Here is a 55795-nt window from a genome sequence, read left to right as displayed (position 1 = left end):
CGCGAACATCTCCGCCGCGAACCGTTCGATCACCGGCCGCACACGGCCCATCTCACCCAGTTCCATACCAACCACCGCCACACACACGAAGACGACAGTCAGTACAACCAATGACAGACCTAATCAAGTCCTACTAGGGCTTGCCGGCCTCCACGAAGCCGGACTCGTAGGCGATGATGACCGCCTGGGTGCGGTCACGTGCGCCGAGCTTGGCCAGCACGCTGCTCACGTGGGTCTTGACGGTCTGGGCACCGAGGTACAGCCGGTTGGCGATCTCGTTGTTGGACAGTCCCTCGCTGATCAGCCGGAGTACGTCGGCCTCCCGGTCGGTGAGCACGGCCCGTCGCATCGTCTCGTGGGCCTCCCGGTTCGGTCGCCTGCCTGCCATGTACCGGATCGCTTCGGGAAACAGCAGGCTCTCGCTGGAGACAATCGTGCGGACGGCCTGGACGATCTCCGCGGGCCGGGCTCGTTTGAGCAGGAACCCGTTGGCCCCGCTGCGGAGCGCTTCGTAGACGTAGTCGTCCAGTTCGAAGGTGGTGAGCACGAGGATCTTCGGGGGCTCGGCAACGTCTGCGAGGATCTCCCGGATGGCCGCCAGCCCGTCGACCCTCGGCATCCGAATGTCCATGATCACGACGTCCGGGCTCTTCTCCCGGATCAGTGGCACGACCTGTGAGCCGTCAGAGGCCTCTCCGACAACGTCGATCTCGCCACCTGACTCCAGGATGACCCGCAGCCCCACACGCACCAGTTCTTCGTCGTCGACGAGAAGGACTGAAACCGGCGCCGGGCCAGCCTGGGCGCGTTTCATGTTCGGGGTGTCGCGGACACAACCGGGATCTTCCCAGCGGCCGTCCGCTGTCACGACCGACCGTCCGCTGGGGCGGTGCCATTGTCGTAACTGGAACCGATCAGGTCGCGACGCACGGCCTGAACACCGGATCCCATGCCGAGGGGAAGCCGGGCTTCGACGATCCATCGGTCGTCCTGGGGCTTCGCGCTGAACTCGCCGCCGAGGAGGACGGCACGTTCCCTCGCTCCTCGCAGGCCTTTGCCGTCCTGCCGCGGTGGGCTGGCGGACCTGGCGGGCAGTGGGTTGGCGACACGCAGCTCCAGGCAGGCGTCGTCCACAGCGACGTCGATCGCCACCGTGCGGCCCGGCGCGTGCCGCAGTGCGTTGGTCACCGCCTCCTGCAGGATCCGGTAGGCCTCCCGCGACACGACCCCGGGGATGTCGTCGGTCCGTGGACTGACGTCGGCGAGGATCGGGGTTCCTGCGGTCCGTGCGCTGTCCAGCAGGGTGTCGAGCTCGGCCAGCGTGGGACGGGCCCGCGGTCCCACGGGGGCGTCGCGGAGGAGCCCCAGGGTCCGTTCGAGATCGTCCATGGCGCGCCGCCCGGTCTCCTCGATGACCGTCAGGGCACGGTGGACGAACGCGGGATCGGTGGTCGCGAGCTCTCTTGCCGCGCCTGCCTGCAGGATGGTCAGGGTGAGTGCATGGCCAATGGAGTCGTGCAGCTCCGCGGCGAGTCGGTTGCGTTCCAGGAGCTGCTCAGCCCGGTGCTCGACCTCCGCCAGCCGCTCGGCCGGAGACGGGCCGAGGAGGGCCCGGGCCGCTCGCACCTGAAGCGCGCCGGCCGCGACGATCGTCCACATCAGGGCAAGGATCAGGGGCGGCGCCAGAAGTGGCCCCAGGAGAAGGCGATCACTGTCCAGTACCCGGATTCCGGCGACCTGCAGTGGCCCCTGCCGGAAAGGGGCAAAACCGATCTGGACGGCGAGGGTGAACCCGTTGGCCGTCAGTGCCAGGACGGCAACTCCGAGCCAGACGCGGAAGGCCAGCCAAAGCCCGGTCCGCCGCCGATCGTACAGTGTACGCGAGGGCGCGAGGCTGATCTCGGCGCCATCCCGCGGTTTCAGGAGCCATCGCGCCTGGACACCCTCCGCGTGGCGGGTCCCGGGCACGATCGCGGCGAGCGCCAGCAACGGCAATGGGGAGATCAGGCAGAAAAGCAGGGTGCGTGGCAGGGATTCGTCGAAACCGGGTACCACCATGACACAGGTGCCAGCGAAGACCCCGCCCATGGCCAGATGCAGCCAACGCGTGTAGACAGCGGGCCGGAGCAGGGCAGCGACAAAGAGCGGCACTGCTCCATGATGCTCACCGCCGCCACCGGGCACCTCCCCCATGAGAGGGAGCGAAGTCAAGACCGCCAGGGGATCCGCTCGTAGCGTGCCATGGCGCTTACTACGACCATGACGACCAAGAAGGAACGACCGCCCCGGGTTCTCATCGACGTCCGGGATCTCACCAAACGCTACGGGCCGACCGTCGCCGTGGACCGGCTCAGATTTCGGGTCGAACCGGGTCGCGTGACCGGTTTCCTCGGTCCCAACGGGGCGGGCAAGTCGACCACCATGCGGATGATGCTCGGGCTCGACCGGCCGACGGGCGGCGAGGTGCTCATCAGCGGCCAGCCATACGCGCAGATCGGGGAGCCGTTGCGGCACGTCGGTGCGCTCCTCGATCCGTCCGCCGTGCATCCAGGGCGGCGGGCTCGTGACCAGCTACTGGTCCTGGCCAGGAGCAACAGGATCCCGGACGCACGGGTGGACGAGATGCTCGACCGGGTGGGCCTGGCCGCCGCGGCCAGACGTCGGATCGGCGGATTCTCCCTGGGGATGCGCCAGCGGCTCGGGCTCGCGGCCGCACTGCTCGGTGATCCTCGAGTGGTCATCCTGGACGAGCCGCTCAACGGCCTCGACCCCGAAGGCATCCAGTGGGTCAGGAGCCTGCTCAAGGAGCTCGCCGAGGATGGGCGGGTGGTCCTGGCCTCCAGCCATCTCATGAACGAGATGGCGGTGACCGCCGACCATCTGATCGTGATCGGCAGGGGCCGTCTGCTGGCCGACGTCAGCATGACCGAGTTCAGCGCCCGGTACGGCCGCGGCCGGGTACGGCTGCGCACGCCAAGACCCGAACAGCTGGGCAAGGCCCTGGCCGCCGAGGGGTTCGTCCTGACACCGACGAACAGCGGAACGTGGGAGATACCTGACGCCCAGCCGGACCAGATCGGCGCGGTCGCCGCACGCGAAGGCGTGCCACTTCAGGAGCTTGCGCTGCACAGCGACTCCCTGGAGGAGGCGTTCCTGCGCATGACCGCGCACTCCACCGAGTTCGCCGCCGCCGGACGGGCGCTCTGACATGACCTTGCAACCGGTGCTGTACTCGGAATGGACCAAAATCAGGTCCCTCCGATCCCTCGTCTGGTCGCTGGCACTGGCCGCCGTCATGCTCGTCGGCTTCGGTGCCCTCGCGTGCGGGGCCTACGGCGACGCAGAGGCCGCCGAAGCGGACTACGATCCGCTGGCGGTGGGTTTCTGGAGCCTGAACTTCGCCCAGATCGCGCTGGCTGTCTTCGCGATGCTGTCCCTCGGGGGCGAATACGAGAAGGGCACGATCACCACCTCGCTCACCGCCGTTCCCCAGCGAACCCGCTTCTACCTGGGCAAGCTCCTGACCACTGCGGGCCTGTCACTGGCCGTTGCTCTCCCCGCTGCGCCGCTGACGTTCTTCCTGACCCAGGGTCTGCTGGGCGAGCACGGGGTGTCCCTCGGCGATCCCGGCGCGGTGCGCGGCGTGATTTCTCTGATCCTCTACTTTCCGCTGCTGACCCTCCTGTGCATGGGCCTCGCCGCGATGACCCGTTCCGTGGCCGCGACATTGGGCCTGTTCCTGCCGTTCCTGTTCCTGCTGTCCCCGTTGAGCATGGAGGTTCCCAGCCTCTGGAACATCACCCAGTTCCTGCCAGACCGGGCCGGACAGTACGCGATCATGAACCTCCAGTCGGACCCCGACGTCTTCTATAACCCATGGCTGGGCCTGATAATCATGACTTTCTGGGCGACAGCTGCGGTCTTCGGCGGCTGGCATGCGCTGCGCAGCCGTGACGCGTGACCACCGGAGCGGACGACGCCCGTGTCCGGGAGCATGGGCCGACGGCGCCTCCTCCCGATCCTCGTCACTTTTCCGTAACTGACGAGCTGTAGAGCCGGGAGAGGATGCCATCCATGCTCCGGGCCGTGGAGCGCCGGACTTCGTCGAGGATGTCCACGTAGACGTCCGCCGTGGTGGCCAGCCGGGTGTGCCGCAGCAGGGCGCGAATCTCGTTCAGGTCAACACCGGCGGAGAACAGCAGCGACGCCGCGGTGTGGCGCAGGTCGTGAACGCGGGTGTGCGGGATTTCCGTCGTATCCGCGTTGCCGCTGATCTCGACACGAGCGCGGTTGCCAGCAACTCTGAGTATGTCTAGCTGCTCCAGTTGGAGCCCGTTTGCGGGCTAGGCACAAGATGATCTTGCGGGGCACCGACCACCCAAACGAGTCATTTTAGGCAGGTCCTGTGGTCGTGTTCAGAGCGGCGGTGACGGCAGCGCGCGTTCGCATGTCGAGCTCATCGGCGGCACGAGAATTGACGGCACCGTAGTTGCGGCGACTCGACAGGGCCTCGGATACCACGGTGAGATCCGGATGGTGAGCGGTGACCCAGCGGGCTCCCTGCCGCTTTGAGCCCCAGATTTCGGTTTCGGCATACCGCCAGCTCCGACACGCATTGAGAACACGGTTGGGAGTCGCCGGCTCACTGGCATCGTGCCACGACAGAGAGTCGAGGATTGCGGATAGCTGCCAGGTTCGAGGGATCCCTGTCAGCAGGTCCGCCGGCGACGGTCCGTACAGGGCCCGACCGAGGTCTCGACCAATCGCCAGGTCGAGCAGGAACCAGTGGCTCGACTCGGTAGACGGGTCGGTCGAAACGTGGCGAGCGATGTCAGAACCCGTATTGAGGTTGAGCTGGAAACGAGGATGGCGATCCGGTGGTGCGACATCCCGGACGTCGTAGCACACGAACTCGAGGCGGCGGGCCGGGCACGGCAGCGCCGTATGGTCGAGCTCCTCGATGAGCCGCGCCCGCTGGGCCGGTTCGAGGGTGCCATCGATGACTGCCTGAACGTCAAGGTCGCTGGGCCCCGGGTCGTAGTCGCCGTAGGACCCCGAGCCGAACAGGTAGACAGCGACCAACCGGTCGACGAGTAGCTTGCGAAGCAAGGCAACGAGGAGGCGCAGGTAGCGGACCTCCCGCTCAGGCAGCACAGCATCCCACCCATCATGATGTTGGCCAACGGAATCCAGCAACCGGCTGTCGGGAAACCGGAAGGCCGTCCAACGACCGTGCCATGGGCGTTACATCGACCACAGCCAGTCATCGAAACGGCTCCACGAGAGCAGTCGGCTGTCCATATCTGCCCTGAAAGACGACGAATCACCCGCTTGGCCGGTAAAGCCGCCCGGCGAAAGGGACAACTCCGCGGACGGCCATCACGGGAGGCTCTGTTAGTGCTGGATCCAGAGTTCCTCGGGCTGAAGTGAACCGAGGCCGTACTGTACGAGTCCGCCGACGTTCTTGCTCGAGAAGGCGCTGGGTGCCGCCTGCGAGAGGAAGACCACCGGAGTCAGCTCGGCCAGCCGTTCCTGCAGAGTGGCGTAGGCGGATTTGCGTTCGGCCTCCGATGTCGCGGTGCGCGCGGTCGCGAGGCTTTCGTTGAGTGCCGGGTCGTCGATGCCGGGCAGGTTCGCAGCCGAGCTCCCGTGGAAGGTCGTCCACAGCCGCGGTTCGGGGTCCTGGAAGAAGGCCGACGAGACGAGCACGTCGAAGTCGTGGGTGGTGCGCAGCGCGGCCAGCTCCGTGACCTCGATGGTCCTGATCTTGACGGTGACGTTCTTGAAGCTGCTGAGCTGGGCCTGGATGTTCTCCGCGATCGCCTTGCCGTCCGTCGTGGGGACGCTGGAGAAGACGAAGGACAGCGGTTTGCCGTCGGCGGCCAGCTCGTCGAGGAGCCGTTGCGCCCGTGCGCGGTCCGTTGTCGCCAGCGGCGTGTCCGAGTAGTAGGGAGAGTCCTTGCTGAACAGGGTGTCGACGGGCTCACCGGTCCCGCTGTAGACAGCCTGGTTGAGTGCGTCCCTGTCGATTGCCGCGGCGAGGGCCTGGCGGGCGCGGACGTCGTCGAAGGGTGCCCTGCGTGTGTTCAGCCCCATGAAGATGCCGCCGCCGGTCGGTACGAGGTTCGTCGGCAGGCCGGCCTGCTCGGCTTTGTCGAGGTTGACCCAGCTCGACTCGACGGCCGCGTCCGCGCCCCCGGTGAGCACCGTGTTGTAGCGCTGGCTGCTGTCGAGGGCCGCGCGGAGGGTGAGGCGGTCGAGGTAGGGCTTGGGGGCGTCCCAGTAGCGGGGGTTCTTGACCAGTTCCATGGCGGCCTGGCGTGTCCAGCTCCGCAGGGTGAACGGCCCGGCGCCGATCGGGTTCGCGTCGAAGGCCTGCGGCCCCTTCTCCAGGGCGGTCGGCGAGGCGATCCAGTTCATGGACGAGGTGAGGACGGCTTGGGCGTACTTCGGCACCGGTGTGGCCATGGTGATCTTCAAGGTGGTGTCGTCGACCACGTCGGATGAGGCGATCATCGACGCCTCCGACCGGGAGATGGCGGCGGTGGCCGGGTTCTTGAGCCTGTCCCAGTTGAACTTCACGGCTTCGGCGTCCAGTGGGGTTCCGTCGGAGAACACCAGACCCGACCGCAGTTTCAGCTCGAATGTCGCCCCGGCGTCGGTGGTCTGGAAGGACTCGGCCATCGAGTACCGTATTTTGCCGCCCGGGTCGGTCATCAGCGTCCCGTACAGCGCGTTGCCCACGACACCGGTGGTTGCGTAGGCGTTGCCGAGAGCCGCCGGGTCGAGACTGCGCGGATCGCTGAGGGTGAGAATTCTTCCCTCGCCACCGGCAACCGGTTCGCCGGAGGCACCCGAGGACGGGCCGGTGTCGCCGCCTCCCCCGCAGGCGCCCAGGGCGAGCGTTGCGCAACAGACGGCAGCGGTGACGAGTAATCGTACTTTGGGGATCACAACGGACCTCTTGTCAACGTTCGAGACAGATGAAAAGGGACGGAACCAAAAGACCTGGGCGAGCGCGGGTCCGGGCGAACGGCAGTGACATGAGGTGTTCGGACGGAAGGCCGGCTGGTAGCCAGAAGGCGGCCACCTGCCGGTCGCAGTCAGTCCGAGGCCGGAAGGATTTTGGGTTTGACCAGTTCCAGGGGCACGCCGTCGAGTTCCAGCACCCCGGCGCCCTGCCGGACGCAGAGGGCCTCGAAGGTTCCCCCCGGGGCCCGGTACCGCTTGCCGAGAAGAGTGCGATCCTCCTCCGGCTGGCCCGGCCGGGCGCCGTTGGCGTGGACGTCCTCTGCGGTCATGGGTTTCCCCCCACAGGTGAGAACGCCGTTTCCTCCCTTGGTCACGATCACCTCGGTCGTGCAGGTGACGCTGTGGAGGCGGGTACCCGCCCTGAATTCCGTCACCGGGCCTGCCACTAGAGGATTTCCTGTTCGCGCAGGTCGGAGATGTCGTCCCAGGTCAGGCCGAGCACGTTGATCAGGATTTCCTCGGTGTGCTCGCCGAACTCGGGCGCCTGACGCTGGATGCGCGCCGGTGTTTCGGAGAGGGCGACCGGGAAACCGGGGACCCGGGTCTTTCCCATCGCGGGGTGGTCGAATGAGACGATGTAGTTGTTGGCGATCGCCTGGGGGTCGTTCACGATGTCGGCGGTGGTGTTCACCGCGGTGATCGGCATGTCGCCGGTGGCGAGCAGCCGGCGCAGCCAGGTCTCGCGGGGTTCCTTCGCGAAGAGCTCGTCGAGGAGGGCGACACAGGCGCGGCCGTTCTGGCAGCGGCTGATGTGGTCGGTGAACCTGGGGTCGCTGGCAAGCGGCTCGGGGTCACCGAGCGCGTGGAGGAGGGTCGCCCAGTGCGGGTCGGACTGGACCATGGCCATGGCGATCAACTTGCCGTCCGCGCACTGGTAGTAGTTCCACAGCGGGTTGCCCGGGTTCTCCCGTGAAGGTGGCTCGTCGCCCAGGTGCTTGCGGAACGTCGAGGTGGCGACACGTCCGTCCTGGGTCATGAGCTCGAGGGCGAGTGCGAGGCCGCGCAGGGCGAGCATGCTGCCGAACAGGGAGGTGTCGACCCGCTGGCCCACCCCGTGCCGTTCCCGCGCGAGGAGGGCTGCGAGCACGCCGTAGGCGAGCATGATGGCGCCCATCTGGTCGGCGAGGCCGCTGTCTGCGACGTTGACCTGGTCGGAGCCGGGTCTGAGCATCAGACCGGAGCGGGCCTGGCCGAGCAGGTCGTAGGCGCGGGCGGTTCGCTCGGGGCCGTTGGGCCCGTAGGCGCTGCCGGCGCCGTAGACGAGCATCGGGTTGTCGGCGCGCAGCGTCTCGTAGTCCAGCCCCAGCTTCTCCGCGACGGTGGGCCGGAAGTTCTGGATGAACACGTCGGAACGGGCGACCAGCTGGCGTACCAGCGCCACCCCCTCGGGTCGTTTCAGGTCGACGGCGAGGCTGCGCTTGTTGCGGTTGTTGACCTCGAAGTACGGAGAGGTGCCGGTGTCGGGGAAGGCGTACTGGGCCCGGCCGGAGTCGCCACCGAGCCGCTCCTCGATCTTGATGACGTCCGCGCCGAGATCGCCGAGCATGGCGCCGGCCACCGGGCCGTGCTGCCAGATCGTCCAGTCGATGACACGTATGCCTGTCAGCGGCCCGTCCGGCTTGCTCATGCCCGGCTCCAGATGCCCTGGCGGCGGTACTCGTCGGCGACCTTGCGCATCGTGGGCAGGTAGGTGGAGGCAAGCCGCATCGCGTGCTTGGGGTTGCCCGGGTCGATCTTCGAGTGAACCTTCGCGGGAGCACCCACCGCGAAGCAGTACTCGGGGATCTCCACCTGCTCCAGCACGACGGACCCGGCGGCGATGGCACAGTGGGCGCCTACCCGCGACAGCGGCATCAGCGCCGCCGTGTTCCCGATCATGCAGTCGTGGCCGACGAAGGCCTCGATCGTGCAGTTGTGCCCGATCATCACGTTGTCCTCGATGTGCGTGCTGGTGTGCAGCACCGAGTTCTCCTCGATGTGGACGTTGTTGCCGATCCTGATCGGGGTGGTGTCCGACCGGATGACCACACCGGGCCAGATCGAGCACTCCTCGCCGATCTCGACGTCGCCGATGAGGGTGACGTTGTCGGCGACGAGCGCGGACGCCGCCACCTTCGGGCTCTTTCCATTGAACGGTATGATGATCACTGGAGCTCCTCTGTCGAGGCCGAAGTTCGAAATCCCCGGATCGGGGCGACGCAAGTGCCCAGGAGCGCCACGGAAAGCGACACCTTCCCGCGCTCTCTTGCCGTCGCCGGATGGCGGAAGGCAGCTGAAATTTGGCAGGGCTGAAGCCGGGATGGGTAAATTCGGGCGGCAGCGAGAGAAGGCAGCCCGAGAGGGGGCAGCCAAAAAAGGGGCCGGGGTCAAGGCGGCCGATGTGGAGCCTGAGCCGATTCAGGTGCGGCCTGGAGCCGGTCCCGGTCTCCGTCCGCGCGACCACGCGACCACGCGACCACGCGAGAATGTCTGGATTCCGTGCCGGTCGGCCTGCACCGGCGGTTTTCGGTGTTCTCCGGCGGATGGTCTCGAGCGCGCCAGGTGGCCCGGGTTCTCCGCCCGACCCGCGCCGGATCACCCGCGGCCTTCCATGAACCTGAGAGCAGTGGTGATCCGGGGGTAAGGCGGGATCACCTTGTCCGTCTGGACGCATACTGGCTCCACATGTCTGCGTGCCGTGCCACGGCCCGTGTCGCCGCAGGGAGGACTCGTGCCTCCACCCGAGCCCCGAGCCCCAACCTGGTTCGATCTTGTAGTTCAGCCCTGCTACCTGCGAACTTTCCAGCTATGACACTAGTGCAACAGCTAGGGGTGGTCAAGGTCGAGGGCGTCGGCAGGCGCCACGCCACCCGAGGGCGGGGCGTCCGCGGTCGCAGGGCGACCGCCATCACCCGCCGGGTCAAGGGGCTAGAATCCTGATGCGTGCCGGAAACACCGACCCGCGAGCGCGATCCGAACGCGAAGCGCGTGCGCATCGCCGACGAGGCCCTCCGCCTGTTCCAAGCACAGGGATATACAGAGACGACGATCGACCAGATCGCGTCGGCAGCACGCGTCGGCCGCCGCACCGTCTTTCATCATTTCCCGACGAAAGAGGCCGTTCTCTTCGACCACCTCATCGTACGGCGCGAAACCGCGACCCAACGCCTGCGCGAAAGACCGGCCGATGAAGCGCCCCTGACAAGCCTGCACCTCCTGCTCCGGGAACTCGCCGAGCAGGGTTACGAACAGCGGCTGATCGAGCAGATCCGCGCCGTGGTCGCGACAGAGCCACAGCTCGCCGCGGAGCAGTTCTCGACGGGCAGTCGGGCATTCGAGACGAGTCTGGCCGCGGTCCTGGAGAGCAGATGTGGCGACACCATCCCGGCACTCGAAATCCGCGCTCTCACAAAAATGGCGCTCGGCTGGTTCAGCACGGCCGCCCACATCTACCTCACCGAGGAACGGCCGTCCCTGCTGGAATGCTTCGACGACGTCGTCGCGGTCTGCGCGCAGGCGAGCGCACGGGATCTTCGCTGACCGCGGGCTCGCCCTACTGAATCCCGCCGCAGCGCGACGGGTTGGTCGCCATCCTTCAGGTGGTCCGCTCACCGCGGCCGGCCTCGTGGCGAGCGCGGAGGAGACGGCGGGCATGGCGTTCGCGCCGTCTCGCTCCGGCCTCAGCCCGAAAGACTCCCTTTCAGGGGCCGGCCAGGCTGGGAGCGAGAGTGAGGAGCTCGACGGCGAGCCGCTCGTCGCCCTCCATCCTCGTGGCCACCGCGTCCACCGTCGCGCGATCGCCGGCCAGCAGACAGAACGGAACGATCCCCGTGGTCACAGCCCCGGTGGTCAGCGGGCCCGACGCCGGGCCGGTCGTGAGCGCCAGACCCGCGGCGGGGCCAGGTTCCACCAGGCCGGCGCCGTTCTCCCACTCGTGCACACCGGAGGGGTCCAGCGACCAGGTACCGCCGCCCGGCCCGGTCAACGTCACGGTGAGCGCGGCCGGCCCGGCCGTCTCCACGGCCGCCGTCCACGGGTCGGCCAGCAGGCGCAGCGCGAGATCAGCCATGGTGTGCAGTTCGTCCCCGCCCGGATCCGGTACGGCCAGACCCGCGGCCGCGGCGATGTCCCGGGTGTGGATCCACGTCTCGAACGCCCGGGCGGTCAGGTGGTCCGCCGGGGTGGTCGTCCAGCCGCCCGCCGTCACGGCTGACGGCCCCGAGGCCCGGGTCGCGTCGGCCACGGCCGCGCACACCGACCCCGCGCGTTCGAACCAGCGCAACCGAACCTGCTCGACCGACCACTCCCGGGTGGCCGCCAGGACGGCCTCGGTGCGCGCCACCGGATCCTCGTCCGGCCGTCCCAGGTCGCCGGGCACGTCGCCGCCGGTGCCGGCGTCGCTGCCGGCGCCATCGAGGGCGGCCAGCAACAGGCCGTCGACGGCGTACAGGTGCAGCACGAGCTCACGCACCGACCAGCCGGCCGCGGCCGGGCGCCCCCAGTGCGCCGGGGTGAGCTCGGCCAGCAGCCTGTCGAGCGCGGCAGCCCGGCTCCCGTGGGTCGGGGTCCGCGGTCCGCGCGGCCGGGCGGGGCCGGCCTGTGCCGCTGCCGTCAGGCCCGCGACGACCGTGCCGGGCGCGGCGGGCCGGGCGGCGAGCGCCGCGGCGAGGACGGCGTCGAGCGACCCGGGTCGGCCGGGCGTGAGGTCCATGTCGACGTCGGCGGCTGGCGCGTCGGGGGGCCCGGCGGCGGACCAGGCCGGCGGCGGGACGGTGAGGGCGAGCTGTGCCGCGTCGACGGAACAGCTCACGCACCGGCCGAGATGGGTCTCGATGGCGGCCGCCGCGGCGGCCGTGCACTCACCCACCACGTACGCGTCCAGCAGCGCCGTCACACAGTGTTCCGGTGTGGGCGCGGCCGTTGGGTCGACCGTCACGGGGCGGCTCCCAGGCGGGTGAGGGCCAGCGCGAGGGCTGACAGGGCCGCTCGCATGCGCGACTTCGCCGTCCCCTCCGGGATGGCGAGCCGAATGGCCACCTCACGGTAGGTCAACTCCCTGTAGTAGGCCAACTCCACCACCTCGCGCAGCTTCACGGGTAACGCGGCGACGGCGGCCCGCACGGCGTCGGCGTCCTCCCTCGCGAGGAAGTCGCGGTCGGCCGCCGGGCCGTCCGACTGCTCGGCGAGGGCCCGCGCGACCAGGTCGGTAGGGCGCCGGGCGATCTCCCGGCGGACCCAGTCGACGGCGCGCCGATGGGCGAGTACCGCGAGCCAGGTGCGCAGCTCCCCGCGGTCCGGGTCGAACCGGAGCGGATGCTGCCAGAACGCGACCAGCACCTCCTGGAGGACGTCCCGGGCCGCGTCGGCGTCACCGGTCACCCGCGTGGCGACGGCAAGCAGGTAGCGGGCGTACCGCTCGTGGACGACGGCGAGCGCCGTGGGATCCCCGGCGACCAGACGGCCGTGCAGCTCGACGACCTCTCGCCGCGAAAGCGGCTGCCGGGCCGCGGCCGGCGTGCGGGCAGGGGTAGGTGCGCCGCCGCCGGTGCCGGCCGCTGACGGCCGGCGCGTCACGGGTGCCGCACCGTCCTGTCCGTGCACGGTAGGCATTCTGCCACGAACACTGCGCCTCTTGGTAGGTGTCCGTGCACGCACCGGCACCGGACGGCCGGCCGGCCGCACCGCCCGCGGCACCACCCGACCGGATCCGCCCGAGGCGCAGGGCGGGCGCGACGAGGTCGCCGCGCCCGCCCGCCCCTCGCCTGTGGTGTCAGGTGAGCGGCATTACCCGAACGACCCGGATGGACGTGCTGGAAGTGCCGGCGGCGGGGAAGGCGACGCTGCCGTCGGGGTAGGCCTTGGCCTCGACGTAGGTGTGGTCCGGCACGGCGATCGTGAACTGGCCGCCCACGGTGCCGCCACTGGTGGTGTCGTACGCCTGGGCGGTGGTCGAGGTTCCGGACTTCCAGGTCAGGAGCATCCTGCCGGCGCCGTAGCCGACCAGGTGCGAGTGTTGGGTCCGGTCGGCGGTGAGGACCGTCCGGTCGGACGCGCCCGTGGAGAAGTGCTCCAGCCGTACCTGGTTGCCGTTGCTCCACGCGGTCCAGTAGCCCGGGGTGCCGGCCAGCACGATGTTGCCGCCGAACAGGGTTCCGTCGCAGACCCCGGGCACGACGGTCTGGCCGGTGCCGGGGCGGGCGATGCGGCAGTTGTTGTCCGTGGCGCAGACCATCGCGAAGTGGCCGGTGCGGGCGTCCCAGATGATGTGGGAGTCCCAGGCGTGGCTGCAGCCCCAGTCGAAGCTGTCGTGCCCGGAGACCAGCGCGCCGGTGGCGGCGTTGACCACCTGCATCCGGTCGCCCTCGTGGATGTCGACGCAGCCGCCGTTGGCCACGGTGATCGCCGCCTCGAAGTAGGCGGCGTAGTTGGTGCCGTCGTAGGCCAGGGTGCCGTGGTGGTTGTACCACCAGACGAACAGAGCCCCGGGGTCGTAGCCGCCGCGGCTGCTGCTCAGGTTGGTGACCTGACGCTCCCACAGCTGTCTGCCGGTGTTGTCGAGGCGGACCATCCACATGGTCCTGGTCGGGCTGGACGTCCCGCCGCACAGCGTCCCGCTGCCCTGCGGGCCGGGACGGGTCAGCAGGACCACGACACCGTCCGCATCGGCCTTGACGTCCTGCAGGTCGACCGCGTCGAGGGATGTGGGAGTACCGACCAGCTGGTCACCGCAGTCCAGCTTGCCGAGGCGCACCTTGGAGTCGGTGCCCAGCCAGGCCAGCCACGACCCGCCGCCCGGCGCGGCGGCGATCGCGGTCGGCAGGGGGTCGGTGTCGCCCTGCGGCGCGAAGCTGACCGCCGGCGACCCCAGGCTGACCTCGGTGATCCTCGTCGCCGGCGAGGCTCCCGACGTCCGCCCGCAGTCACCGGACGTCGGTCCGGACGGGGACGTGGTCTGCGAAGGCGTCGGGGTGCCCACCGGGGTGTTGGTCGGCGACGACGGCACGGTCGGCTGGACCGACGGCGAGACGGTCGGAGTGCCCGCCGGAGTGCCGGACGGCGACGAGGGTGCGGTCGGGGGGACGGACGGCGAGGCGGTCGGGACGGCGCCGCCTCCGCCGCCCGGGCTGACCGGTACGCAGCCGGCGAACGTGGCGGTGGCCACCGCCACCAGCGCCGCGCTCCGGACTGCTCGTTTCAAGGACATGTGACCTCTTCGTCGAATCGGGCCCCTCCCCATGGAAAGTCGTTCCGCGACTGTGAAGGGTTGCCGATTCGCAGGGGCTTTTTCATTTGGTGGATCCGTTGCGCCCGGTTGCGCACTATGTGGGCCGGACCGCCGGCACTTCTCACGAGTCAGCCACCCCGGTCGTACGCGACCATGGCTGTCCCTACCTGGGAGGACGCTAACTCCTTATCATCGCGGCCAGTCGCCACTCCCATCACCCCCGACGACCGGCAGCACGCCGGAGCCCGGCTCCGGTGCCCAACAGGCGCCGGCCAGCCGGATTCATCCGTTCACGCATTTCAGAAGGTGTTCGAAAGGCTTGGCATGCCGGGCGGTGTCAAGGGATTCAACGCATGGATGCCGCCCTTACGGTTCCGCGGTAGAAGCAGTGGTGGACGGAGCCCCAGCCGCTACCACGGCCGGCCTGGACCAGCTCAGCCAACCTCGACGACGACCTTGACCGCGCCCGACTCGCGGTCGCCCGCCACCCGGAAGGCCTCGGCCGCGTCCTCGAGCGGGAAGCGATGGGTGATGAGCGAGTCCGGGATCTCAGGGCGCGCCGCGAGCATCTCGGCGGCCTGAAGCATCTCCCGCCGGCCGGCATGCCCGCAGTACCCCATCGACGCGACCAGCGTGACCTCCTTGGTCAACAACGACGAGTACGGCACGTCGACACCGCCCTGGTGGACGCCCAGGAGCGAGACGGTGCCGCCTGGCTTCACCAGCTCGACGCTGCGCCGCAGGGAGCTGGGTGACCCCGCGGCCTCGATCACCACGTCGTAGCGCTCGCCCGCCCTGGGCTCCCCGACGCCCATCCGCTCGCGGATCGCGTGCTGGTGGGGGTAGCGGGCTTCCATGACGACCTCGGCAGCGCCCTGGGTCTGGGCCGCGACGGCGGCCAGCTGGCCGATCGAACCGCCGCCGACGACGACGACGGTCCGGCCCGGCGCGGTCCCGCCGACGCGGGCGCCGTGCCAGGCGACCGCGGCGGGCTCGGCCAGCGAGGCGTTCGAGACGTCAAGCCCGGCCGGTATCTCGAGGACCTTGTGGGCTGGCACCCGGAACTGCTCCACCATGCCGCCGTTCTGCATGATGCCGAGAGCCTTCCTGGTGGACTGGTCGCAGAGGTTGTTCCGGCCCTCCCGGCAGAAGTCGCACCTCCCGCACCCGAACTGCCCCTCCACCAGGACGGGCGTCCCGTCCGCCTTCCGCCCGGCGAGCTCGTGGCCGAGGATGAACCGGGTGCCGAGCCGCAGGTAGTTGAGGTCCGAGGCGCAGATCCCGGCCACGGCCATGTTCAGCAGCTCGCCCTCGTCCCAGCCGGGCGGCTCGGCGACGTCGATGACCACCGGGCGTCCCTCATGTCCCCGAACCGCCTTCATCGCCACCCTCTCGTCCGTGGTGCGTCGTGATTCTGCTCCACTTCCAGCTCCGCGGTCGCCTCGGTCACTGTCCGAACAGCAGGAACGACCCGCTGTCGAACGAGGCGTGCACCCCGCCGTCGATCAGGACGTCGGTCCCGTTGACGAAGCTGGCCTCGTCCGAGAGCAGGAGCGCCACCACCGCGGCCACCTCCTCCGGCCGGCCCCTGCGGCCGGCCCCTGCGGCCGGCCCCTGCGGCCGGCCCCTGCGGCCGAGTGGCGTGCGTTCGACCAGCGCGTCCGTCTTGGCGTCGGCAGCGTCCTCCGCGGCCACCATGGGGTGTCGATGGTGCCGGGCGACACCGTATCTATGCGCTGTTCCGGTCCGCGCCCGCTCGGGGCGGAGGGTCAGCGGAGCGCGGTGGTGTCGGGCACTCGGACGTCGAGGATCGCCATGATCACGTCGAAGTCGCTAATCTTCGCGGGGGTGAACGTGGAGGTCGGTTCGCCGTCGTTGATTTCCTTGAAGGAATCCCAGCCCATGTCCTTCGCCGCGCGAGTCCCGATGATCTTTCGGCATTCATGGACCTCGGCCTGCAGGCCGAGTACAGTGTAGATCCAGATCGCTCGCAGCAGACGGGCCAGAATTTCCTTCGACGTATGAGGTGATTTCACCGGCCGGCTGGTCTGCCAGTACGCCTCGGCGAGCGGAAGCGAGACCAGTGGCCACTCGCCCCTGGCCGCGTCGACCGCCTCCTCGAAGTGCTTCAGCGGTCCGCCCTCCTCCGTGGGATGCAGGCCGCGGGCAGCCGCGTTCCGGCCGAGATTCACGAGGGCGGCGATCCGGAGTCCGGCGAGGTGACGTTCCCCGGCTACCGCCTCGAGCGCCCGCTCGAAATGCCCCCTGGCCTCTTCGGGCTTCGCCATCGCACCTAGGGTGGAAAGCGCCAGGAACCTGATCCGGGCTTCGACATCTGGCTGCTGGACCAGCCGCAGCAGTTTGCGGTACGCGTCGTCCCAGAACGTTCTGCCGCGTGCGAACGACCCCATCCCGATCTCCAGGTCGCACCGGGCCCGGAGAGCGCGGTCCCGGCCGGCGTTCTGATGGACCTCGACCAGGAGTGGCCGTGCCTCCTGGACGTCGTCGAGGAGACGGAGCACGACCGCCTTCGCCAGCCGCAGCCGCTGCCCGTCCGGGGACAGGGGTTCGATCAGCCCAAGCCGGTCCACCTCGTCTATGGCCCGGCGAAGGGGGCGCAGATCATTGCGGTAGAGCCTGGACGACGTCAGGGTGCTCCTGGCGTGGATTCCGCCGCGGGAATTGTTGGGGTCAATGGCGCCGCGGATGTCGGTGGCGTCGGAGAGATCTGCGATGGTGTCGGAGTCCACCAGCCGCATGGTCTCCTCGACCGCGCGCACGGCGGTCTGTCGGGGCCGGCCGGTACGCCGCCGCTGTGGTAGTTGCTCTTCCGAAAACTCGGCGTAGGCGAGCTCGAACCCGGTGAGAGCGGCCACGAGGCTGTCCCGCCTGTCGCGGGCGAGCCGGTTCGCCTCCCTCAGGTGCTGGACGGCCTGGGAGGTCGAGGTCGTACCGTGATGCTCCAGCTTCTCCTGGGCGAGCTGGCGCAGGGTCGCCACCCGTTCCGCCGTCACGGCGTTCGCCCTTTCGAGCTCGTCAGCCCGCTCCTGGTAACGGCGGACGAGATCCTCCGGGCTCCCGGGAAACTCCACAGGCGTCAGGACCGCGGACTCGCGCTCGTCCCACGTGTCGGCCAGCTCCGCCAGCAGCGTCGTTCTGGCTGTCTCCTCGTCGAGTTTGACCAGGCTCACCGGTTGGATCTCGGCGAACGGTGCCGTCTCCGGGGCGTGGGAGGAGATGAGAACGGGCAGGAGGCTCCATCGGCTGGAGCCACGGTCGGCCGGGTCCGCCCTGGTGTAGCGGCTGGCGGCCCACCGCCAGGTGGCCCGGCCGAAGTCGGATTCGACATATCTGGGGCTGAGCAGGATCAGCACACAGAGTTTCCCGCCGTCGATGTCCGTGCCCGGATCGCCGCCGGCGTCCCGGAGCCGGTCGTCGAGGAAGCCCGTCCCGTCCCGGCTCGCGTTGTGCTGCCGTACCCGCGCGGAAATCCGGCACAGCTGTTCGTACACCCAGGCCGCCCAGAGCGGATCCCGGCCGCCTTCGGCGTAGCTGATCACGAACTCGTCGTACTGCAGCTTGCGCGCGGGACGGTCGAAGCCCGCCACCATTTTCGCCCATGCCGTCCGCGACGGCGGGTTCAGGCGGATTGTGTCATCCCGCCCGATGTTCTGGGCGAGAAATTCGCAGGCCCGCTGCAGACGATCCCGGTCGATTCCGTGCGGCGGACCCTCCTGGAACGCGTACCGCGGGGTGTGCGGCAACGCCACCTGCTCCCAGTACTTCTGCGTGCCGCCCAGGATTCTGGGCCCTATCAACGGCTGACGCGGCAGCGTCGTGGAGACCTCCTCGAACTCCTCCCACGGCAGTTCGAACACCCGCTGGTAGCGGTCCTTTGCCTTTCCCGCCGCCGCCCGCGCGGAGGTCTCGATCCGTGACGGCAACGGCAGGATTCTCAGTTCACGCCGCTCACGGGCGCCTGCCGCACGGGCCTGGGCGGCGACCCGTGCGGTGTTGAGGATGCCCTGCTCGTTCATACCGAAACAGGCGACCATGACATCGGGGAGAACCTGCGTGCAGGTGGCCGACACATCCCCCATGCCCGTCCGCGAATCCACCAGGACGAAATCGTAGTAGTCCGCCCATCTGGACTTGAGGGTCCGGAAGAAGCGGTGCCCGGCGAACTTCGTGTACAGCTCGTTCCAGTCCAGGAGCGCCAGCTTTGCGGCGTATTCAGCGTCGAGGCGGCCGGATCGCATGAGGTCGACCGAGCCACCGGGCTGGAAAACGTCGTCGATGTCCAGCTCCTCGACGAACGAGGCCCAGCTGGTGCAGTCCCTCAACCGCTGCTTCATAGGGTCGGAATCAGCCTCGCCGCCGGACGAATCCCTGGTGAGCTCGGCGCGGGCCGCATCCAGATCCACCCTGGTGATCCGCTCCCGGACCCACTCCCGCAGGTCGGGATCGGCCAGCTCCGCACGCGCCTGCTCGGCGGTCGACGGGTCCGCCCAGTCCTCCCCGGACCAGTCCGGGTGGGCGGCGAGCGGCTGCCATGAATGACGTTCCAGGTACCGTGCCAGTGCGTCCGCGTCGAGGCGGTCGCGGTAGTCGATGACGAGATCCACGAGACCGGCCCTGGTCCGCATCCCCTTGACGGCCGCGGCCGGCCAGAAGTAGTTCTCCAGGCCGGGGGCCTCCAGATCCCAGTCGACGACGAGGACCTTTTTTCCGGCCGAGGCGAGGATCCAGGCTACCCAGGCGAGTGCGAGAGAACGCCCGACGCCACCCTTGTACGAGTAGAAGGTGACCACCGTGCCGGGCATCTCAGGTGCCCAGATCGTAGGGGTTGGTCACCAGCGGCCCGCCGTCGCCGCCCGACCCGTCGGGCCAGTGGTGCTCCACACTGCGCCGGACAGCGGCGACGATCTCAGTCGTCGCCCGCACGCACTCGAATATGTAGCGAGGGTCGCTGCGGGCGGCTCCGGCGGCACCCACGGAATCCACGGAATCCACGGCGCTCGCAGCACTTGCGGCACTCTGCACGCCCACGGCGCCCGTGGTGCTCTCGGTCCCGGCGGCAGCTTCGGGCAGCGGAGAAATCACGACCCTTTTTCGAGCCTGCGTCGGCTGAATTGTAGATATCATCCAGATTCGAGCCCCGATAGGATCCGTGCGGTCGAACAAAGCGATCATCGGCGTCCCCTTTCGCCTGATCGATCTCACTGTCGCGGCACTCCATTCCTCGAAGGCGGGTAGCGGCTCGCCGATCACCTCTACGTTCAGCATGTGAAGTGCCCAGCTCAGACCGAGCGCCGGGTAGCTCGTCATCGCGTCCCAGTGGGTCATCGGATGCCCCGAGGAGGCCGCACGCCTGCGGAACGGGTCCCACTCGTCGACGGACTCATGATACGCGCCCTCATCCGGGACCGGCCGTCCGTTCAGCTGTTCTTTCTTGGCCACCGCATATACCAGATGGCACTTCAGGACGTCGTCCCTGCCGAACTGGCCCGGCTCGAACGCAAAGTTCCGCCCGTCCATCCTCAGCTGCGGGCTTCGCGGCCGCCAGTCCCTCGAGGCTTTTGCCTTGTGAACCTTCTTGATCTGCTCGGCGAGATGCTGGACGGCCATCGGGTACGCTCCGAAATCCCGATTCTCGATCAGGTCATCAAAGAGGCCCCTCTTCGTGGTGTGCGGGTTGCCGTCGATCGTGAGCTGGTAAGCCTTGACGATCGGCGGTATATAGCTCATCCGCTTCCACCAGATGGGGATGATCCGGGACGGCCGCTTGTCGCCGTACCTCACCGCCTCGAACAGACGGCGACGGAACAGTCCCCACTCCTCGGCGCAGGCCGCGGACTGGAAATAGCTCTCGGTGCAGATTGGGATGAAGAAATCGCACGTGTTGAGCTCGTTCTCGATGTCCGACTTCCAGTCGGCCCCCGGTGTGAGATCCCGGTCGAGAAAAACCTCGACCGGCTCCCCACCTATCTGCTGCTCGAGCTCGTTCTGCAGATCCTGCCGGAAGATTGTAATGTGCTTGCGCCGGTCGTTCTTCCGGGCATAGCTGATGAAAACTTTCAGCGTCATGCCCGGTTCACCTCCCCCCGACCCGCGATCCGCCCGGCGGCGGGGCCACCGGTTCCGTGGCGGGATCCGGTTCCCCATCCACCGCGGCCGCAGGCCCGGTGCCGGGCTCAACGGCCTGAGCCGTCGGCTCAACAGCTTGAGCCGTCGGCTGGACCGCCGCGGATGGTGCGCCGTCCCCGCTTACCGCGTGCCTGTCCGCGTTCACCCGGTCGGCCGGGTTGACGTCCGGCTCGGCTGGTTCCCAGGTGTCCATCACCGCGAGGTCGAAGGCGTTCTCGGCGCGGTGCAGGACCGTGAGCCCCACCGGGAAGGTGAGCTCGCGCTGGCCCGGTCGACGGATCCGGATATCCGTCGATTCCGGATCCTCCACCCGCCGGATGACGAAGTCAGGCTCGGCACCGTCGGCCGGTCGCGCCAACTGGGGCGGCGAATCGGGCTTGGGTAGCCGGAGGGCCAGGCGGGCGCCGTCCGACTCCTCCGCGTCGAGGTAGTCGACGGGCGTTCCGTGGTCGTACAGGTACACGGTCAGGCCGAGCACCCCCCGCGGCTCGGGCGACGCGGAGGTACCGGACGGCACCGGCTGATCACTCGGTATGTCCGGCGGATCCGCGACGCCCCTGTCGGGCCTGCCCCCCATGCTCCTCCGTTTCTTGGAGCTGCCCCACACCATCAGTCCCCCGGAGACGATGGCGGCGAACAGGGCAGCTGATACCAGCGCGACGATCAGGCGCACCCATCCGGATGTGCCGCCGGTCGGTGCCGGGCGCACGGTGATGTCGAAGTCACCGATGGCCATCCCCATGTTCGGCGGGGCATTGAGGTTGGTCACCGCGACGCTGCCGCGCAGCGGCCCCGGCCGTGCCGACGAGTCCACACGCAGGGTGAAGCGCACGGTGGTCCCGGTACCGGAGCCGCCGCCGGCCGGCGGCGGCTGAATCCGGGCCGGGCTCACCGTCACTCCCGGATCCTGGTCGAGCAGTGCGATGCCGAGCAGCGGCAGCCTGCCGGTTCCCAGGGCGTGGATGGTGATCTCACCGCTGATCTCGCCGCCCGCGACAACGGATCCGACCGGAGGGCGGATGCGGATATGCGGGCCGGCGGCGCCGACTCCGCCGGCGGATCCGTTGACGGCACTCATGAACGTCCACTCGCCGCATACCTGGCGGGCGCAGAGCGCCTGCCCGAAACTCGTACCTCCGAGCCGCGCGACGAAGATGACGCGTTCGGAGGCGTCCTTCGGGACGGCCACGGAACCGCTGAACACGCCGTCACCGCGGCCGCTCTCAGTCCCGCTTCCGACCCCGTTCCCGGCCCCGCCGCCACGCTCGGCCCCTGGGACGTCCTGCTTCCCGCCGTCGTCCCTGAGGGTGCCGGCGGGAATCCCGTCGGCCGGGTTCTGCCCCGGCCGCAGTGTCGTCACGTCGACCCGCAGGCCGGCCGTGCCTGCGGCGTCGGCGAAGGCGTCCCGCCGGCCGAACAGGCGCAGGTGCGCGCTGGCCTGCGTACCCGGGTACGGCGCCGGCCCATCGATCTCAAGGTTCCCGAGCAGCCGCCAGACCGGGACGACCGTGATCACCCCGCCGGGCTCGCCGGGGGCCGGTTCGGCCTTCACGACCCAGGTGCCGGGCGGCGGATTGACGATCCGCAGGGATTCCACCCATCCGGAGCCTCCACGCCGGACATAGCTGCTGCCCGCCTCGTCGAAGTCGCGCGGGAGGGGCACGTCCTTGTCTCCGACACCGCCCGGGCCCGGGGGGTGGAACGTGAGCCGGGTGCCCTGGCTCGGTTTGAGGACGGTGATCGCCGCATCGGCGACGCCGGCGGGTATGACCACGCCGACTTCGGACCCGAGGTCGAGACCGTACGACTTCACCGGGCCGGCGAACTCGCAGCGCAGCAGGCCGAGCGTGGTCAGCAGCGGCCCGGTCAGATCGGCGGACGTGGCCAGCGGCACGACCCGCTCCGTAGCCGGATCGTAGCCCGGGCACGGCGTGGGTGGCGGACTGGCGTCGCGTGCCAGCGTGGCCAGGTCGACTGTGTGGCCGGTGGGATCGGCGATGTTCGGCTTCGGCCCGAAGCCGAACGGCCAGATCTCGATGCCGGCTTTCCTGGCCGCGGGGAGGATCTCGTCACGGATCTGGCCGCTCTCGGACCGGTCGGTGGACGAGCCCCCGCTCGAGTCGGTTCCGGCCGTGCTGAGCTGGCCGTCGGTAAGAATGAAAATCACTTTCCGGGCTGGGCCGAAGCCGGTGGCAGGCGCGGACAGAAGCGTGTCGAAGCCCGATTTCAGGGCGGCGACGTAGTCGGTGTCCTGGCCCTGGCCGGCGGTGCGCCGCATGATCCCGGAAAGGCAGCCGCTGATGCGGTCCCGGTCGTCCGGGTCGTCTACCGGGGCGAGCGGGCAGAGGGTCTCGGCGGCTGGTCTCGCCGTGCTACTCCCGGACGGCCCCATGCTGGCGAACGCGGTCACCGCGATCCTGGTGCGGGTCGACAGGTCGGTTGCGGCGATCACGCCGGCGGCACGCGCCTCCAGGGCGATCGTGGGCTCGTCGAGCGAGCGGGACACATCGACCAGGATCACCGCGTCCATCGCTCCGCTGTCGGCGGCACCGGCCGAGCCGGGCAGCGGCACCGCCTCCGGCATCGGGCTCGCCGCCGCCTGGGCGCCGCCCACGAAAGCTGCCGTCCGGGCCTGAACCACCGGCGCGGCCGGCAGCACTTCCCTCGCGCCCGTGGCCGACGTTCCGACGGCCACGGGAACGATAAACACGCAGGTCAGAAGGCCTATCAAGTACTTCTCTAACGCCCGGCGCGGATGGCCGAGCCCCCCCGTACGCAATGGACCCCCCGAAAATCTCGTCCATCAAGCTATGCACCATACCGGATGACATGACGTTAAACACGAGTACGGAGCGACCTGCATCCGCGAACCCCGGGCGACAAACCACTGCTCCATCTGCGCTCCACAGAGGAACTACACAGGTAATGCCAGCAAAGGGCAGGCCACGTGGTCACGCACACGCTGGACCATCGTTCCTGGGCGTGCCTGGCCGAAAAACACTCATTCGACGGTTTCGTCGAGGCGGCACGGTCCGCTCCGCCGCTACTCCCGCACAGCGACAAACCTCTGGTAGCTGTCGCGGCGTTGCCGGCGCGCGGACCGCACCGGCCAGGATGCCGTGCTCGTCACGGAATCGCTGGGACGAGCGGGAACAAGGCCGTGGACGTCGACCCGGCACAGGATGGCCATGGCACGGTCACCGGATGTCCGTCCAGATACGGGCGGGGCGCCGGTGAAGCACGACCGGGAACAGGTCCGGCTGGTGGCCCGGGCACGGAAGCACGACCGGAAGGACGGCGGAGGCGGGCAGCCATGTCAGTTCGGCCAGCTGTGTCAGCTCGGCCAGCCATGTCAGCTCGGCCAGCCATGTCGGTTAGGGAAAGCAGGTCGGTTCGGAGAGCGGTGTCGCTTCGGGCCGGAATGCGCTGGACGGTCCGGCACGGCGTCGTCCGAGGGGCGTTGTGGCAAGCCAGGCGGTCGGGTGACCTGGCGACGCTGGCGATGGCGCAGCCTGCCCTTCTCGCGGATCCCTACGGGGCCTACGACGAAATCCGTTCCCAGGGGTTGTTCGTCGACCGCCGGCTGGCAATGGTGACCGCCAGCCACCGGGCGGCGTCGGCCGTCCTGCGCGACAACGCGCTCGGCATGGTCCTCGACATGTCGGCGTTGCCCGCGCCACTGCGGCTGATGGCCCGGCTCTCCCCCGACCCGACGGTGAACGGGCCGCTGGACCCGCCGTCGCTGCTGGCTATCGACCCACCGGACCACACCCGTCTGCGCCGACTCGTGTCGAAGGTGTTCACGCCCCGCGCGGTCGACGGGCTACGCGGGGAGGTGGAACGGGCCGCCGATGCGCTGCTCGACGCCATGGCCGGCGAGGGCACCGTCGATCTCGTCGACCGCTACGCGAGCCGGCTACCGGTGACCGTGATCGCCACGATTCTCGGCGTGCCCGCGGCGATGCACGCGCAGTTCCTCGCCTGGGGCACCGCGGCCGCGGCCACGCTCGACTTCGGCCTTCCCTACGGCACATTCCGGCGGGTGGAACGGGCGCAGCAGGCCATCAACACCTGGCTGCGCGGCCATTTCGAGAGGCTGCGCCGCGATCCCGGCGAGGACATTCTCAGCCAGCTCGTCAGGCTCGTCGACGACGGTGACCGGCTGACCGAGACGGAGCTCATCGCGACCGCCCAGCTCCTGCTCGCCGCCGGCTTCGAGACGACCGTCAACCTGCTGGGCAACGGCGCGGCGTTGCTGATGGAGCATCCCGACCAGCTGGAGTATCTGCGGTCCGGGCCCGACCGGTGGCCGAACGCGGTGGAGGAGATCCTGCGTTTCGAGGGGCCGGTGCAGATGACCGCCCGTGTCGCCTACGAGGACGTCGACGTCCTCGGCACCGCGATCCCCACCGGCAGACTCGTCGCCATCCTGCTCGGCGGCGTGAACCGGGATCCGGCGGTGTTCACCGAACCGGATGTCCTCGACGTCACGCGACCCAATGCGCGCGAGCACCTGGCCTTCTCCGGCGGCATCCACTACTGCGTCGGCGCCGCCCTGGCCCGCATGGAGGGTGAGGTGGGCCTGCGGGCCCTGTTCGAGCGGTACCCGGGCCTGGCCCGGGCGGGCCAGGCCCGGCGCCGGCCCACCCAGGTGCTGCACGGCTACGCCACGCTGCCGGTCACCCTCCGGCCGCGAGCGGGACAGGCAGGCCGCCCGACGGAGGCAAGTTAAGCGCCGGCGCGACCCATCACCGGCACAGCGCCGGCACGGCCCCGCCACTGGCGCGACCGCCGGCACGACGATCCGTACGACGACCGGCGCGGGCCGGCCCGGCGCCACAGTCGACCCGGCCCGGCAGTCGGCCCGGCACCGCGAGGGCGCCGGGCGCGGCCACGGGCGACGGCGACGGCGACGGCGACGGAGGAGACGCATGCCACGCCGGCTCCCCCGGGCCGCGCCCGGCGCGGTAGAAGGACTGCATGGGCGCGACGCACGACCCCGCGAGGACACAGCTGGCGAACTACCCGTTCGTCATGACGCTGCAACCCCGCTTCGGCGACATGGACAGCCTCGGGCACGTGAACAACGTGGCCATCGCGGCGCTCTTCGAGGAGGCCCGGGTCGGGATGAACCGGGCGCTGCTCGGCGACAGCCATGTGGCGCCGGCGCTGAGCCGTCCGCTACCGGTGGTCGCGGCCCGCGTGGAGATCGACTATCTGGGCGAGGTCCGCTACCCCGGGGAGTACCGCGTCGGCGTGGGCGTCGGCAGGGTCGGCACCAGCTCCGTCCTGCAGGTGTGCGCGATGTTCGACGGCGAGACCTGTGTCGCGCTGTGCGACGCCGTGCTGGTGCACCGCCCGGCCACCGGGCCGGCGCCGGTACCGCAGGAGGTGCGCGAGCTCCTGACGACGGTCATGGCCTTCCCCGTCCGGGTCGACGCCGGGGTCTGACCCGCCCGGCGGCACGAAGGAACACTACGGAGTATCGCGCGGTGTCATGCCGTCCGGATTCCATTCCAGTGACCAGCCGTACCGCGCCGCGGCGTCGGCCTGGGTCCCCTCGACGAAATCGTTCTCCCGCCGGATGACCAGGTCGTCGCCCACCATGTGAAAAGAGGCGACAACACAGGTTCGGGCACTCGGCGAAGCCCCGCCGGGGCGGATGGCGAGCTGTTCGCCCGACCGCCCGGCGACGGTGAGCACCGGCCGCAGCGACGCCCACTCCGGAGCGCTGTGCAGCCCGTAGGCGAAGACGAAGAACCGCTTGAACGTGGCGAGGGTGCTCAGGTCGACGAAAATCGTCTGGCCGTCCCGCTCGTCGCGGCTGCCCAGGCGCAGCACCTGCCGGCCCGCGCGCCCGGCGCTGCTGGCGGAGTGCCCCAGGTGCTGGATGACGCCGGCGGCGCCGTCCAGGGCCTGCCAGAGGCAGCCGAGGTAGATGTTGCTCGGGCGCGGCAGCCCCGTGCGGGTCGTCAGGGTCTCCCAGCGCAGGGTCACGGTCAGGGCGCCGGAGCCGCGCTGCTCCGCCGTCCAGATGGTGGCCGGGTGATCGTCGTCGAGCGCGCTGACGTGTTCGTTGCGCTGCCGGTGGCGGGAGGACCGCTCACCGACCTCGACCGGGGTCGACGGGCGGCGCTCCGGGACGCCGGCCGCCGGCGTTTCCGGCCGCGCGGTGTCCTCGTCGTCCCCGCCGAGGTCCAGCGGCGACCGCGCGCCGCCGGCCGCCGGTGGAGATGACGGCGGGGCCGGCCGTGGTGGTGCCGGCCGCGGTGGTGCCGGAGGTCGAGATGGTGGTGGCGGAGGCGGCGATGGTGCCGGGGAAGGCGGCGGTGCCTGCGGCGAAGGCGGTGGTGACGCTGGCCGCTGTGGCGATGAAGGCGGGAATGGCGGCGGTGAAGCCGGCGCCGGAGTGGGCCGTGCTCCCGGCGCGGGTGGCTGCGGCCCCGGCGGTGAGGTCGGTGCCGGCTGTGAGGTCGGTGCCGGCCGAGCAGGTGTGGACGGGCCGGTCGGGTGGGCGAGATGCGCCGGGTGCAGGTGATCGGCGATCTTGCGGCGGCTCCGGGCCCGAGAGGTCCGGGTGAGGAACGGGGCCACGTCGGCGGGCCGCGCCGCCGGCACACCGCCTCCGTTCGCGACGGCGGCATTCGCGCCGGCACTGTTCGCGCCAGCTCCGTTCGCGCCGGCGAGGCCGGGCAGGCCGCCCGCGTACCCCTGGCCGACCGCCCGGAACTTCCACCCCGTCGGGTGCCGGTACAGCTCGCCGAAGATCAGGGCGGTCTCGAGGCCGGTCTCCACGTCGAAGGCGTAGCTGACGATCTCCCGGCCGTCGGCGTCGTCGAGCACCCGGATGTGGCCGCGGGGCACCGACCGGAACGTCTGCCCGCGGCCGGCCGAGTCGTAGATCGCAGCCCCGAACTGCAGCCGGCTGACGGTGGCGGGCACCGCGGCCAGGGTGACGACGACGTCCTCGACGGCCTCGGCCTCGCCGCTGGTCGGGCGGGGCGGTGCCAGGGAGCCGAGCCGTTCCGCGGGGTTCGGCACCTGGTGGGCGAGGAGCAGCCGGGTGGACGCGCCACCGCCGTCGACGAGGGCGATGACGCCATCCACGTCGACGGCCGAGCCGGGCGCCTCGCTCCAGCCGAACGCGACGCGCACCCGCGCCACGCCCGGCGCGGACCGGGACAGCAGCACGTTGCCGCCCCTGGGCAGGGTGACGGTCACGAGTCGAGGTCGGAGCGCCGGAACTTGGCGTCCAGGAAGCGCGCCTGGATCGCCAGCTTCGCCGCGTCCCCGGTGTAGACGAGATCCTGCAGCTCGTTGGCGCCCTCGTCGAGGAGCTGCAGCTGGCGGATCAGGTCGTCGGCGGGCGTGGTCCCCGTGACCCCGGGGCGGTCGGCGTAGTGGGCCGGCAGGGCGACGAAATCCCCGAGTGCCTGCGGCAGGTACTCGTGCACGATCGCGGTGAGGTACCTCATCTCCTCCTCGCTCGCCGACTGGACCTCGATGTAGCGCAGCAACGGGCGCAGGACGTCGTCGATGTCGCGCACGGTCGGCACCGCCCCGGGCGGCAGCCTCCCGCCGTTCGCGTTCGCGCCCGCGACGAGCTCGGCGAGCTCACGCTGGAGCTGGCGGACCGGCCGGACGACGTCGTCGCCCGGCCCCCGGGCACCGCCGGCCACCGCGGCGGGATCGTCGTTCGCCGAGCTCCCGGCACTGTCGGAACGCCGCCGGAAGATCACGGCGTCCTCCTCTCCCCACCGGCCGCGGCGCCGGCCCCAGGGCCGGCCGCGGCGCGGGCGTCAGGACGGGTCATCCGCGGGCACGGTCAGCTCTCGCCGGCGCGGGACCGCTCCAGGTACGCCTTCGACCGCCCCACCTGGGTCTCGAGCGCGGCGACGGTCGTCGCCATGCTCTCGACCGCCTTCACCTTGTACGTGTCGATGGCGTCCATCGTCGCGAAGACGTTGTCGAACGCCTTCTGCAGCGTCTCGACGTCCACCGTGCTGGACGACGCCTGTTCCTGGATGCGGCCGGACTGCTGGCGCAGCAGCTCGCTCGTCGACATGATCATGCTGTTCGTCGTGGCGTTCAGCGCGTTGATCTGGTCGAGCACAAGCTTCTGGCTCGCCAGGGCCTGCGCGACGATCACCGCGGTGCGCAGCGCGGCGACCGTGGTCGTCTGCGCCCGGTCGACGCCTTTGATCAGCTCGATGTTGTTCTTGCGGACGAGGTCGAGGGCCAGGTAGCCCTGCACGCTCACCGCCAGCTGGGTGAGCAGGTCCTGCTGGCGCTGGCGGATGGGGAACAGCGCGTCGGAGGTGAGCCCGTCGGCGGTCGCCGGGTCGGTGGCCCGCATGTGGTCGATCTTCGTCGAGACGGCTCCGTCGAGGGCCTTCGCGAGGGTCGCGTACTCGGTGAGCTTGCCCATCGCCGCCCACAGGTTCGCCTTCTCCTGCTCGATGGCGGCGTTGTCCTTGCGCAGCTCGTCCTGGCCCGAGTCGAGCGCCCTGATGATGGCGTCGAGCTGCTTCTGCGCCGACTGGTAGCGCTGGAAGTACCGGGAGATCCGGTTGCCGAACGGGACCACGCCGAGCAGCCGGCGGGTGCCCTTGAGGTCGGCCCCGGCCGGGTCGAGGTCCGTCACCGTCTGGCGCAGCTCGACGAGGGTGTGGGCCACCCGGGCCTGGGCGTCGCCGCCGCTGCCGGAGCCGCGGCCACCGCGGGTGCCGCGCAGCGCCGCCGCGGGTCGCTCGAGCATCCGGCTGGACACCCGGGCGCTCGCGACGATCTCGCGTTCGCCCATGCGCACGATGTCGTTGATCTTGTCCTGGAACGCCGGACTGCGCGGGTCCTGCGCGGCGAGGTCGTCGGCGAAGGCCGCGGCCCGCGTGCGCAGCTGCGCCCGCGTCTTCTCGTCGAGCGGGACCATGCTGTCCACCTGGTCGTCCGCGACGACCGGCACCGGAGCCGGTGGGGCGAGCTCGAGCACCCCGCTGGTGGTGCCGGCGGCGGCCGCGCCGACGGGTGAGGGCGGTGGCCCGCCCAGGTCCAGCGAATCCGACATGGCGTCCCCTTCCGGCACCCGCGCCCGGCGGGTGCACATGCCGGAGGAAGTCTCTGCCCCCACCGACCCTACGCGACATGCCCTGTCGATCATCCGACTACGCGGGCTCTTCTCCGCGCCTTCCCGACACCTCCCGGCCCGCGCCTAGCCCGGGAACGCCGGGCGGGTCGGGGGCTTCTCCCGGCCGCCGCGGGCCGCGGCGAGCACCCTGGCGGCCGCGACCTCCTCGGTGACCCCGAAGAGGTCGACGCTGACGAGCTGGCCCAGCAGACCCGGCCGGGGGCAGTCCTCGATCCGGAACGCCAGAAGCTTGCGCAGCCGCCCGTCGGGATCGTCCGCCCAGGCCGCCTGCCATTCCGCCGCGCCGAACCGCGAGTCGAGATACTCCGACGACAGGACGGCGACGGTGCGCTCCGCCGCACCCGCCGCGCGGTGCATCTCCTCGACGAACCGGCTCCCCGGGCCGAAGTCCCACACCTGCAGCAGCGTCGAGTAACCGTTCTCCTCCAGCACCCAGGCGATCCACTCCGCCCAGCGGCGGTCAGCCCGCGTGTAGGAGACGAAGAAGGCCACGCCCGCCGGACCGCCCGAGGCCTCGCGGCCCGCCACGCCCCCCGTGCCCACGTTCATGGTCCACAGCTTCCCATCCCGAACCGGTGACCGGCGGTGCCGGCGTTCGCCTAGCGTCCAATCATGACGATCGACGGCACGTCGCCGCGGTTCGCCGTCGGCCTGCCCAATGTCGGCGTCTTCGCCGACCCGGCTCTGCTCACCGAGCTGGCCGGCCGGGCCGAGCAGGCCGGGTGGGACGGCGCGTTCGCATGGGATCACGTCCTGTACCACCACGACTGGCCGGTCGTGGACCCGACCGTGGTCGCCGCCGCGATCGCCGCGACGACCACGCGGATCCGGCTCGGAATCCTGATGACCGCGGTTCCCCGGCGCCGGGTCGGCAAGCTCGCCCGCGAGATCGCCTCCCTGGACGTCCTCTCCGGCGGCCGGCTGGTCTTCGGGGCCGGCCTGGGCTCGATGCCGTCCGAGTACACCGCGTTCGGGGAGCCCGCCGACCCGCGGCTGCGGGCGGCCCGGCTGGACGAGTCACTTGCGGCGCTCGCCGCGCTGTGGAGCGGCGAGTCGGTGACCGCCCACGGCGAGCACGTCGTCGTGGACGGCGTGTCGATGGCGCCGACCCCCGTGCAGCGCCCGCGGCCACCGGTGTGGTGCGCGGGCCGGTGGCCGCTGCGCGCGCCGTTCCGCCGCGCCGCCCGGTGGGACGGCGTGATGCCCGTCCACGCCGACTACGGCCGCCCGACCACCATGCCCGCGCCGATGCTCGCCGACATCGTCCGGTACGTGCACGCCCTACGCGTGTCCGCGGGGACGCACGGACGCCCGTTCGACATCGTCCTCGAGGGGGCGACCGACGCGGATGCGCCCGACCGCGGCGCCGCGGTCGTCCGGCCCTATGCCGATGCCGGGCTGACCTGGTGGGTCGAGGCTCTCGGCTGGTGGCGCGGCGGTCCCGACGACGCCCGCGCCCGCATCGACGCCGGGCCGCCGATCCTCACCGAGGCGGACGCGGACGCCTGACCGCGCGGCCGGGGAAGGCCGGCTGGGCCGGGTGGTGGGGTCACGACGGGGCGTGTGTCGGGGCCGCGGCGGGGCGGGATCTCAGGCGAACTCAGGCGAACGGAGGCGCGATGCCGTCGATCCAGCGGTCGTAGTCGGTCAGCTTGGCCAGCATCGCGTCCGGCCCCTGCTCCGAGTCGACGATGAGGAACCGCTCCTCGTCGATCGCCCGCACGAGCCGGTCGGCCTGCGCGTCCGGTGTCGGCGCGGAGCGGAGCACCGGATGGTCGGCGGGCAGGCCGTTCGCGAGGAGCATCGGTGTCAGCATCGCGCCGGGGCAGAAACAGGAGACCTTGATGCCGCGCGGGCGGTACGCGGCCGCCAGCCACTCGGAGAGCGCGAGCGCCGCGTGTTTCGTCACCGAGTACGCCGCCTTCTCCGCCTGCGTCGACAGCGCGACGACCGACGCCGTCTGCAGCAGATACCCGTCGCCCCGTTCGAGCATCGCCGGCAGAACCTCGCGGACCGCGTACACGTGTGACATCACGTGCAGCTGCCAGGACGAATCCCACAGGGGGTTCGCCTGGACGTCGCCGGGCTGGCGGGGTCCGGCGACCCCCGCGTTGCTGAACCAGACGTCGATCTCGCCGTAGGCACGGCGAGCGAGGTCGGCGACGGCGCGGACGTTGTCCTCGACCGTGATGTCGGCCGCCAGGCCGACACCACCGATCGCGCTCGACACCCGCTCGACGCCGGCGGGGTCGACGTCCGTCACGACGACCTTCGCGCCCTCGGCGGTGAACCGACGCGCGCAGGCCTCGCCGAGACCACCCCCCGAGCCGGTGATCACGACGACCCTGCCGGCGAGTTTCACAGCGCGGTTCCCCTCACGAGTCTCTCAGCGCGGTCAGGACTGTGTCGGTGAGTTCGGGGCGGCAGATTAGCAGGTCGGGGAGGTAGGGGTTGGGTTCGTTGTAGCGCAGGGGCGAGCCGTCGAGGCGGGAGACGTGCAGCCCGGCGGCGGCGGCGACGGCGACGGGTGCGCAGGAGTCCCACTCGTACTGGCCGCCGGAGTGGGCGTAGACGTCGACGTCGCCGCGGACGACGGCCATCGCCTTGGCGCCGGCGGAGCCCATGGGAACCAGGGTCGCGTCGAGCTGGGTGAGGAGGTGGTCGACGCAGGCGGGTGGGCGGGTGCGGGAGACCGCGAGCCGGATCGGCCCGCCCACCGGTGCGGGGAGGACCGGTGGTGTGCCGGTGTGCAGGACGAGGCCGGCCGCGGGGAGCGCGACCGCCCCGGCGATGGGCGTCCCGCCGCTGGTGAGAGCGACGTGGACGGCCCAGTCCTCCCGCGGTGGCTCGCCGTACTCGCGGGTGCCGTCGAGCGGGTCGATGACCCACACCCGGTCGCGTTCGAGGCGGATGTGGTTGTCGGTGCTCTCCTCGGAGAGGACGGCGTCGCGCGGGCGGGTCTGGGCGAGCAGGTGCAGCAGCAACTCGTTGGACTGCCGGTCACCCTCGGCGCCGCCCTGGTCGCGGATCGCGAGGAGCAGTTCGCCGGCCTCGTGGGCGAGGGCGGCGGCCAGGGTGTGGTCGTCCATCCCGGCCGCCGGGATGGACGGCGCCGCGCCGGCGGTGTCACTGGTCATGGGCCGGTCTCCACACGGGTCAGGGTGGCGGTGGGGGTCATGCCGGGTCCGGCGGGGTGAGGATGCCGTTGGTGCGCAGGTGTTCGACGACGAGGTCGGCGGAGGCCTCGGGGGTGATCGTGCCGCTGGCGTCGAGGCGGAGCTCGGGGTGCTCGGGAGGCTCGTAGGGCGAGTCGATCCCGGTGAAGTTCACCAGCTGACCGGCGCGGGCCTTGGCGTAGAGCCCCTTGCGGTCCCGGGACTCGGCGACGTCCAGGGGGGTGTCGACGTGGATCTCGATGAACTCGCCGGGCTCGAGGAGGTCACGGGCGAGCTGGCGTTCCGCGCGGAACGGGGAGATGAACGAGGCGAGCACGATCACCCCGGCGTCGACCATGAGCCGGGCGACCTCGGTGACCCGGCGGATGTTCTCCACCCGGTCGGCGTCGGTGAACCCGAGGTCCTTGTTCAGCCCGTGCCGGACGTTGTCGCCGTCCAGCAGGTAGGTGTGGAAACCCTGCTCGTGCAGCCGCTTCTCGACCAGGTTCGCGATCGTCGACTTCCCCGCGCCGGACAGGCCGGTGAACCACAGCACCGCCGGCCGCTGCCCCTTCGCGCGCGCCCGGGCGGTCTTGTCGACCTCGACGGCCTGCCAGTGCACGTTGTCCGCGCGGCGCAGGGCGAAGTGCAGCAGCCCGGCCGCGACCGTGGCCCGGGTGAACCGGTCGATCAGGATGAACCCGCCGGTGTGCCGGTTCGTCGTGTACGGATCGAACGGGATCTGCCGGTCGACGTTGATGTTGCACACGCCGATCTCGTTGAGGTCCAGGGTGCGCGCGGCGGTGTGTTCCAGGGTGTTGACGTTGACCTTGTACTTGGGTTGGGCGATGGTGACACTGCTCGTCCGCGCCCCGATCTTCATCAGGTAGGGGCGGCCGGGCAGCATCGGCTCGTCGGCCATCCACACCAGATGGCACTCGAACTGGTCCGCGACCCCGGGCGGGTCGATCGCGGTGGCGATCACATCGCCGCGGCTGACGTCGATCTCGTCGGTGAGGGTGAGGGTGATCGACTGGCCGGCGATCGCCTCGTCCAGGTCCCCGTCGGCGGTGACGATCCGCTCCACGGTGCTTTCCTGCCCCGAGGGCAGGGCCCGGACCCGGTCCCCGGGGCGGACCGTGCCCCCGGCGATCTGCCCGGAGAACCCGCGGAAGTCCAGGTTCGGCCGGTTCACCCACTGCACGGGCAGGCGGAACGCCCCGGTGTGCGCGTCGTCGTCGACCGCCACCGTCTCCAGATGCCCGACCAGGGTCGGCCCGCTGTACCAGGGGGTGTTCGGGCTGGATTCGGTGATGTTGTCACCGGCCAGCGCCGACAGCGGGATCGCGACGATGTCGCTCAGGCCGATCCGGGCCGCGAACTGTCGGTAGTCCGCCTCGATCCGGGTGAACACGTCGCGGGAGTAGTCGACCAGGTCGAGCTTGTTCACCGCGAGCACGATGTGGCGGATCCCCAGCAGCGACACCAGATAGCTGTGCCGGCGGGTCTGCGTCAGCACACCCTTACGCGCGTCGATGAGGATCACCGCGAGATCCGCGGTGGACGCCCCGGTCACCATGTTCCGGGTGTACTGCTCGTGCCCGGGGGTGTCCGCGACGATGAACTTCCGCCGCTCGGTGGAGAAGAACCGGTACGCCACATCGATCGTGATGCCCTGCTCACGTTCCGCGGCGAGCCCGTCGACCAGCAGCGCGAAATCCAGCCCGTCGCCCTGCGTGCCGACCTTCTTCGAGTCCGCTTCCAACGCGGCGAGATGATCGGAGAACACCAGCTTCGAGTCGTACAGCAGCCGGCCGATCAGCGTCGACTTTCCGTCGTCGACACTGCCGCAGGTGATGAACCGCAGCATGCTCTTGTGCTCGTGCAGGTTCAGATACGCCTCGATGTCGTCCGCGACGAGGTCGCTGGCCGCGTGCGCCATCAGAAGTACCCCTCCTGCTTCTTCTTCTCCATCGACCCGGACGAGTCATGGTCGATGACCCGGCCCTGGCGTTCCGAGCTCGTCGTCAACAACATCTCCTGGATGATCTCCGGGAGGGTTCCGGCGGCGCTTTCCACCGCGCCGGTCAGCGGGTAGCAGCCCAACGTCCGGAACCGGACACTGCGCTGCTCGGGCACCTCCCCCGGTGCCAGCCGCATCCGGTCGTCATCCACCATGATCAGAGCGCCGTCGCGTTCCACGACCGGGCGCGGCGCCGCGTAGTACAACGGCACGATCGGGATCTGCTCCCGGTGGATGTACTGCCACACGTCCAGCTCGGTCCAGTTCGACAGCGGGAACACCCGCACGCTCTGCCCCGGCGCCTTGCTCGCGTTGTACAACCGCCACAGCTCCGGACGCTGCGCCTTCGGGTCCCACCGATGCTGCGCCGAGCGGATCGAGAACACCCGCTCCTTCGCCCGCGACTTCTCCTCGTCGCGGCGCGCACCACCGAACGCCAGATCGAACCCGTACTTGTCCAGCGCCTGCTTCAGACCCTCGGTCTTCCACATGTCCGTGTGCGTCGCCGAACCATGGTCGAACGGGTTGATGCCCCGTTCCACACACTCCGGGTTCTGATAGACGAGCAGGTCGACACCGAGCTCCGCGGCGACCTTGTCCCGGAAGTCGTACATCGCCCGGAACTTCCACGTCGTGTCCACATGCAGCAGCGGGAACGGCGGCCGCGACGGGAAGAACGCCTTCATCGCCAGGTGCAACAGCACGGTGCTGTCCTTACCCACCGAATACAGCATCACCGGCCGTTCGCTCTCCGCCACCGCCTCCCGGAAGATCTGGATGCTCTCCGCCTCCAGGCGCTGCAGATGTGTCAGTCGGCCCATGCCAGGGCTACCCTTCTCCGTCCGTACCGGTGTGTCCGTACCGTCGACCGGCGTCATGACCGGGGCCTTTCCTCGTCGTTGCCGGCTGTGCCACCGGTGATGCCACCGCCCGTAGTGCTCCCGCCCGTGGTGCTCCCGCCGGCGATGCCACCGCCCGCCGCGGCCGGGGGCCGGGGCGGGCCGGCGGAAGTGAACGCGGTGCCGGGTGGGTCGAGCGCCCAGTCCGCGGGCGCTCCCCATTCCTCCTCGAACACGAGCTCGGCCATCGGGCGGCGGCGCACCGGACCGTGCCGGCCCGCCGGCCGACCCAGCGTGATGGTGCCGGCGACGAACGTGCCCTCGGGCACGCCGAGCAGCTCGCGCAGCTGCGCGTCGACGGCGAAGTTCCAGCCGGTGAACGCCCCGCCGTAGCCGAGCGCGCGAGCCGCCAGCAGCAGGTTCTGGCACGCCGGATACACCGACGCCCCCTCGGTCGGAGTCGGGTCCCGGTAACGCACCAGACACGGCAGGATCAGCACCGGCACCCGCTCGAACCCGTCGACGAACTGCTGCATCGCCGCGGCCATCCGGGCCTTGGGCGAGTCCGCGACCGTCCCCGTCCCGCTGTCGTACCGGTCCCGCTGGCGCTTGCCACCCCAGGTCCGCCGCGCGGCGTCACCGATCAGCTTCTTCGCCGCCCCGGCCTTCGGGCCGTCGGTCAGCACGATGAACCGGAACGGCTGCCGGTTAGAGCCACTGGGCGCCCTGGTGGCCGCGAACAGCATGGCGCGCAGCGCCTCACGGGGCACCGGCTCGTCGGTGTAACGACGGATCGCCCGGGTCGTCGTCAGGCCCTCCAGCAGGCCCACCGTGTCCACGGGCAGAACCGCCGCCGCCAGCTCCCGCGCCGCGTCGGAGCTGTCAGCGCACATCGGTCCACCGGGTCCTCACCTGGTTCGGGCGCGCCCGAACTCCGTGTGTCCGTTCTCGGTGCATCCTGCTCATCCTCCCGCCGGGCCGGCCGTCCTGCGCAACTTCTGCTTGTCTAGGAGTTGTTCCTCACGACGTGACCACCGGCAGGTTCATCCACCCCCGCGTCGTGGAGGTGTGGTCGAGCACGCAGTTGTCGCGGTCGACCTCCCAGCTGCTCCACCGCTTCAGCACCTCGTCGAGCACGACCCGGCCTTCCATCCGGGCCAGCGAGGCACCGAGGCAGAAGTGCAGGCCGTGCCCGAAGGCGAGATGCCGGTCGATCCGGCGGTGGATGTCGAAGGTGTCCGGGTCGGTGTAGTGCCGCTCGTCCCGGTTCGCGGAGGCGTTGAGCAGAATCACCGCGCTCCCCTCCGGGATGGTGCCGCCGTGGTGCTCGACGTCGCGGGAGACCACCCGGCCCTGCACCGGTGACGGCGACTCGAACCGGAGGACCTCCTCGATCGCCTGCGGGACGTTCGAGCGGTCCGCGGCGAGCTCCCGGCACTGGTCCGGGTGCTCGCCGAGCAGCTGTCCCGTCCAGCCGATGAGCCGGCGGGTGGTCTCGTTGCCGGCACCGGCCAGCACCGAGGTGTACGTCAGGACCTCGTCGCGGGTGAGCCGGCGGGTGGTGCCGGTCTCGTCCTCGAACTCGGCCCGCAGCAGCTCGGTCATCAGGTCGTCGGAGGGATGGGTGGCCCGCCAGTCGATGTAGTCGGCGAACGGCTGCGCCGTCGACCGGGCGTCGGTCGGCGCCGGCGCCTCACCCTCGGTGAGCTGGTGCCGCCGCGTGCCGGCGTCACGGATCGCCACCTGGTCGCTCTCCGGGATGCCGAGCATCATGCCGATGACCCGCATCGGAACGATCGCGCCGAGATCGGCGACGAAGTCGAAGCCGTCGGTGCCGACCAGCTCGTCGAGGATGCGGGCGCACAGCTCGCGCACCTGCGGCTCGAGCGCGGCCATCTTCCGCGGCGTGAACACCCGCGACAGCAGACCGCGGTGGATGTCGTGCAGCGGCGGGTCCTCCGCCAGGAGGTTGCCGGGCGGCAGCCTGATACCAGCTTTGATCACTTCGAGGATGAAACCCTTGCCCGAGGTGTACGTCCCGAAGTCCGTCAACGCCTTCTCGACGTCCTCGAACCGGCTCAGCGCGTAGAAGTCGTACTTCTCGTTGTAGTACAGCGGCGCGGAATCCCGCAGCCGCCGCCACACCGGGTAGGGGTTCGCGTCGATCTCGAAGTCGTACGGGTCGTAGTAGACGCTCTCGTCCTGCACTGCTTTCCTTTCGATGAGCGGTCGAGCTAGTGCGCGGTCCAGGCCGCCGCACGCGCGGTGTAGTCGGCGAACAGCGGGCGGATCCGGTCGACGTCGATACCGAACGTCGCCGGGTCCGGGTGGACGTTGCGCTCGCGCTTCTCCGCGTTCTCCCGCCACCATCCCTGCATTCCGGCCTCGAACTCCGGGGTGACGGGCTCGCCGAGCCAGGCGTAGAGCCCGCGGATCTCGCCGAGCGGATCACGCTGCATCGCCCGGAAGTCGATGTCGTAGAACCGGTCGTCGCCGGCCTTCTGGCGGAACGCCAGCGCCCGCTCCATGCCGACCGACCAGTGCTCGATGTTGAGCTGGCCGAGATAGCGCTCGTCGATGTCGTCGCAGTACGAACGGGCCACCGCGGCGTAGAGGTCGGCCACCGACACCATGACCTCGGCGGGATCGCGGTGCGTCATCACGAACCGGGCGTCCGGGAACACCTTGTCGAGATCGTCCAGGAAGAGCAGGTGGGTCGGGCACTTAAGCCGCCACGGCTGGGCCTCGAAGCCCCACTGCAACAGTTTCAGCGCACGCAGCTCGTACCGGTAGGTCGAGGTGAGATCGGCGTTGAGAAGCCACTTCGAATAGGACGGTACGTAGGCGAACGCCTGGAAGAAGTGCGCCCGGAAGTCGAGCGCCATCAGGCTCTGGCACTCCGTCGGGCCGGTCGCGCTGGCCGGGACGAGCACGACCCGGCGCGGCGAGGTCCGCTTCCGTTCCGCCACGTCGGCCCGGCCGTCCTCGATCCTCTTGTCGTCACCGTGGACCGTGGACGGCGGCGGGCAGGGCGCCGTCGCCTCCCACATCCGCAGCGACCGGGCGTTCGGGTCCTCGGCCAGCAGGAACGACAGCGCCGTCGACCCGGTGCGCGGCAGGCCGAGCCCGATCAGCGGCGCGGTGATCCGCTCGTCGTCGATCTCGGGCTGGCGCCGGTACCAGTCCTCGATCTGCAGCCGCTGGCTCAACAGGCCGACGATCATTTTGCGTAACGCCGCCTGGCCGGTGCTGTTCAGCGCGGCCTCCTGCTGGAGGGCGCGGACGAGCACCTCCAGGCCCTCCAGGAACGTGTCCTCACCGAAGTCGGTAAGTCCGGTCTCGGCGCGTGCGGCGTCGAGCAGTTCGTGATGCGCTCCCACGGTTTCTCCCCTTCGGACGTGGGCCGCCGCCCGCGGCGTGCGTCGCGGGTGGCTATGGGCCCAGGCGGCTATGCGACTGGGCGACTGGGCGACTGGGCGACTGAGGATCTGTGCGTCGACGAACCCGCGGCTGACCGCGGGAACCCGTCCGTCAGGAGAAGTCGGAGCCGCCGTCGACGTTGACGTTCGCGCCGGTCATGTATGTGTTCCGGCGCGAGCCGACGAAGGCGATCACGGCACCGATCTCACGCGGCGCGCCCGCGCGGGGAAGGTGGGCGGGATGGCCGAAATGCTCCGTGATGCCGCGCATCACGGCGTGCAGGTCCTCCGGGTCGATGCCGATGCCGCGGGCCCACATGGCCAGGCCCTCGGAGGCGAAGCTTCCCGGAGACACGGTGTTGACGAGAATCTCGTCCGGAGCCAGGGTCAGCGAGAGGTTCTTGGTGATGCTGGTGACCATCGATTTCGCGGCGGTGTACGCGATCAGCGAGGCGGTCTGCCGCTTGGTCGAATGCGCGGAGATGTTGACGATGCGGCCCCACTCGGCGGCGTGCAGCAGGGGCAGCGCGGCCCGCACACACCGGACCATACCCAACACGCCGACGTCGACCGCGGCCAACCAGTCGTCGTCGGTGAGCTCCTCGAAGGGGCCCATCCGGCCGCCTTTGGGGCCGGTCGCGTTCACAAGGGAGTTCAGTTCCCCCCACCGGTCACGGACGAGGCCGAACGCGGCGGTCACCTCGTCGGGGCGGGTGATGTCCGCGGGCAGGGCCACGGCGTCGGCGGCCCCCAGCTCCAGCAGACGGCCGACGGTCTTCTCCAGATTTGCCCGGTTCCGCGCCAGTACGGCCACCCTGGCCCCGTCCGCGGCGAAGCACTCCGCCGCCGCGAGGCCCATACCCTGGGTACCGCCCTGTACCACCACCGCGGCACCAGCTAAGCCAAGATCCACCTCGGTTGCCTCCGTCCACCTCGTCCAGCCGAAAGGGTTTGGCGACAGTATGATGTCACCAATATGAGCGTCCCGGCAACACCTGAGGAGGACGGCGGCGAGGCCGCCCGGCCTCGGCGGCCCTACGACAGCCCGCTGCGCCGTGAGCGGGCTGTCCAGACGCGTGAACGCATCGTCGCCGCCGGCTCGGCTCTCGTCCACGGATTCCCGGTCTGGGACTGGGGCGGCCTGACCTTCCGCGCGGTCGCGGAGCGGGCCGGGGTCGGCGAGCGCACCGTCTACCGGCACTTCCCCACCGAGCGCGACCTGCACAACGCGGTCATGCGCCGGCTGCAGGAGGAGGCGGGCGTCACCTACGAAGGGCTGGAGCTCGACGGTCTCCCCGACGTCACCAGGCGGTCGTTCGCGACGCTGTCCTCCTACTCGGTCTCCCGGTGGAGCCACCCGGAACCGCGCCAGCCGGCCCTCGTCGCCGAGGACAGGCTGCGCCGCGACGCGCTGCTCAACGCCGTCATCCCGCAGACCGCCGACTGGTCCGAGGCCGAGCGCCAGACCGCGGCGGCCATGCTCGACGTGCTGTGGAACGTGCCGTCCTACGAGCGCCTGGTCAGCGTGTGGGAGTTCGACGGCGACGCCGCGACGAACGCCATCAACTGGGTCATCGGCCTCGTGGTGGAGGCCATCCGCGAGGGCCGCCGCCCGAGCTCGCCGTAGCGCCGGCACCTCCGCCGGGCGCAGGCCGACGGGCGTGGCCGCGCCCGGCCGACGTGGGAAACCCGGCAGGTGCGGCCGCTGTCAGATCCGGGCGCCCTTCTCCAGGTTGGAGCGGCGGCAGAGCAGCTGGAGGTTGTTCACGCTGCTGGCCCCGCCGCGGCTGTGCGGGATGACGTGGTCGAACTCCAGGTACTCGGTGGCCTGGCACTGCACGCACGCGCCGCCGTCACGCTGCCAGACCTCGGCCTTCACCACCTGGGAGATGGCACGGCTGTCCCGGGCGCCGGGCGCGATCACCAGCCGGCGGGCGATCCGCAGCGTGCCGGCGAGGACCGCCGCCACGTACTCGGGGTCCCCGACCTGGTAGGTGCCACCGCCACGGCTCGTCGTCGCCGAGACGTCGATGGTGCCGTAGCCCGCCGCGACGGCCACGATCTTCGACCAGGCGGTCTCCGTCCCGCCGCCGTTCTGGGCGAGGAACCGCAGCTTGCGGCTGCTGACGACCAGACGTCCGGGCGTGTGCCGGGGACCGCTCGCGAGCTGGCGGACCTGCACCACGTCGGTGTCCAGGTGCACGATCTCGTCGAGATCGAGGTGCAGCGTCGAGGACGTCTCCCGCGGCAGGTCGCCGTTGCGGATGCGGGAGAGGTCGAGCCCTCGGCGGAGCCTGCGGCGCATCTCCTCGACGGCCGGGTCCACGACGCCCAGGCGGCGGACCTCGTCCTCGAAGAGCTGGTACTCGTGCTCCTCGATGATCTCGTCACCGAACGCGAAGGTGACGATCCGCTGGAGGTAGGCGAGGGCGACCGACCGGAACACCTGCTGGCCGGCGGCCTCCGGCACCAGCTGGAAGCGCAGCTCGGCCCACAGCGCGTCCAGCCCGGGCGCGCCGGGACCGGCGTCCACCGCCTCGACGAGCCGCCGCCGCCAGTCGGCCAGGACCCGGCGGATCTCGTCCTCGCACGCCACGCAGGGCACCGGGGCGGAGAACAGGCGCCGCCGCTTCGCCGCGCCGCACCTGCCGCAGGTCGCCTCCGACTCGACGAAGGGCTGCCTGGTGCGGGACGCCCAGGTCGTGCCGTCCCACCACCGCAGCAGGCCGGGCGCCGCGGGGTCGGGGTACCAGTCGGCCCGGCGCGCCGGCTCGGCCGGTCGGAGCGGTGCGGGCGGTCGGACCGGCGCGGGCGGTCGGACCGGTGCGGGTGGCGAGGCCGCGATCCCGGTGGTCTCGTCGTTCCCGGCGGCCTCGTCCGGCCCCTCGACGGAGATCCCGAAGCTGCGGGCCAGGCCGGCGAGGCCGCTGGCCCAGCCCTGGCCGACGGCGCGGAACTTCCACCCGCCTCCCCGGCGGTAGATCTCGCCGAAGACCATCGTCGTCACCGGGTCGGACGTCGCCGACGCGAACTCGACGAGCGGCCGGCCCGCGACGCCGTCGATGCGCAACCGCAGGCCGTCGACCTGGGCGAAGGTCCCGTCGTCGACCGACCCCGCGACCACCACGGTAACGATGTCGGGCTCGACGTCCGGCAGGGCGACGGTCAGCGTGGCGCCGGCACCGGAGGAGACGAGGCTGACCGCGCCGGAGCTGTGCCGGGGCTGGTTGTAGAACACGATGTCGGCGTCCGACCGGACCTGGCCGGCGCTCGTCACCAGCACGGCGCAGACGTCCACCGGCTCGCCCGAAGCCGAACTGACGACGGCTGTGACGACCTCCGTCGGTATGACGGTGTTGGCGCCCTTCGGCAGGGTCGGTACAGCGACCATCGGTCCTCCATCAGCAGCCCGGGCCGTCGGAGGACAAAGCGGTGCCGCGCGACGCCCGACCAGACGGCCGCCCCCTCGCGGCAAACAGGAATATAAGGCTCCCTGTTTCGTAAAAGTTATCGGTCAGTGTCACGACCGATCACGGCGGGCCTCGGCCCGGCGCTCAGGCCGTCAGGCGGGCGTCCAGCTCGGTGAGGGCGGCGAGCGCGCCGAGCCGCACGGAGACTCCTGAGCCCGGCGAGAGCCTGTCCGGGGCCGGGTTGACGCGGATCAGCCGCCCGCCCGCGGCCGACTCGGCCATGCGGCGCACGGTGGGCACCGCCGTCCCCGCGCCGATCTCGACGACCACCAGCCGGCGCCCGGCGCCGGCCAGCGCGTCCAGCCAGGACGAGCAGGCGCACAGCATCCGCTCGGAGCGTGCCCCGAGCCAGTTCCAGTCCCCGAACATCAGGATGTTCGGCCGGGCCAGCGCGCCGCACCGCGGGCACCGCGGCAGCGGCTCCCGGGCACGCATCGTCTCCGGGTCGACGTCGACGTCGACCCCGTCGGCGGGCCAGACGTCCGGCCCGCAGGTGGCCGTGCACTGAAGATGGTGGATCGAGCCGTGGACCTCGGCCACGTCGACGAAGCCCGCACGCTGGAACTGGCCGTCCACGTTCGAGGTGAACACCCACATCCCGGCCGGCAGCCCGGCACCCCACCGGCGCAGGACGTCGAACCCCGCGTGCGGCACGGTCCCCCGGTACAGGCCGAGGCGGTGACCGTAGAAGCCCCAGGCGAGGGTCGGGTCGGCGCCGAAGTGGACCGGGTCGGCGAGCTGCGCGAACGACAGCCGCAGGCGGGCGTAGGGCGGGTACGCCCGCCAGAAGCCGGTGTCACCGCGGAAGTCGGGCAGGCCGGAATCCACCCCCATGCCCGCACCGGCGCAGACGAGGAGCGCGTCGGCCTCCCGCAGCAGGGCGGCGGCCCGGTCCAGTTCGCCGGGGCGGTCCAGTTCGCCGGGGCGGTCCAGTTCGCCGGGGATCGGTGTGCTCACCGTTCCATCATCACCGCCGGCGCGGCGCGGATATCGGCGCGCGTGTCAGGGTCGGTGTCGCGAAGTCGGGGCGGGATCACCGGGTTGGCTCGCTCGACCGGCCCGGACCGCCCGAACGCCATACGCTCGTCGGGTGGCGGAGCAGCGGCGGTCGCGCGGTGCCCTCGGCGGAACCGTCGGGGTGCTGGCCGCCATGGCCGTCGGGGTGGCGATGCTCCGCGGCTCCGGCTCCGGCTCGGAGACCGACGCCGGCACGGAGGCCGCCACGACCACGCCGACCGCTACAGCCACCGCCGCTCCCAGCCTCGCCGCCGTGGCTCCCGGCAGCGCGGGCGACGACGGCGGCGCTGGCACGCGGCCGGCCCCGGGGGCGCCGTACTGCGGTTCGAGCCGCTATGTCGAGGAGATCACCCTGCAGCGATGGGCGGGCGGGGATTTCCGTATCTCCGTGTGGCCTACCGAGGAGGCCCGGCACGCCGATGACCGGGATGCCGCGAGTGCCGAGATCTGGCAAGCCGTCCAGGGCTGTGTCGGTGGGGTGGACCCGGCGGTCGCGGAGAGCCTGCAGGACCAGCTCCGCTGCCATGAGTCCCTCGCGCTGGTACCGGGCCGCGGCGGCGAGGAGTACGCCACCGGCGACAGCTTCGACGTCGAGAGCTGGCGGCCGACCCCCGGACGCCGCCGCTGGATCTCCACCCGCTGCGGAAACAACCTCGGCACCGACCCGACCAGCGCCCCCCTGGCCACCGAACGCCCCGACGGAATCCCCCCGCAACACCGTGCCTCGGGAGAACACGCCTGACCCGAACTGTGGCGGTCCAGTGTCACCATGGACTCTCTCAACCGCCGCACATCGGATTCGCCCGCCGTGACGCCCGCCCAAACCGCTGTATTTGTTGTTTGAATTGGCTGGAGAATGGGGGCACGGAAGGCACGGTATGAACATTTCACTGCTGGCTCGACGAATGGTTCCCGGGGATGTGTGGCTGGGGCATGAGCGGGTGATGGTGCCGGCGCGTTCCTTCTGGCGACGGGTGTGGGAGCGCCGGGGGATCGACATCACCGCGTCGATGGCCGCGGCGCCGTGTCTGGTCGTGGCACCGCATCCCGACGACGAGACCCTGGGCTGCGCGGTGGCCATCATGCGCAAACGCGCGGCCGGGACGCCGGTGACCGTCGTGCTGGTGAGCGACGGGGCCCGCGGCGGATCAGCGGCAGGCCCACCCGCGCAGCGCCTGGTCGAGAGGCACTCGCCCGCGGAGCTCGCCGAGATGCGACGGACTGAGGCGCGGCGGGCCTGCGCCCGCCTCGGTGTCGCCGAGACTGATGTGATCTTCCTGGGGTTCCCCGACTCCGAGCTGCCCGGGTGCGTCGACAGCATCGCGGCCCGGCTCGGCGAGGTGATCAGTGCCCGGTCCCCCGCTCAGATCCTGGCGCCGGCCTCGTGCGAGGGACATCCCGACCACGATGCCACCCACGAGGCGGTGCGCCGCGCGGTGCGGGCGGGCGGCTTCGACGGAGAGATCCTCGAGTACACCGTGTGGCTGTGGACGCACTGGCCGTGGACCCTCGGCCACGGGACCGGACACTGGTCGGCACGACGGCTCCTGCTGGCACCGGTCCAACGGGTGCACGAACGGCGCCCGCTCCTGGTGGACGCCCGCGGCCTGCGGGAACGGCAGAAGCACGCCCTCGCCGCGCACGTCACGCAGGTCGGGCCCGGCGCGGAGGGCGATCAGCGCCCGGGTACGGGGGCGCCGCTCACTGGCTCCCTGCTGGCGACCTTGGAGAGTCGGTACGAGGTCTATGTGGCGGCCGACGGGCTGCGGCACCTCGATTTCGACCGTCCGTGGCGAGCTGGCGGGGCTCGGGGCACGGGGCGGCCGCACTCTCCGCCGCCGGGTCGCGGAAGTGGCCGTGGTCCCAGCCCTGGTCCCGTCCCTTCTCGTGTTCCCACACCTGGTCCGGGCCCGGCCGCCCCGCACGGCCCGGCCACCGATCGTGATCCCGGGTCCGGTTCCGGTTCCGGGGACGGCTCTGGCCGATGAACCGGTCCCGGACGCGGATCCGGTCGTTGAACTCGGCGATTCCCCGCAGGTAGGCCGCCTCCTTCCGGCGGGCGATGGCCTGCGGGTCGAGCTCGGCCACCCCCAGCCGCCCGCGCTCCCCGACGGCGACCGCCCGTCCGGCGTCGAGGAGGAAGGGAGCCAACGCGCTGGCCAGCGCGCCCGGGTCACCGGTCTCCACCACGCTTCCCGCGCCCCACCGTTGCACGAAGGGGGCGATCCCGGTCCGCTTCGTCACGACCACCGGGCGCCCGGCCGCCATCGCCTCGGCCGCGACGATCGAGAAGCTCTCGAAACGGCTGGGCACGGCCACCACCCGGGCACCGCGATAGACGTCACGGACCTCACGCCCCGCCAGATGCCCGCTGAACTCGACGTCGAGGCGCAGCTCACGGGCCCGGCGGGCCAGCCAGGCGCCTGACGGCACGCCGTCGATCGCGCCCGACGAGCGCCCGACGACCGCCAGCCGGTGGGCGACGCCGGCGGCACGCAGCCGCGCCGACGCCTCGAGCAGGACGTCCACGCCCTTGTAGGGCTCGAGCCGGCCCACCACCGCGATGGTCGGCTCGGTGCCGCGCGCCTCCGGGATGTCCCGCCACGGACCGGCGTCGAAGAGGTTCGGGATCACTTCGACATCGCGGTCGCCCAGCCAGCCGTCCCGCCGCAGCTCGTCCACGAGGAGTTGCGACGGGGATGTGACGACGGCGGCGAGGCTCGCGGACGCGCGGTCCAGCCGATCCGCCAGCTGGCCGCGGACGCCCACCGGCTGTCCGGCCATCCGGACTGTGAGCATCGTCGGGCAGTGCAGGTGGATCGCCAGCGGACGAGTGCGGCACAGGGCCTCGATCAGCCCGCGCGTCTCGCCGTCCTGTGTCTCGATCACGTCGGGGCGCAGGCCGATCTGGCGCATCCAGGTGCTGTAGGACAGCGTGAGGCTCGCCCGCAGCGCCAGCGAGTCGCGCGGATGGAGCGGACCGCGCAGCCGCGCGCCGAACCCGCCCAGCATCCTGGTGATCGGGACCTGCAGCAGCGGACGTCGGTGCACATGCACCCCGTGCTCCACCGTGTCGGTGAACTGGCGGCCCTGGGCACAGAGAACATGAACGTTGTGCCCGAGCCCCACCAGCGCCGCCGCGAGTGCGGCGGTATAGGTACCCGCGCCGTCCCAGACGATGGGCGGGTACTGCTCGCACAGAAAAAGAACGGATAACGTCCGGAACCTTCGGAGGAATCCCATAGTTCCCCAGATCCCACCCTTCAACGAAGGTGGTTAAAGGTAAGACAGCGCACGCACGTTACTCCCGACGACCTTGGCGGCAGCGGCTGGCGTATCGGATTCTTCACCAGCGTTAACCACCATCCAAATTTCGGTACCGGCCGCCACTAATCTTCGTTGCGCGCGGAATGCCACCGGTTTACGCGGAAAGATCCGCCGCCGCCGCGGCGGCAGGCCGGCTGGCCAGCCCGTCGTAGCGGCCGTCACCGGACACCGGCGGCCGTCAGCGAATGCCGGCGGCCGTCAACGGATGGCGTCAGCGGGCAGCGGCGCCGGTCAGCGAGACGTCCAAGGTGGGTTTCGCGTTGGCCGGGAGCCACTGGCCGTCGCCGCCGGCCGTGCCGCTGCCGGCCACCGTGGGCAGTCGGCGCCAGCCCAGCCCGGGAGCGAGCAGGGAGAGGTCGCCACCGGGGCTGCGCACCAGGGGAAACCGCTCCTCCCAGGTCCCGCTCGCCGGGCCGGTGCCATCGGTGAACCCGACGACGAGCTCGGCGGGCAGCGACGCGCCGGCGGTCCCGATCTCGTCCGGGCCGGTGCCGGGACCGGTGGTGAGCACGAACGTGTGCGTGATCGTCACGGGGACGCCCCGGCGGATGCCTGGCTGCTCCCCGTGCCCGGCCGGGCCTGACCCAGCGACCACGCCCGACCCAGCGGCCGCGGCCGGTCTCCCCGCCGTCGCCGCGCCACCGGCTGCGTCCACCGGGACGGCTGTTCGCAGGGTGCGGACCTCCCCGCCGAGGCGGACGTGCAGCCGCGCATCCCCCGACCGGACGGGTGCCGTCCCAGCGTCACCGGGAATCCGTACCTGTACACGGATCTCGACGCGGCTCCCGGTGACCTGCCTCAGCGGCACGAAGGACCCCCGGAAGCTGCCCGGGACCGCCGGGTCGGCGATCTCGTCCGGCCGCAGGCGGAACATCGCCCGGTCCGGCATCCGGTCAGGCAGCGCGGCCGAGCCCGGCCCGATGTCCGCCGCGAAGACGACGGGTCCGTCGAGGTCGGGGGAGTTCCGCAGCGAGTGGTAGGGGACCTGCGTGTAGCGGCTCGGGACCGTCGGCGTCACCAGCACCACGGCCGGCCCGCCCAGGTCGTCCGGGAGCAGCGCGGCCAGGAAGTCGTTGCCCTCGTTGACCCCGCGCTGCACGTCGATCCGGGGCTGCAGGGTCGGCACCGTGATCGCGACGAGCCCGGCCACGGCCACGGCCACAGCGCCCGGACGGACCATGCGCCCGGCCAGGCCGCGCGCGGTGCCCGAGGCGGATGAGCCCGGGCGGCGGGACAGCGGCGACTGCGCCGGGAGGAACGTCCACAGCCATCGGGCGCCGTCGGCCGCGAGGATGACGACCGGGGTGAACGCGGCCAGATGGTAGTGCGGGCCAAGGCCGTTGCGCAGGCCCGGCATGGCAAAAGCGGACCCCCACCAGAACGTGTAGCCGGCCAGCACCACGCCCGTCGTCGCGAGCAGGAACAGGCGCTCGAGCCGCCGCCGCGGCGCCACCAGGCCGACGGCGGCCAGCGCGATCAGCGCGGCACCGCCGAAGAACCAGCTCGGCGCCACCTCGAGCGTCTCCTGGAGGGCGTCGAGCGCCAGCCGGCGGGTGAACAGGAAACTCGACTCGGACGGCAGGATCCGGCGCGGGCCGAAACCGAACCGGTCCAGTGGGTCCGAGGCCGACAGCGGCATACGCAGGGGCGATCCGGTGACCCGCCAGCAGTAGGCGAGCAGGGCGACGACCAGCGGTAGCGCGCCGATCACCGCCCAGCCCGAACGCCGCAGCAGCGTCCCGAGCTCCCGCCGTCGCCGCACAGCCGCGAGCACGATCACGGGAAGGACCACGAGCACGACGTCGAACGGCCGGATCAACAGCACCAGCCCCAGGCCCGCTCCGCCGCCGGCAAGGGCGGCCCGCGCCCCCGTCCGCGCACCGCGCAACAGCTCCGCGCTGGCCAGGACGAGCACGGCTGCACCCGGGGCGTAGGCGAGTGGCAGTGCCGTATGCAGGAGGACCAGCGGCGAGAGCGCGACGCCCACAGCGGCGGCCACCGCGCTCCAGGCATGGTCGAAGAGCTCGCGGGCGAGGCGGTACGTCCCGACGACCCAGACCCCGGCGACCGCGGCGGGCGCCACGGCCATCGTGCCGAACAGCGCCTGGGACAGCGCGAGCAACGCCGGCCAGCCCGGCAGGTACTTGGTGAACACGCGGCCGTCGTGCACACCCGTCAACCACGGCCGGAAGAACGGTTCGACGGCGCCCGCGTCCAGGGTCAGCCGCCCCTCGAGCAGCATCCGCGCCTGGAGGATGTACGCGGCCTCGTCCGCGTCGCCGGAGCCCTCCGGGTACAGCGTGACCCGCAGGACCAGGCTCGCGACGAAGGACAGGAGCGCGACCACCGCGACGACGCCGGCCGGCGACCGGAACCGGGACAGAGACAGGGACAGAGACGACCGGGCCCACTGGAACTGCCGGCTTTGCCGGAACCGCCGGCCTCGTGGGCCTGCGTGCGTGCCCGCTCCGGACGGCTCCGCGTGACCGGTGCCGTCGGCCAGGTCGACGGGTGTGCCCGGGAGCGTCCCGGCGGTGCTGTCCGCCGTGGTCGGACCACCTCCGGTCGACGCGCCGACCGGGGAGTCGACAGTCATCGGCGGCGGGGTGCGGCGGCGTCCGTCATGGTCGCGCCGTGATCCGGCGCGGCGCGTTCCCGGTCATCCGTGTCAGCCCCATCCAACCTCGATCACACCATTCATCCGTGATCTGTTGATCGCACCGAATGTGCCGTCCGCAGCGCCTGAAATGATAAGAAACCGCTCCGGGACGGCCGAAACCGGGGCTCGGCACCACGCGCCGGCCAGGGGCACCCCGGTGGACGTCGCGACCCGGCGGGCATGGGCAGCCCGGCGAAGGGGCCTGACGGGACCTGGTGGCTCGGCAGCGACGGACGGGCTGACGGATGTGGCGGGCCGACAGAGGTGGCGGGCCGACAGACGGGAGTGGGCCGGACGACAGGAGTGGGCTGGCAAACGGGGGTCGGCCGACCGACATGGGTGGCACGGTCGCCGTGGCGCCTCGGTCACTGTCCGGCCGGCGGCCCGGCGGCCCGGCCTCAGATCATCGGCAGTCCGGGTCCGGGACAATCTTGGTGTTGGCCGAGGGAATGTAGCCGTCGTCGTCGGCGAAATGTGTGGTGGTGTAGCCGCGGAGGCCGTGGCCGACGCATTTCGTGGCCAGGTTCCCGAAGTGATCCGGAAAATTGAACACCTCGGCCGGCGTGTCATCCCCGCGCCGGTTCAGGACGGGCGCGTCACCCATCCCCCGCTCGTCGTCGTCCAGGCGGCAGCCGGCGACCACTCCGGACGCCGCGAGAACCACGAGGGCGGCAGCCGCGCAGGCCCGTCGGCGGTCGCGAGTGGCGGGCCCCATCAGCTGTCGCCCGCCACGTCCCCGGGCGTGGCAGGTGGCGGCGAGCCGGCCGGCAGGGAGCCTGTCGAGGGCACGGGGGTCGCGTCCGAGGCCGCGCACTCCGGATCGGGAACGATCTCGATGTTCGACGGGGCACCCTTGTTGGTTGTCACATAGGCCCGGTACCCGTGGCCGACGCATTTCGTGGCCAGGTTCCCGAAGTGATCCGGAAAATTGAACACCTCGGCCGGCGTGTCATCCCCGCGCCGGTTCAGGACGGGCGCGTCACCCATCCCCCGCTTGTCGTCGTCGCCGCATCCGGACAGGAGTACCAGCAGCGCCACACAGGTCGCCGTCACCCCCGCCCGCGAGAGGATACGTCCCATGCCGGCCACTATCCCTCCGGATCACCCCGACCCGTGGCGATTGTCTTTTCCGCGACGTGACCGAACCGCGGGCATACGGTGTGGCCATGGCGACCTGGGACGACGTGCGCCGGCTGGCGCTGGCGCTGCCCGAGACGAACGAGAGCCCCTCATACGGTTCGGCCTCGTGGCGGGTACGGGACAAGGGCTTCGTGTGGGAGCGCCCCCTGCGGAAAACAGACCTCGCCGCGTTCGCCGCCCGCGGCGAGAAAGCGCCGGACGGCCCGGTCCTGGGTGTGCGCGTCGCCGACGAAGGAGTCAAGAACGCGCTGATCGCCGACAGCCCGGCGGTCTTCTTCACCGTCCCGCACTTCGACGGCTACCCGGCGGTCCTGGTCCGCCTCGACCGGATCTCCGTCGAGGAGCTGGACGAGCTGGTCGTCGAGGCCTGGCTGCTGCGGGCCCCGAAACGCGCCGCGAGGGCATACCTGGATGCCCGGTGACCTTCCGCCGAGCAGCGGGCCGACGTCGCGGGTATCGATTCTCCACGGCGGAGGCGTTACAGTCACCGCCATGGAGCCCGTCCAGGATTCCGGTACGGACGACTGCTACTCCTGCGGCGGTAATGCGGCGCTCAATGATCTGCCGCCGTGGCAACGAATCCTCGTCGGCACCGGTTGGCGGGTCGCGCACGCGATCAACTGCGCGCTGCCCGGATGGCTGGTCGTCATCGCCCGCCGCCACATCACCACGGTGGCCGAGCTGGACGCGGCGGAGGCCACCGAGCTGGGTCTCGTCACCTGGCGGCTCAGCCGGGCCCTGATCGAGGTGACGGGGTGCGCGAAAACATATGTCGCGGCATTCTCCGAGGCGGCGGGATTCACCCATCTCCACGTTCATGTCGTGCCCCGCGCACACGGCCTGCCGACGGACGAACAGGGCCCTGCGGTGTTCACCCATCTCCGCCGGCCAGCCGCGGAATGGGTGCCCGAGGGCACGATGGACGATCTCGCCCGGGCCCTCGCCGCGCGGATCGCGACCGAGCCCTGACCACCGAGCCCTGACCACCGAGCCGGGCCGGGCCGCCGCGGCCGCTCAGCGGTTGCGCAGGCGTTCCACCGCGCGGCGGTCGCGTTTGGTCGGACGTCCCGTCCCGCGGTCGCGAACCGCCATCACCGGAAGGCGTTCCGGAGGCGGCGGGCTGTTGTCGATGTAGCACTCCGCCGCCACGGCGGCGCCCACCCGCTTGGTGAGGACCTTGGTGACCACGACGACGCGTTCGTGGCCGGCCTGGCGAAGGCGCACCTCGTCGCCGGCGCGGACCATGCGCGCCGGCTTCACCCGCTCGCCGTTGAGACGGACGTGGCCGCCGCGGCAGGCATCTCCGGCCTGCGTCCGCGTCTTCACGAGCCGGACGGACCAGATCCAGATGTCGATCCGAGTGCTCTCCTCCACCGACGCCATAATGAAGACTCTACGAACCGGCCGCCCCCGGACGAGTCCCATCGCTACCGACACGCGGCGATGACCCACGAATGATCGGGTTCGATAGCCTCGCGACCATGGCGGGGGAGGAACTGCACCTACGCGGAGCCGACGGAGCCCGCCGGGCAAAACTGTGGCTCGAGGCCACGACCCGCGCGAACGTCTACTACGTCACCCCGGAACCGGTGGCGGTCGCGAAACTGAGCTACCAGTGGGCGGACGGACGCGGCTTCTCCTACGACCTGGGCGGTGTGCTGCTCGGCGGCGAGTTCCAGGGCCACGAGTTCGTCGCGGAGTCGAAGTTCTACAACGGCCATCACGACCAGGGAACGCTTTACGTGGAGTTTCTCGCGAAGTGCTACCGGGCGCTGTCGTTGCAGCCGGCCCGCATCGACCACTTCATGTGGATCACCTGGGCGCCGTTCCTGGTGACCCGCTGGCCGGACCTCTGCTCACCGAACGAGGTCAGGTCGGCCGTCCTCACGCATCATCGGAGAGTGTTCGGCTGCCCGCGCGACCACGAGGGCAGCCTCGTCTCGGACGAGACCTGCGAGAGCGTCGCGGAGCGCCTGTGGATCATCGTACTCTCGGAGCGTCAGGAGAAGCTGGTCATCTCCGCCGAGAACCTGAATATACTTCGAGGCATCGGCACCGAGAGGGGAGCCAGGTGACCACCCCGACCTACGCCGCCGAGCTGGAAGCCGCGTTGAGCATCTCCAGCACGCAGGAGAGTATCGGCAGTATCAAGGCCGTCGTCGCCAGAGAAATACAGGCGACCGATTCCTCCGTACAGATCCGGGACACCGGGTACTTCAATCATTCATATATGCCCGACTTTGTCCTCGACTGGCCGGACGACGCGGCCGCGGGCCAGCGTTTCATGTACCTGAAGTTCGGCGGGGACGTCGACTACTTCGTCCGGGACGTCGCCCTCGTCGAGGACCGCGAGCCGATCGTCTTCAGCATCGGGCGGTACCGGAACGCGGGCGACGCCCACGTTCGCCTCGCCGCGGAGGCGGGCACCGCCAACACCCTGCTCACCGATGCCGACGGCCTCGCCACGATGATCGAGCGGCGGGACCGCTCCCCCGATATCAGAATCATCTCGACGGCGTTGACGCAGGACGGCCGTGGTGTCCTCGACGCCGTGAACGCCTCGGCCATCGCCGACGGCTTCAGCCAGGGCATCGACGCGGCGCGCGCGCTCGCGGTCGAGGGCACCAGGCGGGCCACCGAGATCGTCACCGCCAGCCTGCGCCGCCGGCAGTCCCGGCTGCTGAACCAGTTCCTCCAGGCCGTCTGGGTGGGCTCCGGGGGGAACATCGCCGGATTTCCGGGTGTCCGCGATCTCTCCGGCGAGGTCACCGACGCCGCCCTGGAATTCCTGCTGACCGGCGAGGAGATAACCGACCCGGTGTTCTGGCGGAGGCTCGGCCGCCGCGCGAGCCTGGAACAGATCGCGCGCCTGCACGTCGACTCCGCGACGCCGAACCTACAGCACTACGTCACCCAGAACATCGGCGTCCTGCGGGCCCGTTCCTATCAGCTGCGGTCGGTTTCGAGAAACGTCACGGATGAAAACCCTCCGTTCGAGTGGAAAATCGAGCGGAAACTGCTTGCGCTGCGCGCCCAGCAGTTCACCGCCTACCTGGACGGCCAGGCGGACGATCCACACGGAAAGGATTCCGGCGGGCGGTCCGACGGCGTTCCGCTCGCCGGCCTCCTTACCCGGGCGACCGGAACCACCGTGGCAGAACTGGAGATCGCGGCGGAGGGCCGGACGATCGTCTACCGCGGAGAGGACAACATCGACGTCACGCGGGACGAGCGGCTCGCCGCGCTCGCCGAGTCACTCGGGCCGGGCGCCCGAGTCACGAAGGCGCGTCTCCCGATCGCCGACGACCGCAGTCTCGTCTGCGACTTCACGACCCAGGTCGCCGCGCCGCGCGGGCCGAGCAGGATCCCGGTCACCGATCTGCTCGCCAGCCTCCCGCTGCTGCGGGAGCTCACCGCGGCGGAGTCAGATCGCCTGTCCGCGCTGCTCGAACCGGCGACTGATCCTGCGCCTCCCCGCGAGGCCGAACCCGGCGACGTCGAGGAGCACGGATACGCGGCTGGCCCCGGAGACGTCGAGAAGCACTGAACGGACCACCCGGGATCGCCGTCAGCGCCACGACGAGCGCGGCAACCAGCAGCGCGGCGGACACGAACAGCGTGTCCTGGCAGGCCTCGGCAAACCGGGCGGCGGCCGGGCCGTCCACCACGGTCGGCAGCACGCCCTCACCGCCTCCGGCCGCGCCACCGCCACCGCCACCGGCAGCGCCGGCCACGCCCTGGGCGGTGAGGCCGGCCGCGAGTACGACGGAGGTCAGGGCGGTACCGATCGAGACACTCACCTGGTTGGTGATGGTCAGCAGCGTGCTGCCGGACGGCGCGTCCCGGTCGCTCAGATGCCGCAGCGCTGTCGTGATCGTCGGCATGATCGTCGAGCCCGCGCCGACTCCCATGACGGACATCGCCAGCACCATCTGCCAGTACGGGGTGTCGACGCCGAGCAACAGCGTCGCGGTGATCAGCCCGCAGGACGCCGTCACGATCCCGAAGCCCACCACGCGGGCAGGCGGAACCCGGTCGACCATCCGGCTCGCCACCTGCAGCGAAGCCCCGGTAGCGAGCGCCTGCGGGATCGCCAGCATCCCCGTCTCCGCGGGGCTGAGCCCCCGCACGAGCTGCCAGTAGAGCGGCAGGACGAACATCGAACCGAAGTAGGCCGCCGTGAACAGCGCCAGCGTCGCCGTCCCTGACGCGACAGCCCGCAGCCGCAACAGCGCAACCTGGACCAGTGGGGCGCGCATCCGAGCGGCCCGGACCACGAACACCACCGCCAGCGCGAGCCCGACCAGCGCCGGCACGAGCACACCTGCCGAGGTCACAGTCCCGCGCCGCCCGCTCTCCGCCAGCCCGTAGACGAACAGCGCCAGCCCCGGCGCGACAAGCGCCAACCCTGGGACGTCGAGCCGCCCGTCAGCACTCTCAAGCGTGCCGCCCCGCTGGACGGCACCCGCGGCCGCGGTGACCGGGCGCAGGACTCGGCTCGCAAGCAGGAGCGCGGCCAGGCCCAGCGGCAGGTTGACCAGGAAGATCCACCGCCAGGAGATGTCGACCAGCCAGCCGCCCAGCGTCGGCCCGATCACCGGCCCGACGAGCACCGGCAGACCCAACAGGCCCATGGCGCGCCCGCGCCGCTCCGGCGGCGTGGCCCGTAGCACAATCGTCATCGCGACCGGGTTGACCAGGCCACCGCCGATCCCCTGCACCACCCGGAAGGCAATGAGCGCGCCGATGTTCCAGGCCAGACCGCAGAGCACCGATCCCAGCACGAACAGACTCAGGGCCGCCATGTAGACACGTCCGGAACCGAACCGTGCCACCAGCCATGCTGTCGTCGGCACGGTCACGGCAAGCGCCAGGGTGTAGCCCGTCGAAACCCACTGGATCACCGGCAGTGAGGCATCGAGATCCGCCGCCAGCGTGCGGATCGCGACATTGATGATCGTGATGTCGAGAATGACGAGCAGGCCACCGAGCACGAGCACCGTGAACACGAGCCCGGTGCGCGGCGGCCCGACCGAGCCGGATGGCGCGGATCGCCCACCCGGCTCCCCTCGGCTCCCTTCCTTTTCCCCCTTCTCTCGCGGCCCCCCTGCCTCCTGCGGTTCCCCTGCCTCTTCCAGACCCGCCAAGCCACCCGGATCACCGCTCACAACCGCGCCCTCCGTCCCACTCGGCTCTGCCGAGAGCACCACCCCGCCAC

Annotated in this window: 48 protein-coding genes and 2 pseudogenes; 14 read left to right on the top strand and 36 right to left on the bottom strand. The window is 70.7% G+C overall.

Features of this window, described 5'->3' with window-relative positions; genetic code table 11:
- Positions 1 to 133 precede the first annotated feature (133 nt).
- Positions 134 to 814, bottom strand: a complete 681-nt coding sequence (locus tag FMEAI12_RS13150; RefSeq protein ID WP_165938705.1) for a response regulator transcription factor — start codon at positions 812 to 814, stop codon at positions 134 to 136.
- A 50-nt stretch (positions 815 to 864) separates the two neighbouring features.
- Positions 865 to 2151: a sensor histidine kinase gene (locus FMEAI12_RS13145; RefSeq protein WP_112106241.1), complete on the bottom strand. Its 1287-nt coding sequence runs from the start codon at positions 2149 to 2151 to the stop codon at positions 865 to 867.
- Positions 2152 to 2259: 108 nt separating this feature from the next.
- Between FMEAI12_RS13145 and FMEAI12_RS13140 the strand changes: the two genes are divergently transcribed.
- Together FMEAI12_RS13140 and FMEAI12_RS13135 are read left to right on the top strand one after the other, a co-directional pair.
- Positions 2260 to 3207: an ABC transporter ATP-binding protein gene (locus FMEAI12_RS13140; RefSeq protein ID WP_112106240.1), complete on the top strand. Its 948-nt coding sequence runs from the start codon at positions 2260 to 2262 to the stop codon at positions 3205 to 3207.
- A gap of 1 nt (position 3208) precedes the next feature.
- Positions 3209 to 3961: an ABC transporter permease gene (locus FMEAI12_RS13135; RefSeq protein ID WP_112106239.1), complete on the top strand. Its 753-nt coding sequence runs from the start codon at positions 3209 to 3211 to the stop codon at positions 3959 to 3961.
- A gap of 64 nt (positions 3962 to 4025) precedes the next feature.
- Here the strand turns inward: FMEAI12_RS13135 and FMEAI12_RS13130 are convergent, their stop codons facing one another.
- Positions 4026 to 4223: a hypothetical protein gene (locus FMEAI12_RS13130; protein ID WP_235013953.1), complete on the bottom strand. Its 198-nt coding sequence runs from the start codon at positions 4221 to 4223 to the stop codon at positions 4026 to 4028.
- On the opposite strand from FMEAI12_RS13130, the gene FMEAI12_RS38090 reads away from it, so the two are divergent.
- On the top strand, positions 4149 to 4316 hold the full coding sequence (locus FMEAI12_RS38090; RefSeq protein WP_235013951.1) for a hypothetical protein: 168 nt from the start codon (positions 4149 to 4151) through the stop codon (positions 4314 to 4316). The genes FMEAI12_RS13130 and FMEAI12_RS38090 overlap by 75 nt on opposite strands.
- Before the next feature lie 76 nt (positions 4317 to 4392).
- Here the strand turns inward: FMEAI12_RS38090 and FMEAI12_RS13125 are convergent, their stop codons facing one another.
- From FMEAI12_RS13125 to FMEAI12_RS13105, 5 genes are all read right to left on the bottom strand, one after another.
- Positions 4393 to 5154, bottom strand: a complete 762-nt coding sequence (locus FMEAI12_RS13125) for an aminoglycoside adenylyltransferase domain-containing protein (RefSeq protein ID WP_160144269.1) — start codon at positions 5152 to 5154, stop codon at positions 4393 to 4395.
- 240 nt (positions 5155 to 5394) lie between these two features.
- The gene (locus FMEAI12_RS13120) at positions 5395 to 6954 is read right to left on the bottom strand and encodes an ABC transporter substrate-binding protein (protein ID WP_112106237.1); all 1560 of its coding nucleotides are present in this window, start codon (positions 6952 to 6954) and stop codon (positions 5395 to 5397) included.
- 149 nt (positions 6955 to 7103) lie between these two features.
- Positions 7104 to 7301: a hypothetical protein gene (locus tag FMEAI12_RS38085; protein ID WP_235013950.1), complete on the bottom strand. Its 198-nt coding sequence runs from the start codon at positions 7299 to 7301 to the stop codon at positions 7104 to 7106.
- 116 nt (positions 7302 to 7417) lie between these two features.
- Positions 7418 to 8659, bottom strand: a complete 1242-nt coding sequence (locus FMEAI12_RS13110) for a CaiB/BaiF CoA-transferase family protein (RefSeq protein WP_071062274.1) — start codon at positions 8657 to 8659, stop codon at positions 7418 to 7420.
- Positions 8656 to 9180, bottom strand: coding sequence for a gamma carbonic anhydrase family protein (locus tag FMEAI12_RS13105; protein ID WP_112106235.1), 525 nt, complete (start codon positions 9178 to 9180; stop codon positions 8656 to 8658). The genes FMEAI12_RS13110 and FMEAI12_RS13105 overlap by 4 nt, the downstream gene beginning before the upstream one ends.
- 774 nt (positions 9181 to 9954) lie before the next feature.
- Between FMEAI12_RS13105 and FMEAI12_RS13100 the strand changes: the two genes are divergently transcribed.
- Entirely contained in the window at positions 9955 to 10551 is a 597-nt protein-coding gene (locus FMEAI12_RS13100) for a TetR/AcrR family transcriptional regulator (protein ID WP_112106234.1), read from the top strand.
- A 160-nt stretch (positions 10552 to 10711) separates the two neighbouring features.
- Here FMEAI12_RS13100 and FMEAI12_RS13095 read toward each other — a convergent pair whose 3' ends face one another.
- From FMEAI12_RS13095 to FMEAI12_RS13085, 3 genes are all read right to left on the bottom strand, one after another.
- Positions 10712 to 11905, bottom strand: a complete 1194-nt coding sequence (locus FMEAI12_RS13095; protein ID WP_235013949.1) for a maleylpyruvate isomerase family mycothiol-dependent enzyme — start codon at positions 11903 to 11905, stop codon at positions 10712 to 10714.
- A gap of 38 nt (positions 11906 to 11943) precedes the next feature.
- Positions 11944 to 12621 carry an RNA polymerase sigma factor gene (locus FMEAI12_RS13090; protein ID WP_112106232.1) on the bottom strand — a complete coding sequence of 226 codons (678 nt, stop codon included), beginning with the start codon at positions 12619 to 12621 and terminating at the stop codon, positions 11944 to 11946.
- Between the two features lie 160 nt (positions 12622 to 12781).
- Positions 12782 to 13987 carry a hypothetical protein gene (locus tag FMEAI12_RS13085; protein ID WP_235013947.1) on the bottom strand — a complete coding sequence of 402 codons (1206 nt, stop codon included), beginning with the start codon at positions 13985 to 13987 and terminating at the stop codon, positions 12782 to 12784.
- Here FMEAI12_RS13085 and FMEAI12_RS38080 point away from each other — a divergent pair.
- The gene (locus FMEAI12_RS38080; RefSeq protein ID WP_235013946.1) at positions 13980 to 14219 is read left to right on the top strand and encodes a hypothetical protein; all 240 of its coding nucleotides are present in this window, start codon (positions 13980 to 13982) and stop codon (positions 14217 to 14219) included. The two genes, FMEAI12_RS13085 and FMEAI12_RS38080, sit on opposite strands and share 8 nt — an antisense overlap.
- Positions 14220 to 14670: 451 nt before the next feature.
- On the opposite strand, the gene FMEAI12_RS13080 is transcribed toward FMEAI12_RS38080, so the two are convergent.
- The 5 genes and pseudogenes from FMEAI12_RS13080 to FMEAI12_RS13060 all read right to left on the bottom strand — a co-directional run bounded on the left by FMEAI12_RS13080 (position 14671) and on the right by FMEAI12_RS13060 (position 22997).
- Complete coding sequence (locus tag FMEAI12_RS13080) at positions 14671 to 15618, bottom strand: zinc-binding dehydrogenase (RefSeq protein ID WP_112106230.1); 948 nt, start codon at positions 15616 to 15618, stop codon at positions 14671 to 14673.
- Positions 15619 to 15682: 64 nt separating this feature from the next.
- Positions 15683 to 15832 (bottom strand): annotated as a pseudogene (locus tag FMEAI12_RS39875) (SDR family oxidoreductase); the annotation flags it as partial.
- Positions 15833 to 16005: 173 nt separating this feature from the next.
- Positions 16006 to 19059 (bottom strand): hypothetical protein, encoded by a 3054-nt coding sequence (locus tag FMEAI12_RS37110; RefSeq protein ID WP_112106228.1) that lies wholly within the window; start codon positions 19057 to 19059, stop codon positions 16006 to 16008.
- Position 19060: 1 nt separating this feature from the next.
- Entirely contained in the window at positions 19061 to 20323 is a 1263-nt protein-coding gene (locus tag FMEAI12_RS13065; protein WP_160144268.1) for a toll/interleukin-1 receptor domain-containing protein, read from the bottom strand.
- Between the two features lie 7 nt (positions 20324 to 20330).
- Positions 20331 to 22997 (bottom strand): vWA domain-containing protein, encoded by a 2667-nt coding sequence (locus FMEAI12_RS13060; protein WP_146776691.1) that lies wholly within the window; start codon positions 22995 to 22997, stop codon positions 20331 to 20333.
- Positions 22998 to 23885: 888 nt separating this feature from the next.
- Here FMEAI12_RS13060 and FMEAI12_RS13055 point away from each other — a divergent pair.
- Positions 23886 to 25115: a cytochrome P450 gene (locus FMEAI12_RS13055; RefSeq protein WP_200835272.1), complete on the top strand. Its 1230-nt coding sequence runs from the start codon at positions 23886 to 23888 to the stop codon at positions 25113 to 25115.
- Positions 25116 to 25363: 248 nt separating this feature from the next.
- Complete coding sequence (locus tag FMEAI12_RS13050; RefSeq protein ID WP_071062254.1) at positions 25364 to 25834, top strand: thioesterase family protein; 471 nt, start codon at positions 25364 to 25366, stop codon at positions 25832 to 25834.
- A 24-nt stretch (positions 25835 to 25858) separates the two neighbouring features.
- On the opposite strand, the gene FMEAI12_RS13045 is transcribed toward FMEAI12_RS13050, so the two are convergent.
- From FMEAI12_RS13045 to FMEAI12_RS13030, 4 genes are all read right to left on the bottom strand, one after another.
- Positions 25859 to 27604, bottom strand: coding sequence for a TerD family protein (locus tag FMEAI12_RS13045; protein WP_112106224.1), 1746 nt, complete (start codon positions 27602 to 27604; stop codon positions 25859 to 25861).
- Positions 27601 to 28122, bottom strand: a complete 522-nt coding sequence (locus FMEAI12_RS13040; RefSeq protein ID WP_112106223.1) for a hypothetical protein — start codon at positions 28120 to 28122, stop codon at positions 27601 to 27603. The genes FMEAI12_RS13045 and FMEAI12_RS13040 overlap by 4 nt, the downstream gene beginning before the upstream one ends.
- 86 nt (positions 28123 to 28208) lie before the next feature.
- Complete coding sequence (locus tag FMEAI12_RS13035) at positions 28209 to 29447, bottom strand: toxic anion resistance protein (protein WP_112106245.1); 1239 nt, start codon at positions 29445 to 29447, stop codon at positions 28209 to 28211.
- A 144-nt stretch (positions 29448 to 29591) separates the two neighbouring features.
- Positions 29592 to 30077, bottom strand: coding sequence for a toll/interleukin-1 receptor domain-containing protein (locus FMEAI12_RS13030; RefSeq protein ID WP_071062246.1), 486 nt, complete (start codon positions 30075 to 30077; stop codon positions 29592 to 29594).
- 63 nt (positions 30078 to 30140) lie between these two features.
- On the opposite strand from FMEAI12_RS13030, the gene FMEAI12_RS13025 reads away from it, so the two are divergent.
- Entirely contained in the window at positions 30141 to 31037 is an 897-nt protein-coding gene (locus FMEAI12_RS13025) for an LLM class flavin-dependent oxidoreductase (RefSeq protein WP_112106222.1), read from the top strand.
- Between the two features lie 91 nt (positions 31038 to 31128).
- On the opposite strand, the gene FMEAI12_RS13020 is transcribed toward FMEAI12_RS13025, so the two are convergent.
- The 8 genes from FMEAI12_RS13020 to FMEAI12_RS12985 form a co-directional block, all read right to left on the bottom strand.
- On the bottom strand, positions 31129 to 31890 hold the full coding sequence (locus FMEAI12_RS13020) for an SDR family oxidoreductase (RefSeq protein ID WP_112106221.1): 762 nt from the start codon (positions 31888 to 31890) through the stop codon (positions 31129 to 31131).
- A 13-nt stretch (positions 31891 to 31903) separates the two neighbouring features.
- Positions 31904 to 32665 (bottom strand): 3'(2'),5'-bisphosphate nucleotidase CysQ, encoded by a 762-nt coding sequence (locus FMEAI12_RS13015; RefSeq protein ID WP_112106220.1) that lies wholly within the window; start codon positions 32663 to 32665, stop codon positions 31904 to 31906.
- Between the two features lie 37 nt (positions 32666 to 32702).
- Positions 32703 to 34625, bottom strand: a complete 1923-nt coding sequence (gene cysN / locus FMEAI12_RS13010; protein WP_112106219.1) for a sulfate adenylyltransferase subunit CysN — start codon at positions 34623 to 34625, stop codon at positions 32703 to 32705.
- The gene (gene cysD / locus FMEAI12_RS13005) at positions 34625 to 35527 is read right to left on the bottom strand and encodes a sulfate adenylyltransferase subunit CysD (RefSeq protein ID WP_112106218.1); all 903 of its coding nucleotides are present in this window, start codon (positions 35525 to 35527) and stop codon (positions 34625 to 34627) included. The genes cysN and cysD overlap by 1 nt, the downstream gene beginning before the upstream one ends.
- A 53-nt stretch (positions 35528 to 35580) precedes the next feature.
- A complete protein-coding gene (locus FMEAI12_RS13000; protein WP_112106217.1) occupies positions 35581 to 36438 on the bottom strand; it encodes a nitroreductase family protein in 858 nt (285 codons plus the stop codon).
- A 127-nt stretch (positions 36439 to 36565) separates the two neighbouring features.
- On the bottom strand, positions 36566 to 37753 hold the full coding sequence (locus tag FMEAI12_RS12995) for a cytochrome P450 (protein WP_112106216.1): 1188 nt from the start codon (positions 37751 to 37753) through the stop codon (positions 36566 to 36568).
- Positions 37754 to 37779: 26 nt separating this feature from the next.
- Positions 37780 to 38925 carry a sulfotransferase gene (locus tag FMEAI12_RS12990; RefSeq protein WP_112106215.1) on the bottom strand — a complete coding sequence of 382 codons (1146 nt, stop codon included), beginning with the start codon at positions 38923 to 38925 and terminating at the stop codon, positions 37780 to 37782.
- Between the two features lie 151 nt (positions 38926 to 39076).
- Positions 39077 to 39877, bottom strand: coding sequence for an SDR family NAD(P)-dependent oxidoreductase (locus FMEAI12_RS12985; RefSeq protein WP_112106214.1), 801 nt, complete (start codon positions 39875 to 39877; stop codon positions 39077 to 39079).
- A gap of 63 nt (positions 39878 to 39940) precedes the next feature.
- Here FMEAI12_RS12985 and FMEAI12_RS12980 point away from each other — a divergent pair, with 63 nt between their 5' ends.
- On the top strand, positions 39941 to 40591 hold the full coding sequence (locus FMEAI12_RS12980; RefSeq protein WP_071064138.1) for a TetR/AcrR family transcriptional regulator: 651 nt from the start codon (positions 39941 to 39943) through the stop codon (positions 40589 to 40591).
- An 81-nt stretch (positions 40592 to 40672) separates the two neighbouring features.
- Here the strand turns inward: FMEAI12_RS12980 and FMEAI12_RS12975 are convergent, their stop codons facing one another.
- The gene (locus FMEAI12_RS12975) at positions 40673 to 42355 is read right to left on the bottom strand and encodes a TerD family protein (protein ID WP_112106213.1); all 1683 of its coding nucleotides are present in this window, start codon (positions 42353 to 42355) and stop codon (positions 40673 to 40675) included.
- Between the two features lie 163 nt (positions 42356 to 42518).
- Complete coding sequence (locus FMEAI12_RS12970; protein WP_235013945.1) at positions 42519 to 43391, bottom strand: Sir2 family NAD-dependent protein deacetylase; 873 nt, start codon at positions 43389 to 43391, stop codon at positions 42519 to 42521.
- Positions 43392 to 43524: 133 nt separating this feature from the next.
- On the opposite strand from FMEAI12_RS12970, the gene FMEAI12_RS12965 reads away from it, so the two are divergent.
- Together FMEAI12_RS12965 and FMEAI12_RS39870 are read left to right on the top strand one after the other, a co-directional pair.
- A complete protein-coding gene (locus FMEAI12_RS12965; protein WP_112106212.1) occupies positions 43525 to 44193 on the top strand; it encodes a DUF2599 domain-containing protein in 669 nt (222 codons plus the stop codon).
- Between the two features lie 136 nt (positions 44194 to 44329).
- Positions 44330 to 44827: pseudogene (locus FMEAI12_RS39870) on the top strand (PIG-L deacetylase family protein); the annotation flags it as partial.
- A 325-nt stretch (positions 44828 to 45152) separates the two neighbouring features.
- Here FMEAI12_RS39870 and FMEAI12_RS12955 read toward each other — a convergent pair.
- The 4 genes from FMEAI12_RS12955 to FMEAI12_RS12940 form a co-directional block, all read right to left on the bottom strand.
- Entirely contained in the window at positions 45153 to 46694 is a 1542-nt protein-coding gene (locus FMEAI12_RS12955) for a glycosyltransferase family 4 protein (protein WP_112106211.1), read from the bottom strand.
- A 295-nt stretch (positions 46695 to 46989) separates the two neighbouring features.
- On the bottom strand, positions 46990 to 49374 hold the full coding sequence (locus FMEAI12_RS12950) for a DUF6541 family protein (protein ID WP_112106210.1): 2385 nt from the start codon (positions 49372 to 49374) through the stop codon (positions 46990 to 46992).
- A 466-nt stretch (positions 49375 to 49840) separates the two neighbouring features.
- Positions 49841 to 50152 (bottom strand): hypothetical protein, encoded by a 312-nt coding sequence (locus FMEAI12_RS12945; protein WP_235013944.1) that lies wholly within the window; start codon positions 50150 to 50152, stop codon positions 49841 to 49843.
- On the bottom strand, positions 50152 to 50517 hold the full coding sequence (locus FMEAI12_RS12940) for a hypothetical protein (protein WP_235013943.1): 366 nt from the start codon (positions 50515 to 50517) through the stop codon (positions 50152 to 50154). The genes FMEAI12_RS12945 and FMEAI12_RS12940 overlap by 1 nt, the downstream gene beginning before the upstream one ends.
- An 86-nt stretch (positions 50518 to 50603) precedes the next feature.
- Between FMEAI12_RS12940 and FMEAI12_RS12935 the strand changes: the two genes are divergently transcribed.
- Both FMEAI12_RS12935 and FMEAI12_RS12930 read left to right on the top strand, forming a co-directional pair.
- The gene (locus tag FMEAI12_RS12935) at positions 50604 to 50999 is read left to right on the top strand and encodes an MmcQ/YjbR family DNA-binding protein (protein WP_071064175.1); all 396 of its coding nucleotides are present in this window, start codon (positions 50604 to 50606) and stop codon (positions 50997 to 50999) included.
- A 70-nt stretch (positions 51000 to 51069) separates the two neighbouring features.
- Entirely contained in the window at positions 51070 to 51546 is a 477-nt protein-coding gene (locus FMEAI12_RS12930; protein WP_112106208.1) for an HIT family protein, read from the top strand.
- 45 nt (positions 51547 to 51591) lie between these two features.
- On the opposite strand, the gene FMEAI12_RS12925 is transcribed toward FMEAI12_RS12930, so the two are convergent.
- Positions 51592 to 51960: an RNA-binding S4 domain-containing protein gene (locus tag FMEAI12_RS12925; RefSeq protein ID WP_071064116.1), complete on the bottom strand. Its 369-nt coding sequence runs from the start codon at positions 51958 to 51960 to the stop codon at positions 51592 to 51594.
- A 71-nt stretch (positions 51961 to 52031) separates the two neighbouring features.
- On the opposite strand from FMEAI12_RS12925, the gene FMEAI12_RS12920 reads away from it, so the two are divergent.
- Positions 52032 to 52652 carry a hypothetical protein gene (locus FMEAI12_RS12920; RefSeq protein WP_112106207.1) on the top strand — a complete coding sequence of 207 codons (621 nt, stop codon included), beginning with the start codon at positions 52032 to 52034 and terminating at the stop codon, positions 52650 to 52652.
- A 1335-nt stretch (positions 52653 to 53987) separates the two neighbouring features.
- Here the strand turns inward: FMEAI12_RS12920 and FMEAI12_RS12910 are convergent.
- On the bottom strand, positions 53988 to 55577 hold the full coding sequence (locus FMEAI12_RS12910; RefSeq protein ID WP_112106243.1) for a DHA2 family efflux MFS transporter permease subunit: 1590 nt from the start codon (positions 55575 to 55577) through the stop codon (positions 53988 to 53990).
- Positions 55578 to 55795: the final 218 nt, after the last annotated feature.

It is taken from the genome of Parafrankia sp. Ea1.12, from assembly GCF_900465275.1.
Lineage (GTDB): Bacteria > Actinomycetota > Actinomycetes > Frankiales > Frankiaceae > Parafrankia > Parafrankia soli.
This window is presented reverse-complemented; position numbering and strand designations above follow the sequence as displayed.

Excerpts from the sequence above, each read along its gene's own strand:
- FMEAI12_RS13150 (WP_165938705.1), bottom strand. The coding sequence starts at position 814 with ATGAAACGCGCCCAGGCTGGCCCGGCGCCGGTTTCAGTCCTTCTCGTC.
- FMEAI12_RS13140 (WP_112106240.1), top strand. The coding sequence starts at position 2,260 with ATGACGACCAAGAAGGAACGACCGCCCCGGGTTCTCATCGACGTCCGG.
- FMEAI12_RS13135 (WP_112106239.1), top strand. The coding sequence starts at position 3,209 with ATGACCTTGCAACCGGTGCTGTACTCGGAATGGACCAAAATCAGGTCC.
- FMEAI12_RS38085 (WP_235013950.1), bottom strand. The coding sequence starts at position 7,301 with ATGACCGCAGAGGACGTCCACGCCAACGGCGCCCGGCCGGGCCAGCCG.
- FMEAI12_RS13110 (WP_071062274.1), bottom strand. The coding sequence starts at position 8,659 with ATGAGCAAGCCGGACGGGCCGCTGACAGGCATACGTGTCATCGACTGG.
- FMEAI12_RS13090 (WP_112106232.1), bottom strand. The coding sequence starts at position 12,621 with ATGCCTACCGTGCACGGACAGGACGGTGCGGCACCCGTGACGCGCCGG.
- FMEAI12_RS13080 (WP_112106230.1), bottom strand. The coding sequence starts at position 15,618 with ATGAAGGCGGTTCGGGGACATGAGGGACGCCCGGTGGTCATCGACGTC.
- FMEAI12_RS37110 (WP_112106228.1), bottom strand. The coding sequence starts at position 19,059 with ATGCCCGGCACGGTGGTCACCTTCTACTCGTACAAGGGTGGCGTCGGG.
- FMEAI12_RS13065 (WP_160144268.1), bottom strand. The coding sequence starts at position 20,323 with ATGACGCTGAAAGTTTTCATCAGCTATGCCCGGAAGAACGACCGGCGC.
- FMEAI12_RS13055 (WP_200835272.1), top strand. The coding sequence starts at position 23,886 with ATGGCGCAGCCTGCCCTTCTCGCGGATCCCTACGGGGCCTACGACGAA.
- FMEAI12_RS13050 (WP_071062254.1), top strand. The coding sequence starts at position 25,364 with ATGGGCGCGACGCACGACCCCGCGAGGACACAGCTGGCGAACTACCCG.
- FMEAI12_RS13035 (WP_112106245.1), bottom strand. The coding sequence starts at position 29,447 with ATGTCGGATTCGCTGGACCTGGGCGGGCCACCGCCCTCACCCGTCGGC.
- FMEAI12_RS13030 (WP_071062246.1), bottom strand. The coding sequence starts at position 30,077 with ATGAACGTGGGCACGGGGGGCGTGGCGGGCCGCGAGGCCTCGGGCGGT.
- FMEAI12_RS13025 (WP_112106222.1), top strand. The coding sequence starts at position 30,141 with ATGACGATCGACGGCACGTCGCCGCGGTTCGCCGTCGGCCTGCCCAAT.
- FMEAI12_RS13015 (WP_112106220.1), bottom strand. The coding sequence starts at position 32,665 with ATGACCAGTGACACCGCCGGCGCGGCGCCGTCCATCCCGGCGGCCGGG.
- cysN (WP_112106219.1), bottom strand. The coding sequence starts at position 34,625 with ATGGCGCACGCGGCCAGCGACCTCGTCGCGGACGACATCGAGGCGTAT.
- cysD (WP_112106218.1), bottom strand. The coding sequence starts at position 35,527 with ATGGGCCGACTGACACATCTGCAGCGCCTGGAGGCGGAGAGCATCCAG.
- FMEAI12_RS13000 (WP_112106217.1), bottom strand. The coding sequence starts at position 36,438 with ATGTGCGCTGACAGCTCCGACGCGGCGCGGGAGCTGGCGGCGGCGGTT.
- FMEAI12_RS12980 (WP_071064138.1), top strand. The coding sequence starts at position 39,941 with ATGAGCGTCCCGGCAACACCTGAGGAGGACGGCGGCGAGGCCGCCCGG.
- FMEAI12_RS12975 (WP_112106213.1), bottom strand. The coding sequence starts at position 42,355 with ATGGTCGCTGTACCGACCCTGCCGAAGGGCGCCAACACCGTCATACCG.
- FMEAI12_RS12955 (WP_112106211.1), bottom strand. The coding sequence starts at position 46,694 with ATGGGATTCCTCCGAAGGTTCCGGACGTTATCCGTTCTTTTTCTGTGC.
- FMEAI12_RS12950 (WP_112106210.1), bottom strand. The coding sequence starts at position 49,374 with ATGACTGTCGACTCCCCGGTCGGCGCGTCGACCGGAGGTGGTCCGACC.
- FMEAI12_RS12945 (WP_235013944.1), bottom strand. The coding sequence starts at position 50,152 with ATGGGGCCCGCCACTCGCGACCGCCGACGGGCCTGCGCGGCTGCCGCC.
- FMEAI12_RS12940 (WP_235013943.1), bottom strand. The coding sequence starts at position 50,517 with ATGGGACGTATCCTCTCGCGGGCGGGGGTGACGGCGACCTGTGTGGCG.
- FMEAI12_RS12935 (WP_071064175.1), top strand. The coding sequence starts at position 50,604 with ATGGCGACCTGGGACGACGTGCGCCGGCTGGCGCTGGCGCTGCCCGAG.
- FMEAI12_RS12930 (WP_112106208.1), top strand. The coding sequence starts at position 51,070 with ATGGAGCCCGTCCAGGATTCCGGTACGGACGACTGCTACTCCTGCGGC.
- FMEAI12_RS12925 (WP_071064116.1), bottom strand. The coding sequence starts at position 51,960 with ATGGCGTCGGTGGAGGAGAGCACTCGGATCGACATCTGGATCTGGTCC.
- FMEAI12_RS12920 (WP_112106207.1), top strand. The coding sequence starts at position 52,032 with ATGATCGGGTTCGATAGCCTCGCGACCATGGCGGGGGAGGAACTGCAC.